The organism is Exiguobacterium sp. s39 (genome assembly GCF_018618925.1).
GTDB lineage: Bacteria > Bacillota > Bacilli > Exiguobacteriales > Exiguobacteriaceae > Exiguobacterium_A > Exiguobacterium_A abrahamii.
Map to the genome: position 1 here is coordinate 2,122,823 of NZ_JACSNA010000001.1, position 56,348 is coordinate 2,179,170.

A 56,348-nucleotide genomic window follows, 5' to 3' on the forward strand; every position below is an offset into this window, starting at 1 on the left:
TGTGCTCATCTCCGTATCCTCCTTCTTCAAGGGCGAATGACCCGACCACCTGCTGCTTTATGGAGGCGGTTGCGGACCGCAAGCCCCACCCCTTCTTCTGATAGGTCTCGTACAAAAATCTGATCCACCGTCGTCTGATCAAATCGCCGTAAACAATCGTAAAGACGTTGTGCCGCCGTCTCCATCGAATTACCAAGGGAGCAGCGAACATCTGCGTCGACTTCCTCCCCGTCAAACAGGAGGACGCCCGTCTTGTGTCCGGTTTGTCGTGCATCATCGATGAGTTGCTGTAAGAATGAAAGATCTCCCTCCACTACGGACAGTGTTGCTTCCGGTGCATAGTGAGTATATTTCATCCCGGGTGCCTTCGGTGTAACATCTTTCATCGATAAGGCAGGATCGAGTGTGACAGGACCGATGACCGACTCGATTTGTTCGCGTGTCACGCCGCCCGGTCGTAAAATCGCCGGTGGCGTCATCGTACAATCGATGACAGTCGATTCGACCCCGATGCCCGTTTCCCCTCCATCGACGATCGCAGCGATGCGTCCCGAGAGGTCATGTGCGACGTGCGCAGATGACGTCGGTGAAGGTTTTCCGGAACGGTTGGCACTCGGTGCTGCGAGACCCAACCCTGTCGCCTCGATCAATCGAAGCGCGAGCGGATGGTCTGGCATCCGTAATCCGATCGTATCTAGTCCTGCTGTGACGAGTGTGGATGCGGTGCCGTTCGATTCGAGGATGATCGTCAAGGCTCCTGGCCAGAACGCCTCCATCAAACGTGCCGCGACATCTGGAATGTGCGTGACGAACTGATGTGCCTGTTCTACGGATGCGACGTGGACAATCAGTGGATTGTCAGAAGGTCGACCCTTCGCGGCGAAGATTCGCCGAACAGCCGCTTCGTTCGTTGCATCCCCTGCGAGACCATAAACGGTCTCAGTCGGCATCGCCACGACCTCTCCTTCCTGCAATAACCGAACTGCTTCATCCATCGTCTGTAAGTCAATCATTTCCGTCTTCACGCTGTACAATCCTTTCGTTCCGCATACACGATACGGTCTTTACCGTTTATATCTTTTAAAATACCCGTTTCCGCATTTGGATAACGTTCTTTTAACATCATTTGCACTTCTGGTCCTTGATTGTGTCCAATTTCAAACGCAATCAGTCGGAAATCGTCGCGTAGGACCCGTCCACTCTCCTCGACGAGACGTCGGTAAAAGACGAGACCGTCTTTTCCGCCAAACAGGGCGAGATGCGGTTCATGATCAAACACGACTTCACTGAGTAATTCTTCTTCCTCGATATAAGGAGGATTCGAAACGAGCACCCGAACGGAATCATCCGCAAGTGGCGCTAGTAGATCTCCTTCAAGGAACGTCACGTCTCCACCAAGCTTTGCTTGATTTTGCTTCGCGACCGCAATCGCGGCCGGTGAAATATCGACGGTCGTGACCGGTTGCTCGAGTTCGAGGGCGAGCGTGATTCCAATCGCTCCGCTACCGGTTCCGATGTCGACGATCTGTCCCGCGGTGAACGACTCACGTTTGAGACGCTCCGTGACGAAGACGATCAACTCTTCCGTTTCCGGTCGTGGAATCAAGACATCCGGTGTGACACGGAAATCCCGTCCATAAAACGGCTGATAGCCGATTAAATGCTGAACGGGTACGCCGTGAACATGAGCAAGCAAGTATTCACTGAATCGTAAATCTTGCTCCGGCGTCAATTCATCGGACAAGCGGACAAGGAGTCCGGTCCGGTCGACATCCAAGACGTGCATGAGTAACCATTCGGCACTTGAACCCTCGCGTCCTGCTTGTTCCATCATCGTTTTTGCATCATTTAAACGTTTCGCGATCCGCATCAGTTCGCCGCCTCCGATGCCCGCGCCTGATGTTCCATGACAAGCGTATCGATGACTTCATCCATCTCGCCTTGCAAGATTCGATCAAGCTTCTGGATCGTCAATCCGATCCGGTGATCCGTCACCCGGTTTTGAGCGAAATTATACGTCCGAATCCGCTCTGAACGGTCACCCGTACCGACAGCTGACTTCCGTTTTTCATCATATTCCGCTTGCTGTTCGCGTTGAATCTTATCGTAGACACGCGCGCGCAAGACCTTCATCGCTTTTTCCTTGTTCTTGATTTGCGACTTCTCATCCTGACAGCTGGCAACGATTCCCGTCGGCACGTGCGTGACACGGACAGCGGACTGTGTCGTATTGACGGACTGGCCACCCGGTCCACTCGACGTGAACGTATCGACTCGGACATCCTTGTCATGGATCTCGACTTCGACGTCTTCTGCTTCTGGTAACACGGCGACCGTTGCGGTCGATGTATGAATCCGCCCGCCGGATTCCGTTGACGGAACGCGTTGGACGCGGTGTGCCCCGTTCTCGTACTTCAACTTCGAATAAGCACCCGTTCCTTTGACGATAAAGATGATCTCTTTGTAGCCACCAAGCTCCGTGTAGCTCGCATCGATGATCTCAATCTTCCAGCTCTGTTTCTCAGCAAACTTCGAGTACATCTTAAATAGGTCACCCGCAAATAAGGCTGCCTCGTCTCCCCCTGCTGCACCACGAATCTCGACGATGACGTTCTTATCGTCATTCGGATCCTTTGGTAATAATAAAGCCTTCAGCTTCGCTTCAAGCTCTTTGATCTCCGGTTCAAGCATCGCGACTTCTTCCTTTGCAAGGTCGCGCATCTCGGGATCTGTCAACATTTGACGTGCCTCTTGATAAGCTTCCATCTTCTCGCGATAGACACGGTACGTCTCGACGGTCGGCGCAAGCTGTGACTGCTCCTTTGAGACCTCACGCAATTGATTCGTATCATTGATGATGGCTGGATCAGCCAACATATCATTTAGTTTTTCATAACGGTCCTCTAACGCACTCAATCGATCCAACATCTCGGTCATCCTTCCTGGCGATTCTTCTGTCGTCAGTATAGCAAATATTGCGATCGATGGCGTCATCGTCTTCTTGAAAAGAAACGTTGACAGACAGGTTGTAAATTCCTATAATTGGTGTATTAATTGAATTAGTACACTTAAGGAGGTGAAGAAATGTTCACCGTTGATCCGAAAAGTCCGTTACCGATCTATGAACAGTTGGTCGCTCAAATCATCCGCTCGATTGCTCGTGGTCTACTCCGCTCCGGCGAACAGATGCCATCCGTCCGTGAACTTGCCGGTACACTCCTTGTCAATCCGAACACTGTCTCCCGCGCCTATCAGGAACTCGAGAGCCGCAACTTCATCGTCACGATGCGCGGTAAAGGCTCCTTCATCTCAGACATCCCACTTCACGAAGTCAAACAAGCTGCCATCCAAGATCCACTCATCCGCCTTTGTGCCATCGCCGACGAATTATCCATCTCAAACGAAGAACTCTATCAACATATCTTACACATAAGGGAGGATTCCTCATGTTGACCGTTTCTCATCTGACGAAACAAATTGACCGTACCATGATTTATGAAAATGCATCCTTCACCCTGCCGGCAGGAACGATTACTGCCTTGATTGGTCGTAATGGTGCCGGAAAAACGACATTACTGAAAACACTCGTCGGAGCGCTCGAGCCGACTCGTGGAAAGGTCGAATGGAACGGCGAGTCGATCCACCACGTCCCGAAGACGCGGAAGCACCTTTTCCTCGTTCCGGATTCTGTTTCCGTCTACCGCCAGATGACGCTCGGTGAACTGATCAACTTCTATCACGTCTTTTATCCAAACTTCGAGAAGACGTATATCGAAAACTACTGCCGCTCGTCGAATCTCGATCGCGGACGTCGCGTCACTTCTTTATCGAAGGGACAAGCGCAATTGTTCCTTCTCCAACTCGCGTTCGCAACGAATGCCCCGGTTCTGTTACTCGATGAACCAACCGATGGACTTGACCGAATCAACAAACGTGATTATCTGAAACAACTCGTCTCATTACTTGCGGAGCGCCAGACAGCCGTTCTGATTGCTTCGCATCAACTCGAAGAACTCGATTCCCTTGCCGACCGTGTCATGACGATCGAAAAACACCTCGTCCGCGAACCGAAGGCACTCGATGATGCCAAAGCTAGCATGCAGAAATGGCAAGTCGTCTATGAAGATGTTCCAGAGCTCAGTCATGCCGATCTCCACGTCTTATCCCAAACGGGTCGGGTCGTGACGTTACTCGTCTTATCCGATGCAGGCGCGCAGTATCTTGAAACGACGAGTCCTCTATTAAAGGATGCTTTGCCGGTGCAGATGGAAGATTACTTCTTAGGGACATTTGGAGGGAAACGACATGGTTAAGCAATTGATCCGCTATCACATCAAGCAAGGCATTTGGCCACTCGCTTGTTTTATTCTACTGGCGATCTTCAGTTATGGTTTTGGTAGCTATACCATCATCAACGACTTTGAAACATATGAAGTATCTTATCAAACCGAAACGATTCAAGCTGTCCTCGTCAGTCCGTTCTTCACTGGATTCGCTGCCATTCTGATCGCCGTCTTTGCGATTTTGATGCTCGGTTCCGAGCGCGGAAGTGGTCGCAGTCTGATCTTACACGCGTTGCCGTTTCCGAAGGTCTGGCTGTTTTGGATTAAATGGGCGATCGGCACTGTGACGTTGATCGTCTTCCCGATCATCGGTTTTTTCGCCAGTTGGTCATTACTGCAAGCATTCGGTATCAATCCGTTTGATTACGTCACGTGGTCGTCACTCCTTCAAGATTTTGGTCTATTCCTTCTATTTGATGTGACAATTTTGACGATCTTCTTATTCGCCGGAACGATTGCTGGTGATATCATCGGACAACTGTTACTCGGAACGTTCTTCTTGTTCTTGAATTACTTCACGTATTTCAGTATCTATGCTATCGGTCAACTGGGTTTTGGCGTGGGCTACGAAGAGTTAGACAAACCAACAAGCTTTTTGATGACAATCACGACGCCCTTTGCACTCTTCTTCGAGTACAATACCGATTTCAACATCGCTTATGCTGTATTGTTCAGTTTAGCCTTGACGGTCGTCTTACTGATTTTCGGTAGTCGTCTCTATGTCAAAGGTGCGAACGAACGTCTCGGGCGTTTCACGATTTTCCCGAAATTACATCCAGCACTCATCATCACCTTCTCGATCTATACGACAATCCTACTCGCGGGAATCATCGGTCTGATTTCGTCCGAGAATCAATTCCTGTACTGGCTCGCAATCGCGATTCTCGCGTGGCCGACGTTCAGCTCTTATCGCAGAATGATTGGGTGGAGTCGCTAATGCAACGAATGGATCTTCTGAAATGACTTTTCAGAAGGTCCATTTTTTTGTCATCGATTCTTCACAAAGCTTTACAAACGATAAACATGGATTTCACATTCTATCCGTAAGGTGGAGTTTGTAGGTCGTATCGATCATCAAACCCCAGCACCTTTCGAGGAGGAACTCTTATGAAATTAAAACGTACCATTCCGATTTTTGCCTTATCAACCCTTTCCCTTAGTACGATGCTCTCGATGCCTGAAGCAGAAGCAAAGACGAAACCGGTCAAATCACCGGAAATCCGGAACGTCATCTTCTTGATCGGCGACGGGATGGGTGTCTCCTATACATCAGCACATCGTTACTTAAAGAACGATCCATCGACACCGGTTGCTGAAAAAACAGCGTTTGACCAATACCTCGTTGGTCAACAGATGACTTATCCGGAAGATCCGAAGGAAAACGTCACCGATTCCGCTTCCGCAGCAACAGCGATGTCATCCGGCGTCAAGACGTATAATGCAGCGATTGCTGTCGATAACGATAAATCGGAAGTCAAGACCGTCCTTGAAGCAGCGAAAGAACGTGGTAAGTCAACAGGACTCGTTGCAACATCGGAAATCACGCATGCGACACCTGCTTCGTTCGGTGCTCATGATGAGAGCCGAAAGAACATGAACGCGATCGCAGACGATTACTTCAAGGAACGCGTCAATGGGAAGCATAAAATTGACGTCATGCTCGGTGGCGGTAAGTCGAACTTCGTCCGTCCGGATGTTGATTTGACGAAAGCATTCAAAAAAGACGGTTACAGTTACGTCACGGATCTGGATCAATTGCAAGGTGATAAAAACAAACAAGTCCTCGGTCTGTTCGCAGATGGTGGATTACCAAAACGGATTGACCGCGAAAACTCGGTCCCATCGCTTGAACAAATGACGAACTCTGCCATTAAGCGACTCGACTCGAATAAAAAAGGATTCTTCCTGATGGTCGAAGGTAGCCAAGTCGACTGGGCCGGTCATGACAATGATATCGTCGGTGCCATGAGTGAGATGGAAGACTTCGAGCGGGCATTCAAAGCCGCGATCGCATTTGCAAAGAAGGATAAACATACACTCGTCGTCGCGACAGCTGACCACTCAACGGGTGGATATTCAATCGGTGCAGATGGCATCTATAACTGGTTCGCTGAACCGATCAAAGCGGCAAAGAAAACACCTGACTTCATGGCGCAAAAAATCGTCGATGGTGCGGACGTCCGCAAGACGTTGACGACGTATATCGATCAGGACAAACTCGCCTTGACGGACAAAGAAATCGATAGCGTCTCCCGCGCTGCTGAATCGAAGAAATTACTCGAGATCGATAATGCGATTGAAGAAATCTTCAACGAACGCTCGCATACAGGCTGGACGACAGGTGGACATACAGGTGAAGACGTACCGGTCTATGCGTTCGGTCCTGCTAAAGAACGTTTCGCGGGACAAGTCGACAACACGGATCACGCGAAAATCATCTTCGATCTCTTGAAATCGAAGAAATAAGGAGAATGTTCATGAGACAGATACTTGCTACTTTGATGCTCGGGACGGTGCTCGCTGGTTGTGGCACTTCAGCATCACAAGACACACCAAAAGAACCAGCGTCTGCGAAACAGGAGCAGCCGGTATCGCTTGAAAAAACAAGCGCCTACGTTCCAAACCCACAAATTCCAGACGATCGCGATTTGACAAAAATCGATCAGACCGTCACGGATGATAAGGGCGACCTGACGCTTAAACAATTCAAACGAGTGAACGAAACACGGAAGATTGGTCCGATCGAGATGACGATCGAAGAGATCAAAGTATTCCATGCTCGTCCAAGCTATGGCATGATTGATTTCTTCCATGGCTTTACGCACGATGAATCCTTTGATTTGATCAAGACACGGGTCACGATCAAGAACACAAGTAATGAACCGGTCACGTTCAATCCTGTCGCCCACTTCAAACTCGATGCTGCGACAGAAAAGACGCTCGAGGACGACGTCTATTTGGAGTCGCTTGCGAAAACTTACGCCCCGTCCGAGTCACGGAGTGGTAACTTCGGCTTCATCTTGGAACAGCCGGTTGACTCGATTGAACTCTTGACGAGTGATGTTCTCGATGAAAAACAAGATGTCCTCAAAAAAGGAACGACGTTTTCGACGTCTCTTCGTTGACTGACATTCACACTTCTACGCTCTATCTATTTTCCGGTCATGTCCGGATCATAGGTGGAGCTATTTTGATGCCTGTAATCGTTCCGTGCTACACTAAAGGCATTATTTGAGTGTAAAGGACGGATCATATGCCGAAGTATTTAAACATCTATCACGAGCTCGCACAGCGGATTCAGGAAGGAACGCTCCCGGCTGAAACGAAATTACCTTCTGAGACGGAATTGATGCACGAATTCGAGGCGAGCCGCGGAACGGTCCGAAAAGCGATCGATGCCCTGCAAGAAAAAGGCTTCGTCCGTAAACACCAGGGGAAAGGTGTCTTCGTCCTGTCGCAAGAAGCGATCGAATTCCAATTCAATGGGATCGTCAGCTTCTCGGAAGCACATCGCCGGATGGGGCGACATGCCGTCGAGACGGATGTAGTGTCTTGCGAAGTCCTCTCCGCCTCTGCTGAGCTCGCTTCGTTATTACATGTGGCACAAGGAACGAACGTGACGCGCATCGAGCGCATTCGCCAAATCGATGGTGAACGTGTCATCCGTGACATCAATCATTTCGTGACAGCACTCGTACCCGGACTCACTACTGACATCGCTCAAGGTTCGATCTATCAGTACATCGAAGAGACACTTGGTCGGCAGATCAGCTACGCAAAACGAAAAATCGAAGCTCGCCCTGCGACAATGGAAGACCAAGAACGACTCGACCTTCACGATATGACGCATGTCATCGTTGTCACGAACGATACGTATTTCTATGAAGGACAACATTTCGAACGGACGGAATCGCGTCACCGGCTCGATAAGTTTCAGTTCACTGATATTGCCCGTCGTTGAATATACGCTACGTTGAATATACGCTACCTAGATGAGGGAATCCGTAGATGACGGATTCTCTCTTTTTTATTCTTCTTAACTTATCTATATAAGTTCTTGACCAACTTATATAGATAAGTTAAGATAAGTGTGCGCAGATAAGAAAACGTTTTCATTTCAAAAGTGGTCAAGTATGTCACTTCCAAAAAGGAGCATCGAGATGAAACCAAACTATCGTCAGATTGCAGAGCAAATCATTGAGAACATCGGAGGTAAGGAGAACGTTGAGCAGGCAGCTCACTGTGTCACCCGCCTTCGTTTAACGCTTAAGAACCAAGAGCTTGTCGATCAAGAAGCCTTACTTGAAGTTCCGCTCGTCAAAGGCGCGTTCTTGAACGCGGGTGTCTATCAAATCGTCATTGGTGCCGGAGACGTCGACCGGGTCTATGCAGAATTCATTCAATTAACCGGTTTACAGGCAACGACGATCGCAGATGTTAAATCGTCTGGCGCTGCCAAGATGAATCCGTTCCAAAAGTTGATCAAAGTCTTTTCTGATGTCTTCATGCCTATCATCCCGGCGATCATCGTTGCTGGTCTCTTAATGGGAATCAATAATCTATTCGGTATCGAGTTCGGTGGCAAGACGATGATCGATCGTTATCCGAACTTACAAGGACTTTGGGATCTTATCAATATGATGGCAAACACGGCCTTCGTCTTCCTCCCGGCACTCGTCGGTTGGTCAGCGACGAAACGCTTCGGTGGAAGTGAGATTCTCGGGATCGTCATGGGTCTGATGCTTGTTCACCCAGATCTCTTAAACGCTTGGAACTACGGACAAAGTGCTCTAAAAGGTGAAATCCCGACATTCAACATTCTCGGTCTCTTTGAAATTGAAAAAGTCGGTTATCAGGGACAAATCCTCCCTGTACTCGCCGCTGCTTATGTTCTCAGTACGATTGAACGTTGGCTCAAAAAACGGGTACCGAATGCGATTCAATTACTCGTCGTACCGATTACGACGATCACATTGACGGGCTTCCTCGCCCTTGCCGTCATCGGACCGGTCACGCGTCAAGTCGGTGACTGGATTACAATCGGTGTCGTCAATACGTTCGAAGCTGTTCCGTTACTTGGTGCCTTACTCTTCGGCGCACTCTATGCGCCGCTCGTTATTACCGGCATGCACCACATGTTCATCGCCGTTGATCTACAGTTGATCGGACAAAGCGGAACGACGTTCATCTGGCCGATGATCGCGATTTCGAACATCGCCCAAGGTTCAGCAACACTCGCGATGCTTTTCCTCGCGAAAAACGTTAACGATAAAAACATGGCATCAACGTCCGCTTTATCCGCCTACTTCGGGATCACGGAACCAGCGATGTTCGGGGTCAATCTCCGATTCAAATATCCGTTTTACGCGGCACTCGTCGGTTCAGCGATCGCGTCAGCTTTCATCGCCGTCAGTGGCGTTCTTGCTCCTGCGATCGGTGTTGGCGGATTACCTGCTTTCATTTCGATCGTACCAGGCTCGATTCTGTCATTCATCGTCGGCATGGTGATCGCGATCATCGTTCCTGTCGCCTGTACGTTCCTGTTCCACTATGTCTCAACGAAACGCGCAAAAAAAGCTGCCCTGAAAAAAGCAGCGTAATTCTAGAAAGGTGTGTATCTCATGATCACGACAACCGATTGGCGCAAATCCGCCGTTTATCAAATCTATCCGAAGAGTTTTTATAGTCCGGAGGGCAAAGCGACCGGTACGTTACGTGGCGTCACTGCCAAACTCGATTATCTGGCGGATCTTGGTGTCGATTACCTTTGGTTGACGCCGGTCTATGCTTCACCTCAGAACGACAATGGCTATGATGTCAGTGATTATTACGCGATTGATCCATCCTACGGAACAATGGACGATTTCGAGACGTTACTTGCAGAAGCAAAACAACGCGGTCTGTCTGTCATGATGGATATCGTCGTCAACCATTGCTCGACGTCGCACTCTTGGTTCGAAGAAGGACGTCACCCGGACAGCCCGTATCACGACTATTTTATCTGGCGCGAGACACCGAACGACTGGGTATCGAAATTCGGCGGTCCCGCTTGGTCATTTGATGAGGTAGCTGGCAAGTATTACTTGCACCTGTTCGACAAGACACAAGCGGATCTGAACTGGGAAAATCCACGTTTACGGGAAGATGTTTACAACATGATGCGCTTCTGGCGGGATAAAGGGGTCAGCGGCTTCCGACTCGATGTCATCAATTTGATCTCAAAGACGCCAGGTCTTCCAAACGATCCAGCAGGAAACGGTCGTTCGTATTATACGGACGGACCGAACGTCCATGACTACTTGCAAGAGATGAACGCAGAAGTCTTTGCCGGACACGATCTCTTGACCGTCGGTGAGATGTCGTCGACGTCACTTGAACACTGCCTTCGTTATTCATCACTTGATGAACAAGAACTGAAGATGACGTTCAACTTTCATCATTTGAAAGTCGATTATCCGAACGGTGAAAAATGGACGGCAGCACCATTTGATTTCACGCAACTGAAACAGATTTTCTCCGACTGGCAATCCGGCATGAACGGACAAGCCTGGAACGCAATCTTTTGGTGCAACCATGACCAGCCACGCGTCGTCAGCCGGTTCGGTGACGACGTCACGTATCGTGTCGAAAGTGCGAAGATGCTCGCGACGACGCTTCATGGTCTACAAGGTACACCGTACATCTATCAAGGAGAAGAGATCGGCATGCCGAATCCGGACTTCACGGATTTGTCCGACTACCGCGATGTCGAGACGTTGAACGCCTATCAGGAAGCTCGGGACAACGGTATATCGGAAGAAGCGATTCTCGCTGCGATTCGTCAAAAGTCGCGTGACAATGCGCGGACGCCGATGCCGTGGTCGGATGCAAGTAACGGCGGCTTCAGTACAAGCGAGCCGTGGATACCAGTCTCACCGACGTATGAGCAAATCAATGTCGAGTCGGCTGTCGCAGACCCAAACTCGGTCTATCATCATTACAAACAGTTGATTCAGCTCCGCAAACAGTATGACGTGCTGACGGACGGTTCATACCGTCTGTTGACACCAGACGATTCGTCACTCTGGGCGTACGAACGTGCCACAAGCGAGGAAGAGTTGCTTGTCGTTTCGAACTTCTACGGAACAGAGACGACGTTCACGTTACCTCGTGACGGATCGGATTATACAGTGTTGCTTCACAACTATCAGCAGATGCAGACAGAGGGACGCACTTTGACGTTGCGTCCTTATGAATCACTGATGCTCTATCGTAAGAAGTGATTGAATAAGACGAAGCACACGCGAAAAAGAGAAGATTGGTTTCTAGCATATCCTAGAAGCCAATCTTCTCTTTTGTTGAATAGATATAGAATGTGAATGCCTATCCCTCGACTCCTACAGGAAAAGAAAACATGGTACACGCTTTCGTCAGGGAAAGGAAAGACCCGGCGAACCGCATGAAATGCGGATCGTCGCGGCTTACCTCCCGCCTGTGGAAAGCGAGGATGGCAGAATCATTCGTTTTCAAAAATGATTCTTAAACACTAGTTCCTTCCGAGTCTTTTATTTTCGCATTCTTTATGAAACCTTCCGATTTGCTTCTTCTCGTTTCAACTGTTCGCGGAACAGTCGTGTCTCGGCAATGACAACGCCGGACAATCCAATCAAACCGATTAAGTTCGGAATCGCCATCAATCCGTTGAAGACATCGGAAATCGCCCAGACCATGTTCAAGTTCGTCGTCATCGCGCCGGCTCCAGCGACTAAGACGAACAGGATGCGGTACGGTAGGATTGATTTTTGACCAAATAGATAATAAATCGATTTTTCACCGTAGTACGACCAGCCAAGAACGGTCGAGTACGCGAACATGACGAGTCCAATCGTAACGATGTATTTTCCTGTTGGTCCAAGGAAGGCCTCAAAGCTCGCTGTCGTCAGTTCAACGCCTTGCAAGTCCGTATCGAGCTGTCCTCCCATGACGAGCGTCAGTCCCGTAATCGAACAGACAACCAATGTATCGAGGAAGACTTGCGTCATCGAGACGAGTGCTTGACGCCCCGGGAAGTCTGTCTTCGCAGCAGCAGCTGCGATCGGTGCTGAACCGAGTCCTGCTTCGTTCGAGAAGACACCACGCGCAACACCATAACGAATTGCCGCTCCGATTGCCCCTCCTGTGATGGCTTCGCTTGAGAACGTACTACTGAAGATCGTCGAGATCGCACCTGGAATCAGATCATAGTTCATGATGAGAATCAGCAAGCCACTTCCGACATAGAAGAAAATCATGAACGGAACGAACAGACTGACGACTTTCCCGATTGACTTGACCCCACCAAGAATGACGACACCCGTCAATACCATTAACGCGATCCCCGTCACGTAAAGTGGCACATCGAACGTCGATTTCATCGCGAGGGCGACCGAGTTCGTCTGGACCCCGTTTCCAATCCCAAACGCAGCGATCGAAGCGAATGCGGCAAATAGTACACCGAGCCATTTTTGCTTCAGTCCACGTTCAAGGTAATACATCGGTCCTCCTGCCATCTGTCCTTTTTCATCGACGACACGATATTTGACGGCAAGAATCGCTTCCGCGTACTTCGTCGCCATCCCGAACAGACCGGACAACCACATCCAGACGATCGCGCCTGGTCCCCCGAGAACGACGGCGGTTGCGACACCGACGATATTCCCTGTACCGACGGTCGCAGCCAGTGCCGTCATCAATGCTTGAAAGTGACTGATGTCGCCTTCTGACTTATCGTCCTGATGCTTTGAAAACGCGAGCTTCAGCGCATACGGCAGTTTGGTAATTTGAATGAATCCTAAGCGAATTGTCAAGTAAATCCCCGTACCGACCAACAGAATGAGTAACGGTGGTCCCCATACGATATCGGACACCGCACTAACCCAGTCACTAAATGAATTTCCCATTCGTCTTACCTCCCTTTATGAAATATGTAGTTCCTTACCATTTTTTCAGAATTTACTGATAATTGTCAAACTATTTTTTCATGAAACTATTCTGCGTTTTAATTTTTTTGATAATAAGTAAATTTTTTACTTGTGAAGGTATAATCAAGAAAATAAATAGTTCATCTTGCAAAAAAAGGAGCGAATCATATGAAGATTAAAACGAAGCTTATCTTATTGTCCTCCATCCTTTTGCTTAGCTTGATCGGCGTCGGACTGTACGGCGGATTCTCACTCGACCACGTCGACAAACAGAGTCAGACCATCACGTCCTCCTGGATTCCTGGTCTGAACTTATCCCATGAAACGAATACCGCTCTATCAGATTTGCGACGTGTCGAATTATTACACATCCAAGAAAATGATCCAGAAATTAAAGCTGGTTATGATAAGCGTGTCAAAGACGGTTTAGCGACCGTTGATGCGAATCTCGCGAAATACGAGAAAACGATTTATTTAGAAAGCGATCGCGCACTGTTCAATGATCTCACGAAAAAATGGCAAACTTTCAATGAGACGACTGATCGCCTTCTCGCCCTCAGTACACCAGAAACTCAAAAAGAAGCGGTCACCTATTATGAAGGTGAGAGTCGTGATTCATACTTCGCCGTTTCTGATCAATTAACGAAAATCGTGAAATACAATAATCAACAAGCGAAAATAAATGGTGATGCCATCACAAGTTCTGCCAATACAGCTCACATCCTTCTCTTCACGATCATCGGTGTCGTCGGATTACTCGGTGTCATCTTCACCGTCTTGATTTTACACTCAATCTTCGGTCCACTCCGTCAACTGCAGGCAAAAACGTATGAACTGGCAACACAAGGTGGCGACTTGACAGCACAACTCGACGTCGCGCGTGATGACGAGATTGGACAAATCGCCCAGTCGATGAATCAATTCATCGCTCACTTACGAACGATCATCGTCCAGGTCGATGATACAGCAACCCACGTCGTATCGACTTCGCGTCACGTCTCCGGTCGAATCAGCGAACTCGATCAGGATATGGCGTCGACTTCCCATACGATTGAAAACTTATCAGCCGGGATGCAGGAGACAGCTGCTTCTGCCGAAGAGATGAACTCGTCTGCCGTCGATATGGAAGCGACGATTCATGATATCGTCTCTAGTGCGGAAGCGAACGGAAAACGAGCACAAGAAGTCGGCGAACGGGCCGAATCGCTTCAAGTCGTCGCAACCGAAGCGAAACAGACCGCGAATCACATTCTCGCTGAAACGAAAAGTAAACTCGAGGACGCGATGGCTCGCGCGAAGGCGGTCAAGGAGATTTCCGTCTTATCGGACGCAATCCTCTCGATCGCGGCGCAAACGAATCTATTGTCCCTTAACGCTTCGATTGAAGCAGCACGCGCTGGTGAAGTCGGTCGCGGCTTTGCCGTCGTCGCCGATGAGATTCGTAAACTTGCTGAAAGTAGCCGGGATACCGTCGAACAAATCCAAGATGTCTCGATTTCTGTCATCGAGTCCGTTGAACATTTGAATTCCGCTTCCGGTGAGATGCTCTCCTTCATCGATACGAAGGTCGTCAAGGACTATGATTTATTCGAAGACGCCTCCGTTCAGTATCGAAATGATGCACAATTATTCGGCGATGCAGCGGAACACTTCGCCGCTCAAGCCGGTCAACTCCAGGAACTGACAGCAAACATGCTCGGTGTCATCCACGATGTTGCCGTCACCGTCAATGATGGGGCACAAGGCACACAATCGATGTCAGAACAAATCAATCATTCCGTCCAAGCGTTCCGGGATGTCCATGACCAGACTTCCGTCAGTCAACAGCAGGCAGAGGCACTAAAAGAGGTCTTACGCCAGTTCCAAGTCTAAACGACAAGCCCCTCGTCTTCAGATTAGAAGAGAGGGGCTTGTTTTTTATTACTTATTGTCCTGCACCTGTGAGCGGTTGTGCGTCTTTTGCTTCCGCCGGTAATGTGATCTCGTCGATCTCATTGAATTTCGAGAACGTCGACTCATTCTTCATATTGAATTCGGTCTCTTTTTCAATCGCAAACACCATGTCCATGTCGAGAGACTTCGGATAGAACGTCTTCGCGTCATATGTCATTTTGTAGTTCATCTTTTTATAATCGATGCTATCCATCGCGTCTTTCATCTGCGCCATCTGTCCTGTCTGTTCGAGTGAATCCTTCATGAAGGCTTTCAGATCGTCACCACTTAACTTAACGTCGATCTGATAGACGTCGCCCTCTTTTTTCGCTGTCCAATTATCTTTGTATTTCTTTAGGAGCTGTAGGTTTTGTTCCGTTGATGCCGATGATTCCATCGCTTCAACCATTTCGCCTAATTCCGAAACATCTTGAACGATCCATTGTCCGTTTTGTGAGAGATACATTTTATCGTCAACGATATAACTCTCAATCGTCACGTCTTTCCCGTCTTCAGGATTTTTCATCGTCATCGTCTGCTTCATCGCGAGCGGCTTTTGAATGATGTCAGCTGAAACTTTCTGATCCATCGCCATCTCACCTGCTTTAGAGCTGACCGTTCCTTCCATATGGAACGATTTGATGTCCTCTTGAGCGGCTGTCGCTTTCTTTAATAGCTCTGTGTTCGAGAGTTCCCCCGACTTCGTCGAACCCGATCCGCTACCACTACCTGAATCCGTCTGTCCATCTTGGCATCCGGCAAGTCCAATGGATGCTGCGACAATCCCGGCTGCTACCCACCTTGTTTTCTTCATATTCATTTCCTCCTTTATACGCGTTACCCTGATTTACGAAAAACATTGGAAAATGTTTCAAACTTTCTTTAGTAGACCATTACCGTTCTACTTAAAATTGAATCCTCAAATTTCAAATCTACAATTCTTTTTTTGAAATTTGGTTCAGTGTTCGTGAGATTCCCGCAAAAAAACGAGGCTGACTCAAAAAAAGAATGACGCGTCTTTTCACGCCCTTTCCTCAGGCGAGACACAAGCCAGTTTTCCTGCTTCATTCAAGCAGGAAAGCGGGTCTTGTTTATCTCTGACAGCGCATAAATGCGCTTGTTCCTGTAGGAGTGGCGTGTGACGCGTCATTCTTTTTGTTACGAGATAAGGATGGCAGATCATCATTCTGCCACCCTTATCTTTGTAGAGACTGACTTTTGAGTCAGCCCCGTTTCTGATTTGTTAGATCGTCCGTAAAAGATTCGCCATCTCAATCGCAGAAACCGCAGCTTCATAGCCTTTGTTCCCAGCTTTCGTACCGGCACGTTCGACTGCTTGCTCGATTGAATCCGTCGTCAGGACACCGAAGATGATCGGTACGCCTGTGTCGCGCGACGCACTCGCGACACCTTTCGCGACTTCGTTACAGACGTAATCATAGTGTGACGTCGCTCCACGGATGACGGCGCCAAGCGTGATGACTGCGTCATACTTGCCGCTTTTCGCTAACTTTTCCGCGACGAGTGGAATTTCGAATGCTCCTGGAACCCACGCCGTATCGACAGCATCCGCTGCGACACCGTGACGACGGAAAGCGTCGTTTGCTCCTCCGACGAGTTTTGAAGTGATCAATTCGTTAAAACGTGCAGCGACGATTGCGACGCGTAGTCCTTCTCCTGTTAAGAAACCTTCGTAGATCATGATGTGTGTCCTCCTTGGATGTCGAGCCAGTGCCCGAGTTTCGTTTGTTTTGTTTTCAGATAACGTTGATTTTCAGGTTCAGCCGGTACTTGATGGGGCACGCGTTCGATGACTTCGATGCCTTCTTGTTCGAGCACCCGTTGTTTGTCCGGATTGTTCGTCATCAAGCGGATCTTCGTCACGCCGAGATCGCGCAACATGTTCGCTGCGACCGTATAATCACGCATGTCCGTCGGATAACCGAGTGCATGGTTCGCTTCGACCGTATCGAGTCCTTGTTCCTGTAACTCATACGCTTTTAACTTCGCCATCAGACCGATGCCGCGTCCTTCCTGACGTAAATACAAGACGGCTCCCCCTTCTTGTTCAATCCGCTCGAGTGCCGCATCGAGTTGCGGTCCACAATCGCAACGCTTCGAACCGAAGACGTCCCCTGTCAGGCATTCCGAGTGTAGACGGACGAGCATTCCGTCGTGCGCTTCACCGGATAAGACAGCGACATGTTCTTTCTTATCTTGTGTCGTATAGCCAATCATCCGAAAGGCTCCGAACGTCGTCGGAAGCAACACTTCCGCCTCCCGCTTCAACGGTCGCTCAAGATACGCGACGAGTGCTTCGATCGTAATCAGTTTTAAATCATGTTCTTCCTTATAGAGAAGTAGATCATCGACCCGTGCCATCGTGCCGTCTTCCTTAATGATTTCACAGATGACGGCGATCTCATCGCTACCGGCAAGACGGGCAAGATCGACACCCGCTTCCGTATGTCCACGTCGCTCCCGGACACCGCCCTCTTTTGCGATCAATGGGAAGATGTGACCCGGTCGTTTGAAACGTTCCGGTCCATCCGTCAGCATCCGCTGAATCGTTAGCGACCGTTCCTCAGCACTGATGCCGGTCTTTGCCTCTTCATGATCGATGCTGAGCGTAAATGCCGTTCCATGTGGATCTGTATTATTCGCTGTCATCGGAGCAAGTTCGAGTCGCTGTGCGATCCGCGGACTGACTGGTACACAGACGAGTCCTTTTCCGTATGTGATCATGAAGTTGATGTTTTCCGGTGTCGCATGTTCTGCGAGCATGACGAGATCGCCCTCATTCTCACGATCCTCGTCATCGCAGACGATGATCGGTCGTCCGTTCTTCAAATCTTCTATCGCGTCTTCAATCAAGTCGAATCCGTTCATTACATGTCGCCTCCTAAGAATGCTGCCCAGTCCGTCTGCTTCTCATGCTGCGTGAAATGATAGAGATGTTTTGCCATCATGTCACACTCGATATTGACGACTGCGCCGCTTGCCAATCGATCAAACGTCGTCACTTGACGTGAGTGCGGAATCAATGAAATCGAGATCGTTTCCGGCGTGACGCGTTGCAACGTCAGGCTCGTACCGTTGATTGCGATCGAGCCTTTCGGAATACAATACTTTTGCCACGATCCGACATCAAACGTATAGACCATCGCTTCTCCATCCGGTCGCCGACTGATCAGCCGCGCTGTTCCGTCGATATGTCCACTGACGAAATGACCGCCGAAGCGACCATCTGCCGGCATCGCCCGTTCGAGTTGCAATGGGCTTCCGACGCGGTACGTGCCGAGGGCTGTTGACCGGATCGTGTCATGGACGGCATCTGCTGTGAAACTAGTCGGACTCATCGACGTGACCGTCAAACAAATCCCGTCGACGGCGATGCTATCACCGATCTTCGTTCCTTCGAGTACCTGGTGCGCCTCAATTTCAAGCGCTAACCCGTTTGGTCGCGGTATCTTTCGTTTTAAGGTTCCGACTTCTTCAATCAATCCGGTGAACATGTCGTCTCCTCCTTTCGGATGTACGTCAGATGGAGATCCGGTCCGACCGTCTCAACCTGGTCGATTTGAAAACGATCTTCGATATCGTGTTGACTATTCCACGCATCGCCTTCAAAAATCGATGGGGCTTGGTAGACTTCGATTCGGTCAACAAGATCTGCCTCAAGGAAAGCGGCTTGAATCGTCGGTCCACCTTCGATCAAAACACTACGGATATCTTGTTCGTATAAGCGTTTCAAAATCGCTTCCGGCGTCTCATACTCACCAACGAGGACCGTCACTTGATCATGACTAACCCGTGGAACACTCGTCAGCCAGTAGGTCGGATTTTTACCATCGCGGAAGACTTGTGCTGTCTCCGGAACCCGACCACGACGATCGACGATTACCCGAATCGGCTCGATGCCTGACGATGCGCGTAACGTCAGTGCCGGATCATCGACGAGGACCGTCTCACTGCCGACGAGGATTGCATCGTGGCGTCCACGCAGGGCACGACCGTTCGCGCGTGCTTCTTCTGACGTGATCCAGCGCTGTTCACCTGTCGCCGCGATCCCGTTCATCGTCTGAGCGATCTTGACGGTCACGGTCGGGCGTTTTCGTTCGATCGTCTTCCAGAATTCCGTGTAGAGGGCTTCTGCCTCATGCCGTAACAAGCCGACCTCGACTTCGACTCCCGCGTCCTGTAGACGTTTGATTCCGGAACCAGCGACGATTGCATGTTTGTCTTCCGTTGCGACGAAGACTCGTTTGATTCCCGCTTGTAGAATCGCTTCCGTGCATGGTGGCGTCTTGCCGTGATGATTGCATGGCTCGAGCGTCACGTAAAGATCGGCACCACGGGCGGCTTCCCCTGCCATCCGTAAGGCTTCGACTTCTGCGTGCGGACCACCGGCAAACCGGTGCGCACCGAAGCCGATGATGCGTCCTTGTTTGACGATGACACAGCCGACACTTGGATTCGGACTTGTTTGTCCGTGTAACATTTGTGCTAATTGCATGGCATAACTCATCATCTGTGACATCGCGTTCACTCCTTTCAAATGAAAAAAGACGCCCCTTGAAAAAGGGGCGTCTGTATAGAAGGGTTCACGAAATACACGGTTCGCTTCCTGCATTTTTTCATGCAGAAAGAGACCATCTCCTGAAAACATTTTTTCAGAAAACGGCTTGAATCGTGTCGTTTCGTTCTTCTCCCATCCGGACTTTACCGTCGGCCCTGGAATCTCACCAAGTCAGCCATGATGCGTACATCACAGGTCGCGGGCTCGTCGATCAATCGATCGCATCACCGCCGGTTGGGATTTTCACCCTACCCCGAAGAACTGGATTATTGAGTTATACAATTTTAGCCTAGCATATCTTTTTCAAGAAAACAAAGCGCAAATGCTTCTGTCTTGTCTCTTTTTTGATTTCGCTCCAGTTCTGTCACCCATCACCAATTCGTGATCAACCGCATCTCAAAAACGACCGGAGCACTTGATAGCAGTGCATCCAGTCGTCGTTTTCCGCTTATAAATATCCGTTCTTCCGATCGTGGAATTCTTGAGCGATCGCCCCGCGCGTCCGTTCATCAGCGAGGACGCGAAGCGCTGTCCGAGCGAGGATTTTCGCCCCCGTGATCAATGCTTCATCTCCAGCTTCTGAACGAGCCGCTTCTTTGAATGCTTCCGTATGCGCGACGAGATCGTCCGGACCAATCTTGATATACGGATGGATCGTCGGAATGACTTGACTGATGTTACCGGCATCCGTCGAACCAAGACCCGGTCGTTCATCTAAGTAGACCTTTTCACCAAGCGCCTCTGCTTCTTCTTGGAACAGACGGTCGAACGTCCGGTTGAAGACGAGGTTATCGACTTCATTTTGGAAGGCGATGACATCGAGCGTCGCCCCAGTCGCGAGTGCCGCGCCTTGGGCGACGGCTTTGACTTTTTCCGTGACGGCATTTAATCGTTCCCGTGTCGTTGCCCGGATGAAGAAACGTGCTTTTGCGTATTCCGGGATGATGTTCGGCGCATCGCCTCCATGCGTGATGATCCCGTGGATCCGGACATCGTCTGGTAACTGCTGACGTAACGCATTGATTCCATTGAAGAGTTGAATGACAGCGTCGAGGGCGTTGATGCCTTCTTCCGGTGACGCCGCTGCGTGTGCCGGACGACCCGTAAAGGCAAAGTCGAGCGGATCGACCGCAAGGGAAGAACCCGTGATCCGTGTTTGACCCGACGGATGGACCATCAAGGCTGCATCGATCCCTTCCAGCAACTGATGTTTGACGAAACTGCCTTTCGCACTACCGTTCGGTCCACCTTCCTCGGCCGGCGTTCCAAGCACGACGACACTCCCGCCGACTTCATCGAGTACTTTACTGAGCGCGATCGCCGCTGCGACGCTCGTCGTGCCGATGATATTATGACCGCACGCGTGACCAATACCCGGCAACGCATCGTATTCAGCAAGAAAGGCAATCGTTGCGCCTGGTCGGTCGCTCGATTTCTTCGCGAAGAACGCGGTATCGTGCCCCGCGACGCCGAGTTCTACTGTAAAACCTTCCGCTGTTAGACGCTCCGCATGGAGCCGCGAAGCAAAGAATTCCTCGTTCCCGATTTCCGGCGTTGCATGAATCCGATGACTTGTCTCAAGATACGATTCCCGTTTTTGTTCGATGTCCTGTTCAATCGTCTCTACCCATGTCGTGCGTACTGGTGTCGTCATACTATCCACTCTCCTTTTGAAATTATTCGCCGATATCGCTCAGTGGAACGAACGTCGGGATCGTACTGCCTTTATATTCTTTTTTGATGAAGGCCGCGACATCTTTTTGTTGATACAGCGATGCGATTTTTTTCAGTTCTTTTTTGTTCTTGTCTTCCGTCCGTGTCGCGATGATGTTGATGTATGGTTGTGCTGTCTCGTTCTCATGGACGATCGAGTCCTTGATCGGGTTGAAGCCAGCGTCAACGGCAATGCCATTGTTGATGATTGATGCCGCGACGTCCGGTAAGACGCGTGGCGTTTGCCCGGCGATGATCGGAACGATTTTCAGCTTTTTCGGATTCTCGACGATCTTATCGACCGAACCGTTGCCATCGAAGTCGTCCGGTAGCTTGATCAGACCTGCTTCTTGCAGTAACAAGAGGGCACGTCCCATGTTCGTCGCTTCGTTTGGAACAGCGATTTTTCCGCCATTTGGAATGTCTTTGACGTCCTTGTATTTATCCGAGTAGATCCCCATCGGTGCGATGACAGTCGTCGCAATCGGCGATAGCTTCAAGTTATGTTCTTTCTTGAAAGCGTTGAAGTAGGAAATCGTCTGGAAAGCATTGGCGTCGATCTCACCCTCAGCCAGTGCCATGTTCGGCTGGACATAATCGGAGAACTTGACGAGTTCGATTTTGATGCCTTCCTTCTCTGCTTTTTTCGCGACATAATCCCAAACTTGTGTGTCTGAACCGCTGACACCGAGCTTGATCGTCTTTTCGTCTTCTCCTGATGCTGCGCACCCGGCAAATAAAATCGTCGTGAGTGTTGCTCCAATTGCTACTGCTTTTTTCATGGCTGAATCGCTCCCTTGATTAATGTCTTCTAATTTTTCGTGCGACGATGTTGCCTGTCGTCTGTAAGCCTTGGACTAAGATGACGAGAATCCCGACCGTGATGATCATGACTTTCGTGTCGAATCGTTGATAACCATAGGTGATCGCTAAGTCACCGAGACCACCGCCTCCAATCGCACCTGCCATCGCTGACGCCCCGATCAAGCCGACCGTCGCGATCGTTAAGTTCAGGATGAGTGAACCGAGTGCTTCCGGTAGGAGGAAGCGGAAAATCGTTTGAAACGGTGTTGCGCCCATCGCTTCTGCTGCTTCAAGAACGCCTTTATCGACTTCGAGTAAAGAACTCTCGATCAGACGCGCCATGTACGGTGCAGCGTAAAAGACGAGCGGGACGATTGCGGCTTCGGTTCCGATCGACGTCTGGACGATCAACCGTGTCAACGGGATGATCGCGACGAGTAAGATGATGAACGGAATCGAGCGGAAAATATTGACGATACTGTTGAAGAACGTGAACAGCGGGACATTTTCAAGCAATGCGCCTTTTCGCGTGACTACAAGCAGGATCCCGAGTGGTAAACCGATCAATGTCGAGAATAAGAGCGAAACGGATACCATCGTCATCGTCTGTAAAAATGCTGTCCAGATATCACTGTAGTTAACTAGCATGGGCAAGTACCTCCTCGACCGTCACCTGTGCCTGATCGATGTAGTGTAACGCTCGTTTTACTTCAGCCGGCTCACCGATCAGTTCAACGAGCAGAGTGCCAAACGGTGTCTCCTGCAACTCCGTGATGCTACCGTGCAAGATGTTGACATCGACGTCAAAGCGTTTCGCGACTTGTGACAAGAGCGGCTGCCCGGTGTGATGTCCGAGGAAATGAATCTTATAGATCGGATTCGCATTCCGGGACTCGATCAACTGGCGAATCGATGCTGGAATCTCGTCGTGCATGACGGAGCGAACGAAGTTTTTCGCTGTCTCGGTCTTTGGATTCGAAAAGACGTCGAAGACCGTTCCTGACTCGATCAACTTTCCAGCTTCGATGACGGCGACCCGGTCACAAATTTCACGAATGACGCCCATCTCGTGGGTGATCAAGAGAATCGTGATCCCGTACTCCGCATTGATACGTTTTAATAACTGGAGAATATGATGGGTCGTTTGGGGATCGAGTGCTGACGTCGCTTCGTCACATAAGAGGACGGAAGGTTGCGTCGCGAGTGCCCGGGCGATACCAACGCGCTGTTTCTGCCCACCCGACAATTGATCCGGATAATGATCCGCCTTGTCAGCGAGATCGACGAATTCGAGTAACTCCGTCACCCGGCGGCGAATTTCGTCTTTCTTGACGCCTGCGAGAACGAGTGGTTTCGCGACATTCGTAAAGACCGTGTTCGCATTCAATAGATTGAAGTGCTGAAAAATCATCCCGATCCGTTGTTTTGCATGGCGCAATTTTTTTGGAGACAGTTGCGTTAAATCTTCTCCATCGACCGTCACCGTTCCTGACGTCGGTCGTTCTAATAGATTGACACAGCGGAGCAGTGAACTTTTTCCGGCACCGCTAAAGCCGATGACACCAAAGATTTCGCCTTTTTCGATCGTCAGGTCGACACCGTCGAGCGCTGCGATCGTCTGATCTTTCGTGACGTACGTTTTTTTGACTTGATGAAATGCGATCATTCCGTTTTCCCCCTTCATTCAACAAAAAAGGTCCCTTCTTGAGAAACAAGAAGAGACCTGGATCCGCACAGTGGCAGAATCCACTCCACTCATCTCTCAGACATCTGTCTGATGGAATTGGCACAGTGCTCATAATGAGTCTGTTGCCGAGGTTTCGTAGGGCCAGTCCCTCCACCTCTCTGGATAAGTATTGCGGTATGAAATTCGTATGTGTGTTGTTGCGTTGTTGCTTATGTCGTAAAACTAATTTTTACATTACGGGTCGAAACTTTAAAAGTCAACCAACTTTGCAAAAATAATCCATTTGTCGCATATCGATGGATGAACAAGTTATGAGTTAGCTTACTCAACGGATCATGATTCGTCAAGAAAGATTTGACAAGTCATTTTTGGTCGTGCTACCATCGTTTCAATGATTATTCCGACAATTCCAATATGATATTTATCAAGAGTGAACGAGAGACCTGGCTCTATGACTTCACGGCAACCTGCAATCTGTAAGGTGCTCCGACCAGCAAAGCGCGGCTTTGGATGATACGGTGAAAAACTCGTGGGCGTCCAAGCAGTGACGTCGACGAGTTTTTTTCATGAATGGAGGAAAAATAGTAATGATGAACTATCCTGTATTGACTGGTGCTGAAGCGTTTTATTTTCAAGGGGGATCGATCGGCATTCTAATCTGTCATGGTTTTAATGCCACTCCGCAAAGTGTCCGCGACGTCGGTGAAGCATTCGCTGCTGAAGGTTTTACCGTCTATGCCCCGCGCTTACGTGGACATGGAACGAACGTCCGCGAGTTTGAACAATCGACTGCTCGATGTTGGAAGCAAAGCCTGAAAGACGGCTATGAACGTTTACAAGAAACATGCGATCAAGTCTTCGTCATCGGTCAATCGATGGGTGCGACGCTTGCACTGTCACTCGCCGCTGACGGCATTCCGTTCGCCGGCATCATTACGATCAATGCCGCACTCTCCGTTCCATCCTATGAAGCACTTTCGTTCGAGGACGGTCCAGAGTATTTACCAGAAGGCGCACCGGACATCAAACGGTCTGCTTTCGAAATCATCTATGACCTCGTTCCAAGTCGTTGTGCGTTCGAACTCGTCCGTCTGATGGATGAGACGAAAGGACGCCTCGGATCGATCCTTCTGCCGACATTAATTCTCTACTCGGCGACCGATCACGTCGTTCCGCCGTCGAGCTCGGATTATCTGCATCAGCACATCGGAACGAATGATAAACGAAGCTACTGTTTACTGAACTCGTACCACGTCGCGACCCTCGATCATGATCAGGATTTGATCGTTCGTGAGACGATCCGTTTTATCGAACGCTCAAGCCGGTTCTCACAGGAAACGGGATAATAAAAAAACAGCTATTCACTTAGAAGCGAATAGCTGTTACATCAAAGGACGACCGCGACCGGTTCGTCTTTTTTAATTTTCTTGGTGCTGCACCGATTGGAGCGGCTTCGGTTTTCCAGGCACCTCATGGCAATGGCGGCACCGTGGCTCATACGATTCTGAAGCGCCGACTAGAATGATCGGATCATCGTAGTTCGCTGGTTTTCCATCAATCAACCGTTGTGTTCGGGAAGCCGGATCACCACATGAAAGACAGATGGCTTGCAGCTTCGTCACGAATTCTGCGCGCGCCAGTAATTCCGGCATCTTGCCGAATGGCTCTGCCCGGAAATCTTGATCAAGACCCGCACAAATGACACGTTTTCCGTCTTGTGCGAGTGCTTCGATGACTTGTACGATCTCATCATCAAAGAATTGAACTTCATCGATTCCAACGATTTGTGTTTCCTCCGCTACTGCTGCGTAGAGATCACGACTCGTCGCCATCGGAATCGCCACGACGGAGTTGCCGATATGAGAGACGACATGCTCTTCATGGTACCGGTCGTCGATTGCCGGCTTGAATACTTGAACGGGCAGTTTGCCGTACTGCGCCCGTCTGACACGACGAATCAACTCTTCCGATTTCCCGGAAAACATACTGCCACAAATTACTTCGATCCAGCCGTACTGATTTATTACATGCATCATCGTCCGACACCGTCCTCTAAAAATAGTCACTTTAACGAGTATAGCCCGAAACGGTATCGAGAAAAAGGGTTGACTTCCGGAAATCAAAATTCATTTTTTCTTTACCTAGAATTTTTGTCCTTTCATTCCAACCGTCCCCTATTTCCTGTACACTGAAGAAGAAGACTCTCACGAAAGAAGGTGTCCCCGATTCATCATCTCTTACATGACATCCTGCACCAATATGGTGCCCTTGGTCTCTCCGTCCTTCTCGCAGGTGGTATCGTGGGATTGCCGGTTCCTGATGAGACCCTGCTCGTCCTGTCCGGTTTTTGGATGCATCAAGGCAATCTACCACTCGTCGGTACGATTCTCGCCGCTTACGCCGGCAGTTGTATCGGGATGACGATCAGCTATTTACTCGGATTAAAACTCGGTATGCCACTATTACACCGCGTCGGACCGAAAATGCGTATCTCAGAAAAACATATTCTTTCCGCTGAAGCCGGATTTCGTCGTTACGGGAAATCGGTCTTGATCATCGGTTACTACATACCTGGTCTCCGCCAACTCTCCGCCTTTTTTGCAGGTGTCTCGAAAATGCCGTTTCGCGTGTTTGCGAGTTATGCGTATACAGGTGCGTTGATTTGGATCAGCGTGTTCTTAGGCGCCGGCTACTTCGTCGGTCGTCATCTCTCGTTCCACAAAGTCATGGACTATATCTTGGCACATCCGGAAGTCATGCCGTATTTAATCGGGATTGCCGGTGGAATCGCCTTCTCCTTCGTCTTGAAGACGTATCTCGCGTATCGTTCACAATTCAGTCTATACAAAAACAGCCTGCTTCCATAATGGAGGCAGGCTGTTTTTTTAAGAACCAACAAGTGATTACTTGCGGCCGTATTTTTTGTTGAAGCGATCGACACGACCATCTGCCGCATTGAACTTTTGACGACCTGTGTAGAATGGGTGCGAGTCTGAAGACACATCCACACGGATGAGTGGGTACTCGTTACCATCTTCCCAAGTGATCGTTTCGTTCGAAGAACGAGTAGAACCGCTTAAGAATTTGTACTCAGTCGTTGAATCCATAAATACTACTTTGTTGTAGTTAGGGTGAATTCCTTGTTTCATGGTTGATTTCTCTCCTTCCGCCCTGGTTCATTTGCTGAGCCAGAGTAAGTTACCTTCCTATACTAAACGATTTTTTTACGCGTCGCAATAGTTATTTTTCCGTCGTCGTTTCCTTCTTGACGGTACGCGGTTTAGCCGGTGCGCGTCGGACCGTCTTCTTCTTTTCTTTCTCGAGTTCAACGAAAAATTCTTCATTATTTTTCGTATCGCGAATCTTACGCAGGAACGTATCGACGAACTCGTTCGACTCATTCATCGTCCGGCGAATCGTCCAAAGCGCATCGAGTTGCTCTTTCGGAAGCAACAGTTCTTCCTTCCGTGTACCGGACTTCCGAATGTCGATCGCTGGGAAGATCCGACGCTCTGACAGCTTACGATCAAGATGCAACTCCATGTTGCCCGTCCCTTTGAATTCCTCATAGATGACGTCATCCATGCGCGATCCTGTCTCAACGAGAGCTGTCGCAAGAATCGTCAAACTACCACCGTGTTCGATGTTTCGCGCTGCCCCAAAGAATCGTTTTGGCTTATGGAACGCAGCCGGGTCGATCCCCCCTGAGAGCGTCCGACCGCTTTGCGGTACCGTTAAGTTATAGGCCCGTGTTAGACGTGTGATCGAATCCATCAAGATGACGACATCCTTCTTGTGTTCGACGAGTCGCATCGCCCGCTCGAGGACAAGCTCAGAAATCCGGACGTGGTTGTCTGGTGTTTCGTCAAACGTCGAGCTGACAACGTCTGCTCCCGGAACCGAGCGCTCAATATCTGTTACTTCCTCAGGTCGCTCATCAATCAAGAGAATGATCAGTTCGACATCCGGATGATTCTCCTGAATCGAATTTGCGATTTCTTTGAGGAGTGATGTCTTCCCTGCTTTTGGTGGTGCGACGATCAAACCACGTTGACCAAACCCAACCGGTGCGATCATATCCATGACACGAACGGATAGATGGCGTGGTTCTGTCTCAAGTCGCATTAGACGATCCGGATAGATCGGTGTCAGTGCCGGGAAGAATAGACGGTTACGGGCTGTATCCGGTGCTTCACCGTTGACGGCTTCCACGCTAAGTAATCCTTGGAACCGTTCGTTTTCCTTCGGCGGACGGACTTTACCTGTGACGACATCACCATTACGTAGATTAAAGCGTCGGATTTGAGATGCTGCGATATAAATATCTTCAGAGGATTGGGAATAATTGATAGGACGAAGGAAGCCAAAGCCACCATCGTTTTGCATTTGTGGATTGCCAGGGATGACTTCGAGTACCCCTTCGAGGAAATAAAGACCAGTCGATTCAGCCTGTGCTTTTAAAATCTTGAACATCAACTCGCGTTTACGGGCTTCCCGGTATTGTGGGACATTCTTCGTCTTTGCGATTTCATAGAGTTCTTTTAATGTCAGTTGGCTCAATTGAGCCAGTGTATAGGAGCGTTCTGGTTTATCTTTTTTATCAGTTGTTGGCATGTTCTTCACCTATTCTTTATAAATTCAACTGCATTCAGCATACTTCCATACATACATCAGGAGGTATGTAATTTTATTCGTGAACTAAAGGTATCATATTTTTTTTAATTCGTCGTCAACAATCCTCTGCGTTTCTTACTTTGTAATATTCAAGGATATTATTTCAGTTATGTTACAAAAGCATCTGTTTTGTCTTCTAACTGAAAAAACGTTTTCAAGTGTGCTCGTGCTAAGATATTCCTGCAGACAAAATTCTTACACAGTTGTAAGGTAGACTGCTTAATCACACACTTAATGATTTCATCATATAACTTACGGACGCAACACACTACATTTAAACGGAGGAATTCTTAACATGAAACGTTTTCTAGCATCGATCGCGACGGCAGCCTTAGTGGTTTCAGGTTTTACATCAGTGGGTACAGGTAAAGTTGAAGCAGCGACAGTCACGAAAGTCAAGATCACGGACAACGGTCTTCGTGTTCGGACAGCACCTTCTACGAAAGCAAGCATCGTCGGGAAAGTCAACGCTGGTCAAGTCTTTACATACAAAGGCAAATCAGGCAGCTGGACAAAAATCTCATACGGCGGTAAAACACGCTATGTCTACTCACAGTACACAAAGACATACAAATCATCTTCTAGCGCTAAAAAATCAACGAGCTCTTCTTCTAAACGGACGAAAATCCTGAGCGAAGCAGCAAAACATAAAGGTACACCTTATGTATGGGGCGGAACGACGACTCGTGGATTCGACTGCTCTGGTTTCACAAGCTACGTGTACAAGAAAGCGGCTGGTAAAACATTGCCACGTACGTCTTCTTCACAATATTCTTCTTCTAAGAAAGTCAGTGTTTCAAAAGTACAACCAGGAGATCTTGTCTTCTTCTCACACGGTAGCGGCATTCAGCACGTTGGGATCGCAACAAGCAAGTCAAGCATGGTCAACTCAGAAACAGGTGGCGTTAAATACTCAAGCTTCAAATCAGGGTACTGGGGTTCACGCCTTGTCGGCGCAGGATCTTACCTATAATTCATCATCTCAAAGCGGTTGAGCATTGGCTCGATCGCTTTTTTTCATCTCATTCATAAGGAGGAAATAGGATGCATGTCTTAATCACAGGTGCTTCAAGAGGTCTTGGTCGTGAATTCGCTTATCTGCATGCACGACAAGGGGATCACGTCCTGCTCGTCGGACGCGATGCGACAGCACTCTTCGAAACGAAGTTCCATGTCGAGCGACTCGGGGGAACGGCAACCGTCTTTCCGTATGACTTAACGAAGCGGACGCATCGTCTGGCACTGTTTCGGGCAACGGAACACATTCCGGTCGACTGCGTCATCAACAATGCTGGAATCGGCGTTTTCGGTTCCTTCCTTGAGACCTCGTTTGAAGACGAGTCTCGAATGATTGCTTTAAACATCGAGGCATTGACGCATGTGACGAAGGTCTATGCCTCACGTATGAAGGCACGCGGAATCAAAGGACGTATCGTCCATCTCGCGTCAACGGCTGCATTTGAAGGCGGACCATGGCTGAGTGTCTATTACGCGACGAAAGCCTATGTCCTTCATTTCTCGGAAGGCTTGACAGAAGAGCTCGCAGAAGACGGGATTCAAGTCAGCGTTGTCTGCCCAGGTGCGACACATACCGGTTTCGAATCGGCAGCAAATCTTGAACAGTCACGCTTGTTCTTGCGACCTGGTGTCATGGATGCTCCGACGGTTGCGCGCATCGCCTACCGCGGCTATATGAAGGGGAAAACGTTCATCGTTCCTGGCTTCGGGAATGCCTGGTATATCTTTTCGACGCGTTTTCTACCGCGTCGGTACGTCACCCGACAAGCAGGAGAAGTCCAGCGTCCGCGGTAATCGTCAAATAACGATTCATTTATCACTCAACGTTCATATCCTCACTTTCCTCAGGCGGGAGGTAAGCCGCGACATCTCGCAGCTTATGCGAAATGCCGGGTCTTCCCTTACCCTGACGGAAACGTTAGCACGTTTCCTTTTCCTGTAGGAGTTGAGGACGAACGTCTTGATTCCTAGAAACACATCAAAAAAGAGTTGGCATTCCGGAGATCATCCGCAACGCCAACTCTTTTTGTGTGGATTCAGACGTCCTGTTTGAGGAGTCGTCCTGTTTTACTTAATGACAAGCTTCGGTTTCTTCTTGAACGAGTGAATCCCCTCGACAAAACGAACCGTTCCTGATTTCGCACGCATGACGACAGAGTGTGTCTGACCGCCTTGCGCCGTGAACTGGACACCTTTCATCAATTCGCTGTCCGTGACGCCTGTCGCAGCAAAGATACAGTCGTCTCCTGCTACGAGATCGTCCATCATGAGGATCTTCGACGGATCTTCGATACCCATCTTCTTACAACGCTCGATCTCAGCATCGTCTGCCGGTAACAAGCGTCCTTGGAGTTCACCACCGAGACATTTCAAAGCAACGGCAGCAAGAACGCCTTCCGGTGCACCACCTGAACCGAGCAAGATATCAATCCCTGTATGCGGGAACGCCGTATTAATCGCACCAGCAACGTCACCGTCACCAATCAAGCGAATCCGTGCCCCTGTTGCCCGAATCCGTTGAATGATTTCTTCGTGACGTTCACGATCCAGGATCGAGACGACGACGTCTTCGATTTCTTTGTTCTTCGCTTTCGCGACTGCTGCGATGTTTTCTTCGATCGTCGCATCCAGACTGATGTGTCCTGCCGCTTCCGGACCAACCGCGATCTTATCCATGTACATGTCCGGTGCATGGAGTAAATCTCCTGCATCCGCGACCGCGAGGACAGCAAGTGCGCCCCATGTTCCTTTTGCGACGATGTTCGTTCCTTCAAGCGGATCGACGGCGACGTCGAGTCGTGGTCCATACCCATTTCCTAGCTTTTCTCCAATGTAAAGCATCGGTGCTTCATCCATCTCGCCTTCCCCGATGACGACGGTTCCTTTCATCGGAATCGTATCGAAGACGTCACGCATAGCGCTTGTTGCCGCATCATCCGCTTCGTTCTTCAATCCTTTTCCCATCCAACGCGCAGAGGCAAGCGCTGCTGCCTCCGTGACGCGTACAAGTTCCATTGATAGACTTCTCTCCATGTGTATGTCCCCTCTCCCTTGTTACAAATCGGTCAAATCGTTTCACGCCATACGAGGGCGCCTAGTTCCTTCAACTTCTGATCAAATCGTTCGTAACTCTGGTCAAGCACTTCTGCGTGGTGCAATGTCGTCTCCCCTGAAGCGAGAAGTCCCGCCAAGACAAGTGCTGCGCCACCGCGTGGGTCCGGTGCCTCGATTTCCGTACCAAGTAAGGTTTCTCCACCACGAATGATGATTGAGGCGTCTTCATGCGTGATTCGAGCATTCAAGCGTCGTAACTCCTGCACATGCCGGAAACGTTGCGGGTACAACTTATCGACGACGATACTCGCTCCCTTCGCTTGTAACAACGCTGCCGAGATGACAGGTTGTAGGTCGCTCGGGAATCCACCGTAGTGGAAGACACGAATATCGACCGGCTTCGCCTCCTGAAACGTCGCCGTGACGGAATCATCCGTTGCTTCGATCAACGCACCGTACCGTTCGAGTTTTTGGATGACGCTCTCGAGATGAAGCGGAATGACGTTATCGACGGTGACGCGTCCAAGTGCCGCCCCCATCGTCAAGAACGTTCCTGCCTCCATTCGGTCCGGAATCAAGGTATGCCGGCAACCACTTAGTTGCGATACGCCCTTGATTCGAATCTCGTCCGTTCCTGCCCCTTTGACGCTTGCCCCCATGTTCGTCAACATCGTACTGACGTCGATGACTTCTGGATCATAGGCAGCGTTTTCGATGACAGTCGTTCCTTCAGCGAAGACAGCGACGAGTAACGCACTGATCGTCGCTCCGAAAGACGGGAGATCGAGGTAAATCCGGTTGCCGACGAGACGATCGACGCGCATGTAATGGACGCCTTGCTCGTTACGTACAGAAACACCGAGACGCTCTAGTGCTTTGATGTGTAAATCGATCGGTCGTGGTCCGATGGCATAACCTCCAGGCAGACCGACGACTCCTTGTTTGAATCTGGCTGCCAGAACGCTCATGAGGTAGATCGATCCGCGTAACTTGCGCGTCTCCGCACCAGTCAACGGCATCGATTCGACCCGACTTGGATCAATCGTCACCATATCGCCTTGACGTGTCACGACCGCGCCGAGCGTCTCCAAAATCTCGATCATCGTCGCGACGTCGCCAATCTCCGGCACGCCTTCAAGAACGACCGTCTGATCCGTCAGGAGGGCTGCAGCAAGACACGGGATGGCGCTTTGCTTCGAACCACTGATTGATACGGTTCCTTCTAGGCGTTGTTGCCCTACGATATGCAAAATGTCCACGTTCCATCAACCTTTCTCTTCGCTACGATTATTGCTGCGTTTTTTCCCAGTCGGCGAGGAACTTTTCAATTCCTTGCGTCGTGAGTGGGTGGTGTGTGAGTGACTCGATGACCGAGAATGGAATCGTCGCGATGTCTGCGCCCGCAAGAGCAGCGTTCGTCACGTGAACTGGATTCCGGACCGACGCCGCGATGATTTGTGTTGGAATATCATGTACGACGAAAATTTGAGCAATCGTCTCGACGAGCCCCATTCCATCTTGTCCGATATCATCTAGACGACCGAGGAATGGTGATACGTATGTCGCACCAGCACGGGCTGCGAGTAATGCTTGGTTCGGGTTGAAGATCAATGTGACGTTCGTCGTGATCTTCTCTTTTGAAAGTGCTGCGACCGCCTCGAGTCCGGCCGGAGTCATTGGAACCTTAACCGTAATGTTCGGTGCGATCTGGGCAAGTTCCTTCCCTTCGCGAATCATTCCTTCTGCATCAAGCGCGATGACTTCAGCGCTGACAGAGACGTCCCCGACGATTTCACAGATTTCACGAAGTCGTGTATGGAAATCGACGCCTTCCTTAGCGACGAGCGACGGATTCGTCGTGACACCATCTAAAATCCCCATTTTATGTGCTTTCTTGATATCCTCTACGTTTGCTGTGTCAATGAAAAATCTCATCTTTCTCGTTCCCCTTTCATCCCTTGAAATCGCTTACGACTCTATTATAGGTTTTTTTCACGAGAAGTCCTACTGTTTTCCATTGAAGAGACTTTGACATGATATGAAAAAAGCACGGTAGACCGAAGTCTACCGCACTTTAAAGAGGAGTCGATTAAGCTTTGTTGCTTGAACCGAACTCACGCATCTTACCGATGACAGTTTGTTTGATTGCTTCACGACCTGGTGCGATGAATACGCGTGGGTCATATGCTTCTGGTTTCTCAGCTAACACTTCACGAACGACTTTCGCGAATGAGATTTGGTTCTCTGTGTTAACGTTGATTTTTGAAGTTCCGAGTGAGATCGCTTTTTCGATGTCGTGTGTCGGAATTCCAGTTCCACCGTGAAGAACGAGTGGGAGGTTTGTAGCGTCACGGATTTCTTCCATCTCTTTGAATCCGAGGTTTGGTTCACCTTTGTATGGTCCGTGAACAGAACCGAGTGCAGGAGCAAGCGTGTCGATTCCAGTTTCTTTGACGATGCGTACACACTCGTCAAGTTTCGCGTACATGACATCACCGATGACGTCGTCTTCTTGTCCGCCAACTGTACCAACTTCCGCTTCTACTGAAACGCCTTTAGAGTGAGCGTATTCAACAACTGCTTTTGTTGTTTCGATGTTTGTGTCGATCGGGCTGTGCGAATCATCGATCATGACAGATGTAAATCCAGCGTCGATCGCTTCTTTACATTTCTCAACGCTCGAACCGTGGTCGAGGTGGATTGCAACTGGAACTGTGATTTTCATGTCGTGTACGAGACCTTCAACCATTTTCACGACAGTGTAGAATCCGCCCATGTGGCGTGCTGCACCTTCAGATACTCCAAGGATGACTGGTGACTGCTCTTCTTGAGCCGCACCGAGAATCGCTTGTGTCCACTCGAGGTTGTTGATGTTGAATTGACCTACTGCATACTTACCTTCGAGAGCTTTGTTTAACATGTCTGTCATAGATACTAATGGCATAATGACATCCTCCTCTGTTTTGATCGCTGCTTACACGAACTCGTGCAATTTCAGACTGATTATAACATACTGATTCATCGGAACGTACAGCATTTCGCTCGGTTTTTTGGTTTGTGACGGCGACGTGAAGGATTAACCGCTTACATCGTGAGAAATTTGCACAGTCACTTCTTTTTTTAATTCAAAGATGTCAAATGGTTTTCCGAAGAAGGCGACGACCCCTAATCGTTTCGCTTCTTCCATCGCTTCTTTTTCACCGAGTGCCGTCATTAAGATCGTCCGGACACGTCGTCCGATCCGGTCCTGATGACGCAATACCTCGATCCCGGTCCGTCCCGGCATGTTGACATCCATCAACAATAGATCGTATGCCGCTTCCTGTAAGTAGACGATCGCTTCCTCTCCATCGACGGCGACGTCCGTTTCATACCCTTCTGCCCGGAACAATTGTGCAAGTAAGTTCCGGATTCCCGGCTCATCCTCGACGATCAACAATCTGCCTTTCATCTCTGCCACTCCCCCTCTAGTTATTTCCATTCTACACTAAAGCAAAACTTGCTTTATACTGTCCTTGAGAGAAACATAGAAAGGATGAAGAAAAATGATGAAAATCTTAGCTACACAATTCAACGGAAAATTGCAAACGCTCGCAAAACAGGAAGACGAACTATTCGATGTCGTCCGTCTACTCGCACAGGCGCTCGTCGGGGAAGGCACGGTCTACGTCGACGCCTATGGTGAATGTGAAGGACTCTATCCAATGCTCTCAGAAGGACCAGACCAGATGAAACGCGTTACGAAGATCAAGGATCGAAAGACCTTGCACGCTGTCGATCGCGTCTTGATCTTCACGCCGGATACGGAACGCTCGGATCTCCTGGCTTCTCTTGCCCGTTACGACGCATGGCATACACCTTATGCGATCGTCACACTCAGTGACGTGACGGAAACGCTCGAACGTTCGATTGCTCCGCTCGCATTGAAATTCAATAAAGGACTGCTTCCGGCAGAGGACGGTTCACGCCACGGACTGCCGAGTCTTGCCCTTTGCGCGTTTCTCCTGACACATATCTTGACGCAACTACAAGAGATGACGGAAGAGTGGGATTGACGTTTTTCTTCTATAATATAAATATAAAGTTCACTGGATACGTGTCCGTGTCTGACTAAGCTTACGATCTTCATTGAATCAAAGCGAAACCGTCAATGACCGTTATACAAAAAGGAAGCGCTGTTTGCGCTTCCTTTCAGATTGTAGACAAATGAGCTGACTCAAAAAAGAATGACTTGTCTTTTCACGCCCTTTCCTCAGGCGAGACACAAGCCCGTTTCCCCGCCCCATTCGAGCAGGAAAACGGGTCTTGTTTGTCTCTGACAGCGCAAAATTGCGCTTTTTCCTGTAGGAGTTGCGTGTAACGCGTCATTCTTTTTATACCGAAGGATCACAGAAGCGTTTTGTTCACTCGACATCGCTTCCTAGGGAAAAACAAGCAAGAGCGACCCTGCAGCGAAGCGAAGCAGCGCGATACTTGTCCCAGGAAAACGATTCGAAACGAACAAAAAAGCGCAATCCTTCTCGTTAGAGAAAAATTGCACTTTGTCTTCAGTCTCAAAGGAAGCGCCATTCGCGCTTCCTTTTTTTGATCATGCCGAAGCATGTTCTTCTTGTGCTTTTAGTTCTTCACCGTAAGACAGCTGATCCTGCATGCGGACGAACGGTAGATAGATTGCGACCGACATCGCAATCGTCGCCAGCTGGAGCAAGGCACCCTGCCAGCCGCTGATCAAGAAGCCAGAGATGACGGGTGGTGTCGTCCATGGTACTTGAAGCGCATTAAATGGCTCGACCCAACCCCAGAGGATCGAGAAGTAGACCATGAAGGATGCAATCGCTGGTACGATGACGAACGGAACGAACATGATCGGGTTGAAGACGATTGGCATCCCGAAGATGACCGGTTCGTTGATGTTGAACAAACTTGGCGCAAGTGACAGCTTCCCGAGCTGCTTCAAGTGAGCCGAGCGGGCGACGATCAACGTCGCGATGATGAAGCCGACCGTAATTCCTGTTCCGCCGAGTTTCGTAAAGACATCGAGGAACTGAATCGTAACGATCTTCGCGTTGTCACCGACGACAAGTTCTTTCCCGGAGTCGATGATCGCTTGGTTTTGTAAAGCGTTCGCTGTCAGCAACGGTCCCATGATTCCCATGATGATCGCTGCGCCGTGAATCCCGCACCACCACATGACAGACATCAAGATCATGATCAAGACTGCTCCTGCGAGCGTATCCGTCAAGTTTTGAATCGGTGCTTGCAAGACGTCGTAGACGACTTCCGTGAACGTCCGGTCAGCGAATGCTTGGAAGACAGCAAACGTGACGACAGACAACGTGATGATTGCAAGTCCCGGAATAAGTGCCGAGAACGAGTTCGAAACGCCCGGTGGTACACCGTCTGGCATCTTGATCCGGATGCCTCGCTTGATGAATTGCGAGTAGATGAAACCGACGACGAGTCCGACGACGATCGAGGCAAGGACCCCTTGTCCGCCCGTCCATACTTTCGGTACGACACCCGTGACGACTTCCCCTGACTTCGACAGAACAGATGATTGTGTGATGATTAAGAAGGCGATGATTCCGAGAATCCCGGCTGGAACCCCTTCGATCTTCTCGTTTTTAACGTACGAGTAGGCAATACCGAAGACACCAATCAATGCGAGAATATCAAACGTCGCACCGACGACCTGAGTCAGCGGTAATGTCCAGTCGGCACCGAATAGGCCCGTCATGAACTTCTCCCAGCCTGGGATTGGTAACGCGAGAATCAGTAGGAATAACGAGCCGATGATCGTCATCGGCATCGTTAAGATGAAGCCGTCCTTGATCGCAAGGACAGGCTTGGCGTTCGCGAATCGTGCGAAGGCAGGAGTGACTTTTTCAAATACGGTTTCTAATCGGTTCATTCCGACTCCTCCTTATAGTTCAGCAGCACGTGTCGCGATGATTTCCTGGTACCAATGGAACGACTGTTTCTTCTTCCGTGCCAAACCATTCGTATGATCGACATAGATGAATCCGTACTGCTTTTTATATCCGTTCAACCAGCTGAGTAGGTCGATGACGGACCATGCATAATAACCAGAGACATTGATGCCCTCTTCGACAGCACGCTTGACGGCGCGAAGATGACTTTCGATGTACTCGATTCGTGGTGTATCCATGATTTCTTCGCCGACGATCGGATCCTCGTCACCGAGACCGTTCTCTGTGATGTAGATTTTGATATCGCCGTATCGTGCTTGGAGCATCCGCATTCCTTCAAGGAAGGCATCCGGTGCGATTTCCCAGCCCCACTTCGTGTAGACTTTATCGTCCATCAAGACTGTCTTATAGACGCCATCGAACGATGGGTTCCCAGGACGTCCGGTTGAGTTTTCGCGGCCACCTGCCATGACGAGCGCCGAATCATTCTTCATGACACGTTGTGGACAATAGTAGTTCAGTCCGATGAAGTCGTTCAGCGGTGCTGTCCGTTTCAAGAGATTGAGCTCTTCTTCTGTCCATTCCGGTAACAAGCCCTGCTTTTCTAAATCCTTCACGACATACGCTGGGTACTCACCTTTTAGAATCGGATCATAGAACCAGTGTGTCGCGTATTCATTCGCATGTACTTCGGCTTGTTTGTTCTCTGGCGCTTCATCGATGCTGAACGCTGGGTTGAAGACGTGCGTGATGCCGATTTCTCCTTCATATCCCGCTTCCTTGAACGCTTCGACTGCGCGAGCGTGAGCGACGAAAACGTTGTGCGTCGTTTGGAAGTACGCTTTTGCATCGCCTGTGATGCCGGGTGGGTGTGCGCCCGTCAAGTAGCCGAGCGAACAGAAGATGACCGTCTCGTTGAAGGTGATCCAGTTGCGGACACGATCGCCGAACGCTTCGAAACAGGTCTTCGCAAAACGCACGAAGGCATCTGCTGTTTCAGGACTACGCCAGCCACCCTGTTCTTCAAGGACTTGTGGTAAATCCCAGTGATAGAGTGTCACGAACGGGACGATCCCGTGCTTAAGGCACTCATCGATCACGTTGTTATAGAACTCAAGTCCTTTTTCATTCACTTCACCTGTGCCGTTCGGGAAGATGCGTGGCCATGAGATCGAGAAGCGATACGATTCAAGACCCATCTCTGCCATCAGACCGATATCTTCTTTGTAACGGTGGTAATGATCGATTGCGACATCCCCGTTCGTCGCTTCAAACGTCTTTCCAGGAATCTTCGAGAAGACATCCCAGTTCGAGACGCCTTTTCCGTCTACGTTCCAAGCACCCTCTACTTGATAAGAAGCAGAAGCAGCGCCGAATAGAAAATCTTTTGGCATTTTCATCATCTTCACCTCTTATTTGTTTGCGAGTTTGATTGCTTGGTCGAGTACTTTCGTTCCGTTCATCATGCCGTAATCGATCGTGTTGATGACATCGATTGGCACACCTTTTGGTTCACAGATCTGTTTTCCTTTCGAAAGAAGGTACTTCACCTGTGGTCCGAGGAGAGCGACATCGAGTTCGTTGACGTACGTTTCCATCTCTGATTCCGGATATGCTGCGATGTCTGCTTCTAAGCCACGCTCCGAGGCAACCGCTTTCATTTTTTCTACTAACATACTCGTCGACATACCTGCCGCACAAAAGAGTCCGATTTTCATCATTATTGATCCATTCCCTTCAATTGGTTGATTTCGTTTTGCATGTTCATCATATATCCGAGCATTTCCTTGACGAGGATCGTGTTCATGAGGTGATCCTGCGCGTGTACCATCAGGACGCCAACCGTCGCTGTCTTGCCTTGTGCTTCGAGTGTGACGAATTTCGTCTGAATGCTATGGGCATCCTTGAGTGTCGCGTCACCTTCTGTAACGGCAACTTGTGCCTCTTCAACTTTGCCTTCTTGCATCAGTAACATTGCTTGGTGGTAGCTTGCTTTGGCGTCGCCCGACAAGGCAATCAATCCAAAAATATCTTCCGGGGTAATTTCAATTGTTTCAGAAGTCATGCTGTCTCTCCTTTGTTGTATGGATAACTTAAATTCATAGGTACAAATTCTACAGTTCGATAATAGCATGCGCTTTCATAACGTGTAAACCCTTTCTTTTTAAAAAATTTAAATAAAAAAACACACGAAATTTGCTTCGTGTGTTTCCTTCTTATTTAATATTCGAGACCTTCAGCATCTTCACGTGGCGGAAATGATGCGTCGCCCGCGAGACGTCGAAGATTTTCCCATTCGTCAAATAGACCGTATTATCGACGAGTAAGGATGGATCGTTCTCTTTTAATCCAAGTAACTCGGCGTCACTGCTATTCAAGTAATCGGCATAGATGACGCGATCCGCAAATCCGATCGACAGATTTTGATCGTTGCGTAAATACGTATAGATCGATTTTTGAACGATGTTCTCATCGAGATACATGACGAGATTTTTCCGGAAATAGGACGCTTCGATCGAAAACGGATGATCATCGACGAGACGCAGTCGTTTGACGTAATAGACCGGTGTACCGACTGGACATTTCATGCGTTCCGCGACTTCTTCGTCTGCCTTCGTCTGTTCGAAAGCGAGAACGCGCGTCTCGACCTTCCGTCCACTGAAGTCGCTCGTCAATCCTTGTAGCTTTTCGAGATTAACGTAATCACTCTTATAATGATCGCGGACGAAGACACCGCTCCCTTGTACTTGGTAAACGTATCCTTTATTGACGAGAATCTCGATCGCCTTCCGGATCGTGTTCCGGCTGACATCGAATTTTTGGGCGTATTCGTCTTCCGTCAACAGTTTGTTCGTATGTTGATAGACGTGCTCATTGATCTCGATCTCGATTTGTTCAGCGACATGTTTATACTTCGGAATCAATGATATTCCCCCCCTCTATCTAAAATTTGTAGGAATGAATCCGCTACCATTATAGCAGATATGTATTTTGACGATAGGAATAAATGAAAATAAACCCGTCTTCTTGAAGAAGACAGGTTTATTTGGATACAACTTACTCTCCGAGTGATGCTTGGATGAAGTCATGGAAGAGCGCTTGTGGGCGTTCTGGACGTGAGATCAATTCTGGGTGGAATTGACACGCGACGAACCATTTGTGTTCTGGAATTTCGATGATCTCAACGAGACGACCGTCTGGGCTCGTACCTGAGAAGACCATGCCGTTTGCTTCGAACTGCTCGCGGAATTCGTTACCGAACTCATAACGGTGACGGTGACGTTCGTAGACGAGCTCGCTTGAATACGCAGCACGTGCTTTCGTTCCGTCTTCGAGTTTACATGGGTAAAGTCCGAGACGGAGCGTACCACCGAGATCCTCGATGTCTTTTTGTTCTGGCAACAAGTCGATGATCGGGTATGGTGTCGCTGGGTCGATTTCCGCTGAGTGTGCGCCTTCAAGGTTGAGGACGTTACGTGCGAATTCGACTGTCGCGAGTTGCATCCCGAGACAGATACCGAAGAACGGTACGTTGTTTTCACGGGCGAAACGTGTCGCTTCGATTTTTCCTTCGATGCCGCGTTCTCCGAATCCACCAGGAACGAGGATACCGTCTGCCGAACCAAGCAATTCGTTGACGTTTTCACGCGTCACGTCTTCTGCGTTGATCCAGTCGATTTCGATGTCACTGTTGAAGGCAAACCCAGCATGTTTCAATGCTTCTGCGACCGAGATGTACGCATCACGCAATTCGACGTATTTCCCGACGAGTGCGATCTTCGTCGTCTTCTCGAGGTGCGTCACTGTGTGAACGAGTTGTTTCCAAGCTGTCATGTCAGCAACTGGTGTATCGAACTTGAAGTAGTCACAGACGAGTTGGTCCATGCCTTGACGTTGCAAGTTGAGTGGTACTTCATAGAGTGTCGATGCATCTTGTGCTTCGATGACTGCTTCCGGACGTGTGTCACAGAAGAGAGCAATTTTATCTTTCATCTCTTGTGGGACTGGGTGCTCCGCACGTAAGACGATGATATCTGGTTGAATACCGTAGCTACGGAGTTCTTTGACACTGTGTTGTGTCGGTTTCGTCTTAAGCTCACCTGCCGCTGCAAGATACGGAACGAGCGTACAGTGAACGTACATGACGTTTTCTTTCCCGATATCGTTTTTCACCTGACGAATGGCTTCGATGAACGGAAGCGATTCGATATCCCCTACTGTTCCACCAATCTCTGTGATGACGACGTCAGCGCCCGTTTCTTTTCCAGCACGGAAGACGCGATCCTTGATTTCGTTCGTGATGTGCGGAATGACTTGAACCGTTCCACCGTTGTAGTCGCCACGGCGTTCCTTCTTGAGGATCGTCGAGTAGATACGTCCAGACGTGACGTTCGCGTTCTGGCTCAAGTTGATGTCGATGAAACGCTCGTAGTGACCAAGGTCAAGGTCTGTCTCTGCGCCATCATCCGTGACGAATACTTCCCCGTGTTGATACGGGCTCATCGTACCCGGATCGATGTTGATGTACGGGTCGAATTTTTGGATCGTGACGTTGAGGCCACGGTTTTTCAAGAGACGAGCGAGCGATGCAGCGGTGATCCCTTTACCGAGTGACGATACGACGCCACCTGTTACGAAAATATACTTTGTCATGTTAAATATTGCTCCCTTCCCTAATTCACATCTCAACAATAAAGAGGTGGTAAAAACAAAAAAGCAAAAGTGCCCCCATTGGAATAGGAGACACTTTTGCTGAAATAAGCACGTTGCTTAAAGAAGCCCATGACTAACTTACGTCATTCGGAAAACTTCGTCAAGCCTAATTTTTCAAAGAAAAATTTCCGTGCTCGTTCGTCAGCCGTCAACGAAAAAACTGCCATTTCTATAGGGAAATAGCAGCTGTACAGTTGTGGTTGATCGTGCTTAGACTTCCTCTTCTTCTTCGAAGTCTTCTAAGTCTTCTTCGTCGAGATCGTCATCGAGATCATCGATGGCTGCGACTTTTTTGAACGTATCGTCGTCTTCGCTGTCGTCAGCTGAATCATAGTCCGCTGTCTTCGCGAATGTATCGAGATCGTCTTCGATCGTCTCGAACTCGTCTTCTTCTGCATCATAGTTGAACTCTTCTTCAAACTCATCGAGTTCTCCACGTTGACGCGCTTCGATGACGAGATCCTCATCCGACTTATCGAACGGATACCAAGCGCGGAGTGACCAACGGTTTGCTCCGACGTTGACGAAGTTTCCGTCGATGTTCATGTCTGTATAGAGTTGAGCAAGTTTCTCGAACTTGTCTTCTTCATCTGTAAACGTATGGTACTTTTCGATTTCTGACGTGATGTCATCGAACGTGATTGGCTGTTCGCCAGCTTCTTGCAACATTTCGTTGACGAATTCGATCAGCGAAAGATCAGTAATCTCTTCTTTACTTAAACGGCTGAGGCTCATTGTGACGGCCACTTCCTTTCATTTGCGTTCAATCCATTACTTCTCATTATACGCAAAACGTCTTTTAAAAATCCAGTCTCTATTTAAAAAAAGCTCGAATTGATTCTCGATTCGTGTTTTTCCCACTCCTGAAAAAGGAATATCCAAGGGAGAAGAAGGAGGAATGACAGATGGAGATGACAATCGAACGGGTCAACGATTTTGATGACTTCAACTGGTTACCAATCTTATCAAAGAGTACACAGGAAGGCTATCCCTTCATCGAACGGATGCTACGTGAACGCCGAAATGAAACGTATCGAGAAGACGGAGAAGCAATGTTCGTCGTTTTGTCGCTTTCCGGTCACGTAATTGCGTGCGGAGGTTATATGAAACAAACCGACGCGATCGACGTCGGTCGGATTCGTCATGTCTATGTCTTGCCAGAAATGCGACATCACGGTGTCGGTACGCAACTGCTTGAGAAAATCATACCGGAAGCGCTGTTGACGTATTCCGAGCTCTGGCTCTATACGAATGATGCCAGTACGTTTTATGAACGATTCGGTTTTGAGCCGTATACGGCAACCAAAGTGACACATCGACTTTTAAAGCATGCATTCGTCCAACCTTAAGTGTCTTGGATTGACATATCGAGAATCATCGATTAGTTTAAGCGTATGACAAATCAAGTGGATCTATTCAAGGCATTATCGAACGAGGTACGTCTTGATATCTTACGCTGGCTCAAGGATCCCGAGACTCATTTCAATAAGCCGACGGCCCATCTCGCGACGAATCTGTCGGACAAGGGAGGCATTTGCGTCGGAGATATCCAAGAGAAGGCGAACTTATCTCAATCGACCGTCTCCCAATATCTTGCGATGTTGCAAAAAGTCGGATTGCTCGAATCCGAACGTCACGGCAAATGGACGTATTACCGGCGAAATGAAGAAAAAATCCAGGAGCTCGCAGCGTACCTCAAAGGAGAACTTTGATCCGTTCTCCTTGCCTTACATATCGACATTTCTCGATATTTAGATTCGTGAAAGGATGAATTCTGTTGAAAATCGTGTATTACGTACTCGCGTTACTTGCGGGTATCGCTTTAAGTGTCGAAGGAGCCATCTACGGTGAACTCGGGAACTTCGTCGGAAAACTCGAAAGTAGCTTTTATAATTTCTTCGCCGGTACGATCATCATCGGACTGATCGTCCTCTTCTTCGGAAAAGGTTCACTCGGCTATACATTCCGCGCACCGAAATGGACCTTGCTCGGTGGTCTACTCGGTAGTATCTACTTGACGATCTTGATCATTAGCATCCCGCTCGTCGGTGTCGGTCTCGCCATGATTAGTGTCATCATCGGACAGATGATTGCCAGCATGGTCATTGAACATTACGGCTGGCTCGGTAGTCCGAAACGTCCAATCAATCGTGACAAGCTGACAGCTTCTGCTTTGATGCTCATCGCTCTGTTTCTTATCTTTTAAGGAGGTTCGCTCGTGAATATTCTATTACTCGGTTTTACATTACTCGGCGGCGTGATGCTGAGTGCGCAGTCATCGATCAACGGTGCCTTCAGTCAAAAGGCAGGGGCTCTAGAAAGCACGTTCCTGACATTCTTCACCGGGATGCTGATTCTCGCACTCGCCATCCTGTTCTTTGGTCAAGGAAATGTCTTGCTCTTGCTCGAAGCACCACGTTGGCAACTCAGTGCCGTCCTGTTTGGGGTCAGTTATCTATTCCTGACGATTCTTGCTGTTCCGCAAATCGGTGTCACGGCAGCTAGTATCGCGACTGTCATCGGTCAACTCGCAGCAGGGATGGTCATCGACCACATCGGTGCATTCGGTGGCGTCGTCGTGCCGCTCGACGGAAAACGTCTGCTCGGTCTGCTTGCGATGCTTGCTGCGCTTTATTTCGTCTATCGCGGGAACACACGCAAAGACGTGTCGGCTTCATCTGATTCGATGGCATCGTAACGATTGTCCTCACGATTCGTTCACGCGCTTTCCTCAGGCGAGACACAAGCCAGTCTCGACTGTCACAGACAGCCGACCCGGGTCTTGTTTATCTCTGACAGCGCAAAATCTTGCGCTTTTTCCTGTAGGAGTCGCGTGAACAACGTGAGTCCTGCTGTTTCTCATGATCTATCAAAATAGAACATAAAAAACCGAAATGCTGAAGTATATTCACTTCAGCATTTCGGTTTTTTCGTGTCGAACGATTCGTTGATGAACGTGCAAGACGAAGACTCCTGCGGGAAAAGCGGAATGGGTGAGACCCCGTAGGCGCGAATGCGGCGAGGAGGCTCGCCTTCCGCCCGCGGAAAGCGAAGTCTTGCACGAGAATCAACACTTGTGTTTTATAAATACCTTATTGCCCCAGCTGTTGTCTCTTAAGTAAGCGCAACGCTTCCGTCGCAAGACGATGATCTGCTTCCTGCGATAGACCGGAAACGGTAATCGTACCAACGACACCGACTCCTTCGATCCGGATCGGGAACGATCCGCCGGCATCGGCATAATCAGCTGGCGAGACCGCATACATCGAGTGGTACGAGCGATGTTTACTCTCATTATACCGACGCATGTAGAGCGAGCTATAGCCATGCCGTAAGACGACGTTCGATTTCCGGCGGATCCACTCTTCCTGATCCGGTGCCGTACCGTCGAGCGCCGCGTAATATAAACGCTGTCCATTCCGTTTGATTTCAACCGCGATCGATAAGTTCTCCTTCATCGCCCGTCCGATCAATTCATGTCCCATCCCAATCGCTTCCGTATTCGTCAGGGACGTCAAGACGAGTTCGTCCTCTTCCGCTAGCAACACCTTCAATTCTTCCATGCATCCCATTCCTTTCGTAAGAGGCGTCGTCCTTCATCACTGCTGATGCGCACTGCTTCAATCAAACGCATCGTTTTTTCCGCATCGCGTAAATCGACAGGTACTCGTCCCCCGCGAAGTCCTTCTGCCAACTGTTCATAAAACGTCGCATAACTGCCTGGAAGTGTCGCGAGACGCTCGACGGGCTGATCGGCGATTTGAAGGTAACCGTAGGAATCTACTTCATCTTCACCGAGCTGTTCGTTCACCGAATGACCTTTCGCAAGCCGTCCTTCTTGCGGGTCCATTCCATATTTGACGTAACTACCTCGTGTCGCATGAAACTCGAAACGTGGCGTTGGTCCTTGAATGAAGGACGTCGAACGAAGGATGACACGACGTGTACCATAATGTAGCGTGATATGGAACCCGTCATCAACGACCGCTCCGTCACGTTGCAGGTAGACGTCGCCCGTCAGTGCATCCGGTTCTCCGAACAAGGCGAGTGCTTGATCGAGTAAGTGTGAGCCGAGATCAAACAGAATGCCGGCGCCACTTCCCGCTTGTTCCCGCCAGCGTTCCCGAACGACCGGGCGATAGCGATCAAAGCGTGATTCGATGACTTGCCAGTCGCCGATCTCGTTCATTTCCATCAATTGTTCAAGTGTCAGGAAGTCACCGTCAAAACGACGGTTTTGATAGACGGCGACTTGAACGCCGTGTTGTTTCGCTAACGTTTGCAGCGCCAGTGCTTCTTCGATCGTCACGACGGCCGGCTTTTCGAGTAGAACGTGCTTCTTTGCTTCGATCGCTTGTTTTGCCATTTCGAAATGGAGTGCCGTTGGTGTCGTGATGATGACGAGTTCCGTGTTCTCATCCTGCAAGGCTTCAGCAAGTGTCGCGACGACCGTCGCCTTACTGAAATGTTGTGCTACCTGTTCCGGTCGACTCGAGACGACTTGCGTCACTTCAAATGCCGGTAATGCCTGTAAGAACGGAACGTGGAACGTCACCGCTGAAAAGCCGAATCCGACGAGCGTCGTTTGAATCGGGTTCATGTTGTTTCCTCCTCTGTCACGTCGAGATCGACATGATAATGATCTAGTCGTTCTTGCCACGTTGCGTCTGGTACTTGATCCGTAACGAGTACATCGATTTGCTCCCAGTCACAGACCTTATGCAAAAACCGCTTATTGAATTTCGTATGGTCTGCGAGGACGATGACACGGGTCGCACTTCGAATCATCGCTTTCTTTACGACCGCTTCTTCGAGTTGTTCCGCAAAAAGTCCTTCTTCCGTCAATCCACATGCTCCAAGAAAAACACAATCAACTTGATAATTCAGGATGTCGTCTGCCGTCTTGATCCCACTCAAGCTACGCGCATGCCGGTCGAAACGTCCTCCCGTGACGTACAGCTCAATATCCGTGCGAGCTCCGACATAGTCTGCGATATCAAGGGAGTTCGTGATGACTTGTAGTGGATATGGCGGAAGTGCTCGTGCCATCTCAGATACCGTCGTTGCAGCATCGAGCAATAAGCGATCGTTCGCTTGGACGTGACGCGCTGCACGCTGTCCGATCCGCCGTTTTTCCGGTTTCTCTGTCCGCTGTTCATATGCAAGCGTTCCGCCAGCACGAACTAATCCATTCTTAACGCGAATGATCTCCCCTTCTTGTTCGAGGACGATGACGTCACGACGTGCGGTATCTCGTGAAATCTGATACTCCTGCATCAGTTGATCCAGCGAAATTTCAGGACTCGTCTTGATCCATTCCCGCATCTGTTGCAACCGTTCGATTTGCCCCATCGATTCCCGCCTCCTTTTTCTTTATATTAAGTTTTTTCATTACAATATGCAATTTTAATGCAAATAGTTCAACGGTAATTCGGGTAAATAATAGAAGACAACTACTTTCAGAACGGAGGAATTGATATGCAAACGATCTTGATCACGGGTGCTTCTTCCGGTATCGGTCTTGCGACGGCGCGGCGATTCGCAGACGCCGGATGGTTCGTCTACGCTGGTGTCCGGAGTCCAGACGAAATGACCGTGTCATTACCGACGCTTACCTTCTTGCCGCTCGATGTGACGGATGAAACAAGCGTGAAAGCAGCCGTTCGTCAAATTGAACAAGAAGTCGATCATCTCGACGTCGTGTTCTGTAATGCCGGTCATGGTTTGCTGCGCGCACTCGGTCAAGCGACGAGTTATGAAATCAAGCAACTCTTCGAAACGAACGTCTTCGGTGTCATCCGAACGATTGAAGCTTGTCTCCCCTTACTCAAACAAGCACCGGACGGTAGTCACTTACTTGCGACTTCAAGCGTCAGTGGTCTCGTCGGTCAACCGATGAATGAACTGTATTGTGCCAGTAAGTTTGCGATCGAAGGGCTGTTCGAAAGTCTTGCGACCTACTATAAACCGTACTTCAACATCGACGTCACCCTGATTGAACCAGCCGCCGTCGAGACGAACTTTACCGCAACTGTTCTCGATCAACTTGAACGGACGGGTGGCTTACACGAAGACGACTTCAAACCGATCATCACAGCTTATTTGCAGACGTATCGGACGCGACATGCCGATCGCCAATCGGCAGAAGCTCTGGCTGAGGTGATCTTCGAGGTCGTCCATCGTGACGAACGTCCGTTACGAATCCGGACGACGGAAGCCGATGAACATTTCGTCGCCCATAAGACGCATCATGATCCGTCAGGTCTCGAAGGGATCGCCAAAATACGACGACTAACATTAAATCTCGACTGATTTCCCTTTTTTTGAAATTTCAATCCGCCTAAGCAATCTTCGCCCACTATACTGAGACTATCTACCTAAAAATTATCTAGAAGGGCGGAACGCCATGCCATCCTTGTTTCTTTTTACGATTGTCTATCTGATTCCGACCTTCATCATGTTCTACATGTCGATTGATATATTTTTACGCAACCCATCACGTCCGCAACACCGACTGCTTAGCTTATTCACGTTCGCTTACGGGATGTTGTTCCTTGGTGAATTTTTCCGGAATGCCTCCCCGATCGAGTTTAGTCCGGCATTCGTGACCTACTGGTTCGGAAATGCTGGTCTGATCGTCTTCAGTACATCGCTTCACTTCATCTTTCGCGTCTCGAATTTGTGGAAACGAATGCCACGCTTACTGTACCCATGGATCTTCTATCTTCCGATGGGCGTCGTGCTGACGACATACGTCTTCCAGACGAACGTCATCAACAGTCAGCAATTCACACAGGTCGGACAGTTCATCTACCCTGAATTCAACACACAATATCTAGTGACGATGACGGTCGGGAACATCTTCCATCTCCTTGTCATCGGTCTGCTCGTGTACGCACGGACACACTTGAAAGATGCACGTCGTGGCATCATCAGTGTCTTATTGAGTGTCGCGATTCTCGTTCTCGTATGGGATATCGTCTTCGGCTACTGGTCGTTCTACGGCATCATGCCACCGTATGCCTATATGTATGGCGGTTTGTTCTGGGCAGGAGCACTGGCGATCGCAATGCGCCGATTCGATTATCTCGCGTCCTATCAAAAGCGTTTCGCGACGCTCTACAATTTGAATCCTTCGGCAATCCTGCTGCTCGACCGGGACGGACGAATTGAGAGTGCCAACCCAGCTGCTCATCGTCTGTTCGAGACCGGTGACTTAACGGCATGTACGTTTTCGACCTACTTACCGGATAAAAAACAAGCCGATTGGTCGCTGCATTATATGACACACTTTTTATCGCAACGTAAGTTCAACGAATTCGAAACGAAGATTTTGACAGCGCGACAGCAAGAACGCTACGTCGTCATGGATGCCGATTTCGTCTTCATCGAACAAGAGCTGCACGGGATGTTGTTGATTCGTGATATCCAGTCCTTCAAGGAAGCGGAGCAGACGATTCGTTTCTTCGCCTACCACGATCCGTTGACGAAGATTGCGAATCGCCGAAGCTTTTACGAACGTGCGGCACAAGAGTTACTCGAGCTTGATCATATCGCGATCATCGTCGTCGATCTCGACGGTTTCAAAGCCATCAACGATACGTATGGACATCAAATCGGTGACGCCTTCTTGATTCATATCGCTCGCCTTCTAGAACACCATGCGGAACAGAATGGGTTCGCTGCCCGTGTCGGTGGCGACGAATTCTTCTTACTCTATCGTCATCCGTCTGTCGCTACGCTCCATGCCTATGCTGCGAATCTGTTGACGTACTTGCAAGACAACCCTTACCGGTTCGCTGAAGAAACCATTGAAATCCGAACGAGCATCGGACTTAGTTACTCACCCAATCATGGCGTCGATCTCGACACGCTGATTCAGCATGCTGACCAAGCGATGTACCGCGTCAAACATGCCGGAAAGAACGATTATTTCATTCATGATACGATGGACTCGACGCAACGATCCTAAAGGAGAGATTCCATGATTTCTGTACTGACGATTTTTTCACGTTTATTCAAGGGATTGCGCCGCGCCTTTCACTTATCTTACTTTCGTGGTCTATTGATTCTCTGCCTGTTGACGCTCGTCTCCGGGACGATTTTCTATAGCACGGAAGAAAATCTATCGCTGGTGGATGCACTTTACTTTTGTATCACGACACTAAGTACGGTTGGGCATCCAACATTCGTTCCGACGACGACGCTCGGTAAGGTCTTTACGATGGCATACATCACGATTGGCTGCGGGTTGTTCTTAACACTGATTGCCACGTTATCGTATGTCCTGATTAAACAACCGGAGGATGAATAAGGGGGAATGATCCATGCGCCAAGCTGCCATCCAAAATAATTTCGATTGGTGTCGCCTCGTCTGTGAGTCAGCCGGTTGCCGGGTGACGGAAACTGATTCGACCTGGCACGCTCAAGGAAGCGTACCGAGCTATTATCCGGAACTGATGGTCCGGCTTCCCCATCAGCGAATTGGTGTCACGGATGTCTATAGCATCAAGGACTGCACGGCAAGCTATGATTTCTCGAGTGCCGGTCTCAGTCATTTATTTACAGCAGAATGGATGACCCGCCCTGCCATACTCGATCGCCGTGCCCTTCCCGTCGATTGGTCCGTCGTGACGGATCTCGATCAGTTCGCTCGCTTCCAGGCTATCCAGGCAACACCGGAGTTGCCCACAACGTTATGGCAACATCCCGCTGTCCGCTTCTTCTATTCGGAGGCGCAACAAGCAAGTTGCATCGCCTACTCGAATCAAGTGACGACCGGACTGACGTACGTCAATTCCGATTACCTCGACGAACGCTTATGGGATGATATCGCACGTTTGAGTTCAGCACATTTTCCCGGTCAATCGCTCGTCGGTTACGAGTATGGCGATCACCTGATCACAGCGCTTGAAGCCGGCTTTGACGACGTTGGTCCACTCGCGATCTGGATTCGCACGACGAATGATCACACATGAAAAAACCGAACCGATTCCCTTCCTCTTGACGAAGATGAATCGGTTCGGTTTTTTTACATCAAGCGGCTAATGAATGCCGTTGCAATCCCGAAGTAGACGAGGAGCGATAAGATATCGTTCAACGTCGTGATCAATGGTCCGGATGCGATTGCTGGGTCAATCTTTAGGCGATGTAAGATGAGCGGAATGATCGTTCCAGCAAGTGTCCCGAAGATCAACGTGATGACGAGCGAACTGCCGACGACAAGACCCAAGACGGCACTCCCTTGCCAGACGTAGGCAATGATGGCGATCAAGATACCACAAATGACACCAATGATTAAACCAACCCAGAGCTCCCGTAGGATCAACCGAGTCGCGACCCGCTTATCGACTTCACGCGTGATCAATCCGCGGACGACGACCGCGAGCGATTGGGTACCGGTATTTCCGGTCATACCAGCAATCATCGGCATGAAGAAGGCGAGCGCGACGACTTTTGAGAGCGTCTCTTCGAACTGACTGATGATTGATCCAGAGACGAGCCCGATGAACAGTAGCAAGACGAGCCACGGTAAACGACGGGTCGCAGCAATCCACGGCTTCGTCTCAAAATCAATTGATTTACCGGACGCCGAGAGTTTCTCGATGTCTTCGTTCGCTTCTTCCCGTAAGACGTCAAGCGCATCATCGACCGTGATCAGTCCGACAAGAATGTCGCCCTCGACGACGGGTAACGAGACGAGATCATAGCGTTCGAACAGTTGCGCGACTTCTTCCTGATCGGTCTCTGCCGCGACCCGGATCACCTTCGTCTCCATGACGTCACTGATCCGTTCCGTATTTTCAGCTAAGATGACATCCCGGTATGAGATGACCCCAACGAGTTCACTGAGTTGATTGACGACGTAGACATAGTTGATCGTCTCCGAGTATTCGATGTAGTCGCGCATCTTCTCGACCGTCTCACCGACCGTGAAATCCTCGCCGACCCAGATGAACCGGTTTGTCATCAAGCGCCCAGCCGTTTCCGGTGGATACGTCAAGAGATTGCGGACGATCAGTGCCTCGTCCGTCCGCATGCTACCAAGCAAACGGTCAGTCTCTTCCGGTCCCAGTTCCTCAAGTAAATCCGCGACATCATCGTTCTCCATTAAATCGAGGACGTGCCCGGCACGCTCGACGTCTAAACGACGTAAGACGGCGAGACGTTGCTCCCCTTCGAGCTCCTCGAGGACATCTGCCAATCGCTCGTGATCGAGATAGTCGAGGAGTCGTGCCTGATCGTCTTCGCCCAACTCTTCATACACTTGCGCGATATCATACGGATAGACCTCTTCGATGACTTGCTGTGCTTGCTCTCGTTTTTCTTTCGCGAGCGCATCGAGCAATAGCCACTTCCATTGTTGTTCTGCTGTCTGACGCAATCTCCTCACCCCCTGTATTCTGCCTTTTCATCTTAGCACGAGTTGATTCGCGATCGATATCGAAAAACAGTTGACATCTGTTTCCTATGGCTTTAAAGTTTGCCTTAAGGAAACATTATTTGTAGACCGAATCTTTTTCCAGTGATTGGAGTTAAAATTTTTATCCTATTTTTTGCCCTAAGGAAACTTTCCTTCTATATACCACAAAACCAAAGGAGTGATCATTCATGTACGCCCTTGACGTTGATCGTCTCACTGTCTCTTATTTTGATACCCATGCACTCGACGGAGTGTCCGTTCGTCTCCCGGTCGCTTCGTTGATTGGCATCATCGGACCGAACGGCGCTGGTAAATCCACATTCTTAAAAGCCGTCCTCGGTTTGATCCCGGCTCGCATCGAGCAGTTACGCGTGCTCGACCAATCACTCGAAGACGTCCGGTCACGCGTCGCATACGTCCCGCAACGAAGTGCAATTGATTGGGACTTTCCGGTTCGTGTGCAGGACGTCGTGTTGATGGGCTGTTATCCGAAGCTCGGCTTATTCAAACGACCATCGAAAGCACAAAAAGCGTTCGCCATGGAATGTCTCGAACGGGTCGGTATGTCTGATCACGCCGAACGCCAAATCGGTGAGCTGTCAGGTGGACAGCAACAACGGGTCTTTCTGGCGCGTGCCCTTGCCCAAGAAGCAGAGCTACTATTGCTGGACGAACCGTTCGTCGGCATCGATGTTGCGAGTGAGCAGATGATCATCGAACTTTTACGGACCCTCCGAGCCGAAGGACGGACGATCGTCGTCGTCCACCATGATTTGCATAAAGCAGAGGACTACTTCGACACATTGATGCTGTTGAACAAACAATTGATCGCTGTCGGTCCACCGTCTGATATCTTGACGCCGGAATGGCTCGAACCAGCGTATGGCTTACCCCTATTCGAACGACGCAAGGAGGGACAAGGATGACGTTCATCGAGGCATTACTTCAATATGAGTTCTTACAAAAAGCGATGATCACCGCCATCATGGTCGGCATCATCTGTGGTGTGATCGGCTGTTTCATCATCCTTCGCGGGATGTCGTTGATGGGGGATGCAATCTCGCACGCCGTTTTACCCGGTGTTGCGATTTCCTACCTACTCGGGATCAACTTCCTGATCGGTGCTGTCGCGACGGGTCTCGTGACAGCGCTCGGAATCGGTTTCGTTAGCCAGAACAGTCGCATCAAGAACGATACGGCAATCGGAATCATGTTCACATCCGCCTTCGCCCTTGGGATCATCCTGATTTCGTTCTTACGTAGCAGTAGCGATCTCTATCACATTCTGTTCGGCAACGTCCTCGCGGTCCGTCCGAGCGACATGTGGATGACCGTCATCATCGGATTGATTGTCCTCGGCGGGATTTTCTTGTTCTACAAAGAGTTGCTGATCAGCTCGTTTGACCCAACGATGGCGCAAGCCTATGGACTATCGACGCGCTGGATTCATTACGGACTGATGACGTTACTGACACTCGTCACGGTCGCTTCACTCCAGACCGTCGGCATCATTCTCGTCGTCGCGATGTTGATCACACCGGCAGCGACCGCGTATTTACTGACGAACCGCCTCTCACGGATGCTGTTCCTAGCGGGAGGCTTCGGTACGTTGTCCGCCATCGTCGGACTGTATTTCAGCTTCACCTATAATCTATCTTCCGGTGCATCGATCGTCCTCGTCGCGACGACGCTGTTCGCCCTCGTCTTCGTCTTCTCACCACGTCACGGTCTGATGCGTCACCGGAAACGAAAGGAGTCTACTGTATGAAATTAAAACTCATTCTGTTCGTCCTCCTCAGCATGGTCTTACTTGCTGCTTGTTCGACACCAGCAGAAGATAACGGGAAGCTGAAGGTCGTCGCGACATATTCGATTCTCGCTGACCTCGCACGTGAGGTCGGTGGTGAACATGTCGATGTCCACAGCATGGTCAAGATCGGGGCAAACCCGCACGAGTATGATCCACTTCCGGCAGACGTACAGGCGATGGCAGATGCTGACGTCGTCTTCTACAACGGGTTGAACCTGGAAGCCGGCGGTGCGTGGTTCGATAAACTCCGGGCAACGACTGGCAAAGACGCGTCTGACGCACCAGTCTATCGTTTAAGCAAAGGCGTCGAACCGAAATACCTGACGACGAAGGGCAAAGAATCGGAGACTGATCCACATGCGTGGCTCGACGTAAGCAATGGCATCCGCTACGTCGAAAACGTCAAGCAGGCATTAATCAAGGAAGATCCGAAGCACAAAGCCGACTACGAAAAAAATGCCGATGCCTATATCAAAAAATTGCAGACGCTTGATCAGGAAGCGAAAAAGCAGTTTGCCGCTATTCCGAAAGCAGAACGTCATCTCGTCACGAGCGAAGGAGCCTTCAAATACTTCGGAACTGCCTATGACGTCAAAGCGGATTATATTTGGGAGATCAACTCAGATAATCAAGGAACTCCGGCTCAAGTCCGCCGGATCGTCGATACGATCAAGGAGCAAGATATCCCTGTCCTGTTCGTCGAAACGAGCGTCGATCGGCGGAGCATGGAAACCGTCTCAAGGGAGACTAGTGTTCCGATCGGTGGTACTCTCTTCACCGACTCACTCGGTGCACCGGGTAAAGATGGCGACACTTACTACAGCATGATGCAAGCAAACATCGAGACGATCACGGAAGCACTCGCCAAGTAAGCGTCAACAAATCGTCACGCCTTCTCGATACGTCTTTCCTTATAATGAAGGCAAGACGATGAAAGAGAGGCACATTATGCAAACACGACTATATCGTTACGCCTTTCCCCTCAGTATCAGCCTGTTGCTCGCTGCATGCGGAACAGCTGATCAAACGGGTGCTCCAAAAACAGAACAGACGAATCACGGAGATCATGCTGATCATGCCAGCCACGGTGCTGGTGATCAACTCGAGAAGACCGCGGGACCAGACACGTTACCCGCTTTTCTGAACGAACAGGATGAGTCGATCCAGACGATTTACCGCTCCGTCGCTAAACATCCTGATCTCTTGAAGAAGATGCCTTGTTATTGCGGTTGCGGTGAGTCTGCTGGTCATACAAGCAACTATGACTGCTTCATCGAAGAGCAGACTGCTAGTTCCACGACCTGGACGACGCACGGCATCACGTGCGGCACGTGTCTCGATATCGCAGCACAGTCGATCGTTGCTTATCAAAAAGGTAGCTCCGTCAAGGAAATCCGGACTGCCATCGATCAAGCTTATAAAAAGACCGGTGTCACACCGACGCCAACGCCAGCACTTTAATAAACAGTCCGCCCTCCTCGCGATGAACGTAAGGAAAGGCGGACTGCTTTTTCATGTTCCGTTTTTCTGTCTCATGTGGAGCGCTCTTGACTTCTAGCTCGCAAGACAAGCGGTCGACCCAACAACAGCTCATCCAGTTGATAGTACGTATGCGCCCGAATCGGTCGATCCGTTCGTGGCAGATGACGGAGCTCGTATGCCACTTCGAGTAAGTAAAATTTGTATTCCTCCCCTTCATCAAAACCGAAGCTCGCACGACGTTCTTCGA

60 protein-coding genes and 3 riboswitches (2 of these 63 running past the window's edge) are annotated in these 56,348 nt (G+C 49.6%); of the genes, 26 read left to right on the forward strand and 34 right to left on the reverse strand.

All coding sequences use genetic code 11. From position 1 onward, the window contains the following. The 4 genes in view from KNQ11_RS10970 to prfA are tightly spaced (at most 17 nt apart) and all read right to left on the reverse strand, a layout consistent with a single transcriptional unit that may run on beyond the window. A protein-coding gene (locus tag KNQ11_RS10970; protein ID WP_214771713.1) for a low molecular weight protein arginine phosphatase crosses the window boundary here: on the reverse strand, positions 1-9 show its 5' portion. Its footprint begins 507 nt before the window's first position; 9 of the gene's 516 nt are visible here — the first part of the coding sequence; it begins with the start codon at positions 7-9; its stop codon lies beyond the left edge, outside the window. A gap of 17 nt (positions 10-26) precedes the next feature. Then, entirely contained in the window at positions 27-1,025 is a 999-nt protein-coding gene (locus tag KNQ11_RS10975; RefSeq protein ID WP_064299235.1) for an L-threonylcarbamoyladenylate synthase, read from the reverse strand. Then, positions 1,022-1,870, reverse strand: coding sequence for a peptide chain release factor N(5)-glutamine methyltransferase (prmC, locus tag KNQ11_RS10980; protein WP_214771716.1), 849 nt, complete (start codon positions 1,868-1,870; stop codon positions 1,022-1,024). The genes KNQ11_RS10975 and prmC overlap by 4 nt, the downstream gene beginning before the upstream one ends. Next, positions 1,870-2,928 (reverse strand): peptide chain release factor 1, encoded by a 1,059-nt coding sequence (prfA, locus tag KNQ11_RS10985; protein ID WP_047394495.1) that lies wholly within the window; start codon positions 2,926-2,928, stop codon positions 1,870-1,872. The genes prmC and prfA overlap by 1 nt, the downstream gene beginning before the upstream one ends. A 156-nt stretch (positions 2,929-3,084) precedes the next feature. On the opposite strand from prfA, the gene KNQ11_RS10990 reads away from it, so the two are divergent. From KNQ11_RS10990 to treC, 8 genes are all read left to right on the forward strand, one after another. After that, entirely contained in the window at positions 3,085-3,453 is a 369-nt protein-coding gene (locus KNQ11_RS10990; protein WP_029342757.1) for a GntR family transcriptional regulator, read from the forward strand. Continuing rightward, entirely contained in the window at positions 3,447-4,313 is an 867-nt protein-coding gene (locus KNQ11_RS10995; protein WP_214771718.1) for an ATP-binding cassette domain-containing protein, read from the forward strand. Before KNQ11_RS10990 ends, KNQ11_RS10995 begins: the two co-directional genes overlap by 7 nt. After that, positions 4,306-5,280 (forward strand): hypothetical protein, encoded by a 975-nt coding sequence (locus KNQ11_RS11000; RefSeq protein WP_214771721.1) that lies wholly within the window; start codon positions 4,306-4,308, stop codon positions 5,278-5,280. Before KNQ11_RS10995 ends, KNQ11_RS11000 begins: the two co-directional genes overlap by 8 nt. 170 nt (positions 5,281-5,450) lie before the next feature. After that, positions 5,451-6,809 (forward strand): alkaline phosphatase, encoded by a 1,359-nt coding sequence (locus tag KNQ11_RS11005; protein WP_214771724.1) that lies wholly within the window; start codon positions 5,451-5,453, stop codon positions 6,807-6,809. Between the two features lie 11 nt (positions 6,810-6,820). Continuing rightward, positions 6,821-7,468: a DUF4352 domain-containing protein gene (locus KNQ11_RS11010; protein WP_214771727.1), complete on the forward strand. Its 648-nt coding sequence runs from the start codon at positions 6,821-6,823 to the stop codon at positions 7,466-7,468. A 128-nt stretch (positions 7,469-7,596) separates the two neighbouring features. Beyond that, positions 7,597-8,304 (forward strand): trehalose operon repressor, encoded by a 708-nt coding sequence (gene treR / locus KNQ11_RS11015; protein WP_214771729.1) that lies wholly within the window; start codon positions 7,597-7,599, stop codon positions 8,302-8,304. Between the two features lie 199 nt (positions 8,305-8,503). Further along, positions 8,504-9,943: a PTS system trehalose-specific EIIBC component gene (gene treP / locus KNQ11_RS11020; RefSeq protein WP_047394480.1), complete on the forward strand. Its 1,440-nt coding sequence runs from the start codon at positions 8,504-8,506 to the stop codon at positions 9,941-9,943. Between the two features lie 21 nt (positions 9,944-9,964). Continuing rightward, on the forward strand, positions 9,965-11,605 hold the full coding sequence (treC, locus tag KNQ11_RS11025; RefSeq protein WP_214771731.1) for an alpha,alpha-phosphotrehalase: 1,641 nt from the start codon (positions 9,965-9,967) through the stop codon (positions 11,603-11,605). A gap of 297 nt (positions 11,606-11,902) precedes the next feature. Here treC and KNQ11_RS11030 read toward each other — a convergent pair whose 3' ends face one another. Next, positions 11,903-13,261, reverse strand: a complete 1,359-nt coding sequence (locus KNQ11_RS11030) for an alanine/glycine:cation symporter family protein (RefSeq protein WP_064299230.1) — start codon at positions 13,259-13,261, stop codon at positions 11,903-11,905. A 189-nt stretch (positions 13,262-13,450) separates the two neighbouring features. Here KNQ11_RS11030 and KNQ11_RS11035 point away from each other — a divergent pair, with 189 nt between their 5' ends. Further along, complete coding sequence (locus tag KNQ11_RS11035) at positions 13,451-15,154, forward strand: methyl-accepting chemotaxis protein (RefSeq protein ID WP_214771734.1); 1,704 nt, start codon at positions 13,451-13,453, stop codon at positions 15,152-15,154. 52 nt (positions 15,155-15,206) lie between these two features. Here the strand turns inward: KNQ11_RS11035 and KNQ11_RS11040 are convergent, their stop codons facing one another. The 9 genes from KNQ11_RS11040 to KNQ11_RS11080 form a co-directional block, all read right to left on the reverse strand. Further along, the gene (locus KNQ11_RS11040) at positions 15,207-16,028 is read right to left on the reverse strand and encodes a DUF6612 family protein (RefSeq protein WP_064299228.1); all 822 of its coding nucleotides are present in this window, start codon (positions 16,026-16,028) and stop codon (positions 15,207-15,209) included. A gap of 429 nt (positions 16,029-16,457) precedes the next feature. Continuing rightward, a complete protein-coding gene (ribH, locus tag KNQ11_RS11045; RefSeq protein WP_035395821.1) occupies positions 16,458-16,916 on the reverse strand; it encodes a 6,7-dimethyl-8-ribityllumazine synthase in 459 nt (152 codons plus the stop codon). Next, a complete protein-coding gene (gene ribA / locus KNQ11_RS11050; protein WP_214724185.1) occupies positions 16,913-18,103 on the reverse strand; it encodes a GTP cyclohydrolase II in 1,191 nt (396 codons plus the stop codon). Before ribA ends, ribH begins: the two co-directional genes overlap by 4 nt. Then, positions 18,103-18,729: a riboflavin synthase gene (gene ribE, locus KNQ11_RS11055; RefSeq protein WP_214771736.1), complete on the reverse strand. Its 627-nt coding sequence runs from the start codon at positions 18,727-18,729 to the stop codon at positions 18,103-18,105. The genes ribA and ribE overlap by 1 nt, the downstream gene beginning before the upstream one ends. Next, complete coding sequence (gene ribD / locus KNQ11_RS11060; protein WP_214771739.1) at positions 18,714-19,754, reverse strand: bifunctional diaminohydroxyphosphoribosylaminopyrimidine deaminase/5-amino-6-(5-phosphoribosylamino)uracil reductase RibD; 1,041 nt, start codon at positions 19,752-19,754, stop codon at positions 18,714-18,716. Before ribD ends, ribE begins: the two co-directional genes overlap by 16 nt. A gap of 159 nt (positions 19,755-19,913) precedes the next feature. Beyond that, positions 19,914-20,058, reverse strand: a riboswitch (FMN riboswitch). Between the two features lie 183 nt (positions 20,059-20,241). Beyond that, complete coding sequence (locus KNQ11_RS11065) at positions 20,242-21,447, reverse strand: M20 family metallopeptidase (RefSeq protein WP_214771742.1); 1,206 nt, start codon at positions 21,445-21,447, stop codon at positions 20,242-20,244. 22 nt (positions 21,448-21,469) lie between these two features. Further along, complete coding sequence (locus KNQ11_RS11070; protein ID WP_214771744.1) at positions 21,470-22,288, reverse strand: MetQ/NlpA family ABC transporter substrate-binding protein; 819 nt, start codon at positions 22,286-22,288, stop codon at positions 21,470-21,472. Positions 22,289-22,307: 19 nt separating this feature from the next. Then, a complete protein-coding gene (locus KNQ11_RS11075; protein WP_023469541.1) occupies positions 22,308-22,958 on the reverse strand; it encodes a methionine ABC transporter permease in 651 nt (216 codons plus the stop codon). Beyond that, positions 22,948-23,976: a methionine ABC transporter ATP-binding protein gene (locus tag KNQ11_RS11080; protein ID WP_214771747.1), complete on the reverse strand. Its 1,029-nt coding sequence runs from the start codon at positions 23,974-23,976 to the stop codon at positions 22,948-22,950. The genes KNQ11_RS11075 and KNQ11_RS11080 overlap by 11 nt, the downstream gene beginning before the upstream one ends. An 86-nt stretch (positions 23,977-24,062) precedes the next feature. Then, a riboswitch (SAM riboswitch) is annotated at positions 24,063-24,166 on the reverse strand. Positions 24,167-24,415: 249 nt separating this feature from the next. Next, positions 24,416-24,517, forward strand: a riboswitch (SAM riboswitch). 67 nt (positions 24,518-24,584) lie between these two features. Between KNQ11_RS11080 and KNQ11_RS11085 the strand changes: the two genes are divergently transcribed. Next, positions 24,585-25,343, forward strand: a complete 759-nt coding sequence (locus KNQ11_RS11085; protein ID WP_244290067.1) for an alpha/beta hydrolase — start codon at positions 24,585-24,587, stop codon at positions 25,341-25,343. A 72-nt stretch (positions 25,344-25,415) separates the two neighbouring features. Here KNQ11_RS11085 and KNQ11_RS11090 read toward each other — a convergent pair whose 3' ends face one another. After that, entirely contained in the window at positions 25,416-26,030 is a 615-nt protein-coding gene (locus KNQ11_RS11090; RefSeq protein ID WP_029342777.1) for a thymidine kinase, read from the reverse strand. Positions 26,031-26,213: 183 nt separating this feature from the next. Here KNQ11_RS11090 and KNQ11_RS11095 point away from each other — a divergent pair, with 183 nt between their 5' ends. Beyond that, the gene (locus tag KNQ11_RS11095; RefSeq protein WP_050676976.1) at positions 26,214-26,864 is read left to right on the forward strand and encodes a DedA family protein; all 651 of its coding nucleotides are present in this window, start codon (positions 26,214-26,216) and stop codon (positions 26,862-26,864) included. Between the two features lie 36 nt (positions 26,865-26,900). Here the strand turns inward: KNQ11_RS11095 and KNQ11_RS11100 are convergent, their stop codons facing one another. Both KNQ11_RS11100 and rho read right to left on the reverse strand, forming a co-directional pair. After that, complete coding sequence (locus KNQ11_RS11100) at positions 26,901-27,146, reverse strand: type B 50S ribosomal protein L31 (RefSeq protein WP_023469546.1); 246 nt, start codon at positions 27,144-27,146, stop codon at positions 26,901-26,903. Positions 27,147-27,237: 91 nt separating this feature from the next. Then, a complete protein-coding gene (gene rho / locus KNQ11_RS11105) occupies positions 27,238-28,611 on the reverse strand; it encodes a transcription termination factor Rho (protein ID WP_214771749.1) in 1,374 nt (457 codons plus the stop codon). Positions 28,612-28,966: 355 nt separating this feature from the next. Here rho and KNQ11_RS11110 point away from each other — a divergent pair, with 355 nt between their 5' ends. Both KNQ11_RS11110 and KNQ11_RS11115 read left to right on the forward strand, forming a co-directional pair. Further along, positions 28,967-29,644, forward strand: a complete 678-nt coding sequence (locus KNQ11_RS11110) for a C40 family peptidase (protein ID WP_029342780.1) — start codon at positions 28,967-28,969, stop codon at positions 29,642-29,644. A 71-nt stretch (positions 29,645-29,715) separates the two neighbouring features. Then, positions 29,716-30,483 carry an SDR family NAD(P)-dependent oxidoreductase gene (locus KNQ11_RS11115; protein ID WP_133207851.1) on the forward strand — a complete coding sequence of 256 codons (768 nt, stop codon included), beginning with the start codon at positions 29,716-29,718 and terminating at the stop codon, positions 30,481-30,483. A gap of 273 nt (positions 30,484-30,756) precedes the next feature. On the opposite strand, the gene glpX is transcribed toward KNQ11_RS11115, so the two are convergent. The 5 genes from glpX to KNQ11_RS11140 all read right to left on the reverse strand — a co-directional run bounded on the left by glpX (position 30,757) and on the right by KNQ11_RS11140 (position 35,194). Continuing rightward, positions 30,757-31,722, reverse strand: coding sequence for a class II fructose-bisphosphatase (gene glpX / locus KNQ11_RS11120; RefSeq protein ID WP_035410722.1), 966 nt, complete (start codon positions 31,720-31,722; stop codon positions 30,757-30,759). Positions 31,723-31,754: 32 nt separating this feature from the next. Further along, positions 31,755-33,002, reverse strand: a complete 1,248-nt coding sequence (gene murA, locus KNQ11_RS11125; protein WP_047394432.1) for a UDP-N-acetylglucosamine 1-carboxyvinyltransferase — start codon at positions 33,000-33,002, stop codon at positions 31,755-31,757. 28 nt (positions 33,003-33,030) lie between these two features. Further along, complete coding sequence (gene fsa, locus KNQ11_RS11130) at positions 33,031-33,678, reverse strand: fructose-6-phosphate aldolase (RefSeq protein WP_023469552.1); 648 nt, start codon at positions 33,676-33,678, stop codon at positions 33,031-33,033. Between the two features lie 154 nt (positions 33,679-33,832). Further along, the gene (fba, locus tag KNQ11_RS11135) at positions 33,833-34,687 is read right to left on the reverse strand and encodes a class II fructose-1,6-bisphosphate aldolase (RefSeq protein WP_023469553.1); all 855 of its coding nucleotides are present in this window, start codon (positions 34,685-34,687) and stop codon (positions 33,833-33,835) included. 132 nt (positions 34,688-34,819) lie between these two features. After that, on the reverse strand, positions 34,820-35,194 hold the full coding sequence (locus KNQ11_RS11140) for a response regulator (RefSeq protein WP_029342784.1): 375 nt from the start codon (positions 35,192-35,194) through the stop codon (positions 34,820-34,822). Positions 35,195-35,288: 94 nt separating this feature from the next. Here KNQ11_RS11140 and KNQ11_RS11145 point away from each other — a divergent pair, with 94 nt between their 5' ends. Beyond that, positions 35,289-35,798, forward strand: a complete 510-nt coding sequence (locus KNQ11_RS11145) for a DUF2529 family protein (protein ID WP_035395788.1) — start codon at positions 35,289-35,291, stop codon at positions 35,796-35,798. Positions 35,799-36,331: 533 nt separating this feature from the next. Here the strand turns inward: KNQ11_RS11145 and KNQ11_RS11150 are convergent. The 7 genes from KNQ11_RS11150 to rpoE form a co-directional block, all read right to left on the reverse strand. After that, entirely contained in the window at positions 36,332-37,654 is a 1,323-nt protein-coding gene (locus KNQ11_RS11150) for a PTS sugar transporter subunit IIC (protein WP_023469556.1), read from the reverse strand. A gap of 12 nt (positions 37,655-37,666) precedes the next feature. Beyond that, complete coding sequence (locus tag KNQ11_RS11155) at positions 37,667-39,073, reverse strand: GH1 family beta-glucosidase (protein WP_149428165.1); 1,407 nt, start codon at positions 39,071-39,073, stop codon at positions 37,667-37,669. A gap of 12 nt (positions 39,074-39,085) precedes the next feature. Then, positions 39,086-39,394, reverse strand: a complete 309-nt coding sequence (locus KNQ11_RS11160; protein WP_055969344.1) for a PTS sugar transporter subunit IIB — start codon at positions 39,392-39,394, stop codon at positions 39,086-39,088. Continuing rightward, positions 39,394-39,738, reverse strand: a complete 345-nt coding sequence (locus KNQ11_RS11165) for a PTS lactose/cellobiose transporter subunit IIA (RefSeq protein ID WP_149427944.1) — start codon at positions 39,736-39,738, stop codon at positions 39,394-39,396. Before KNQ11_RS11165 ends, KNQ11_RS11160 begins: the two co-directional genes overlap by 1 nt. A 151-nt stretch (positions 39,739-39,889) precedes the next feature. Further along, complete coding sequence (locus KNQ11_RS11170; protein WP_023469560.1) at positions 39,890-40,597, reverse strand: GntR family transcriptional regulator; 708 nt, start codon at positions 40,595-40,597, stop codon at positions 39,890-39,892. A 133-nt stretch (positions 40,598-40,730) separates the two neighbouring features. After that, the gene (locus KNQ11_RS11175) at positions 40,731-42,326 is read right to left on the reverse strand and encodes a CTP synthase (RefSeq protein WP_047394418.1); all 1,596 of its coding nucleotides are present in this window, start codon (positions 42,324-42,326) and stop codon (positions 40,731-40,733) included. A gap of 270 nt (positions 42,327-42,596) precedes the next feature. After that, positions 42,597-43,133, reverse strand: coding sequence for a DNA-directed RNA polymerase subunit delta (gene rpoE / locus KNQ11_RS11180; RefSeq protein ID WP_235609843.1), 537 nt, complete (start codon positions 43,131-43,133; stop codon positions 42,597-42,599). Positions 43,134-43,291: 158 nt separating this feature from the next. Here rpoE and KNQ11_RS11185 point away from each other — a divergent pair, with 158 nt between their 5' ends. The 4 genes from KNQ11_RS11185 (at position 43,292) to KNQ11_RS11200 (ending at position 45,084) form a co-directional block, all read left to right on the forward strand. After that, positions 43,292-43,735 carry a GNAT family N-acetyltransferase gene (locus KNQ11_RS11185; protein WP_047394413.1) on the forward strand — a complete coding sequence of 148 codons (444 nt, stop codon included), beginning with the start codon at positions 43,292-43,294 and terminating at the stop codon, positions 43,733-43,735. Positions 43,736-43,780: 45 nt separating this feature from the next. After that, on the forward strand, positions 43,781-44,098 hold the full coding sequence (locus tag KNQ11_RS11190) for an ArsR/SmtB family transcription factor (protein WP_023469564.1): 318 nt from the start codon (positions 43,781-43,783) through the stop codon (positions 44,096-44,098). A 65-nt stretch (positions 44,099-44,163) separates the two neighbouring features. Next, positions 44,164-44,592 (forward strand): DMT family transporter, encoded by a 429-nt coding sequence (locus tag KNQ11_RS11195; protein ID WP_214771752.1) that lies wholly within the window; start codon positions 44,164-44,166, stop codon positions 44,590-44,592. Positions 44,593-44,604: 12 nt separating this feature from the next. After that, the gene (locus KNQ11_RS11200; RefSeq protein WP_035395771.1) at positions 44,605-45,084 is read left to right on the forward strand and encodes a DMT family transporter; all 480 of its coding nucleotides are present in this window, start codon (positions 44,605-44,607) and stop codon (positions 45,082-45,084) included. A 394-nt stretch (positions 45,085-45,478) separates the two neighbouring features. On the opposite strand, the gene KNQ11_RS11205 is transcribed toward KNQ11_RS11200, so the two are convergent. The 3 genes from KNQ11_RS11205 to KNQ11_RS11215 are packed head-to-tail and all read right to left on the reverse strand — an operon-like array spanning position 45,479 to position 47,738. Beyond that, on the reverse strand, positions 45,479-45,949 hold the full coding sequence (locus KNQ11_RS11205; RefSeq protein ID WP_023469567.1) for a heme-degrading domain-containing protein: 471 nt from the start codon (positions 45,947-45,949) through the stop codon (positions 45,479-45,481). After that, positions 45,937-46,986 carry a Gfo/Idh/MocA family oxidoreductase gene (locus KNQ11_RS11210; protein ID WP_214771755.1) on the reverse strand — a complete coding sequence of 350 codons (1,050 nt, stop codon included), beginning with the start codon at positions 46,984-46,986 and terminating at the stop codon, positions 45,937-45,939. Before KNQ11_RS11210 ends, KNQ11_RS11205 begins: the two co-directional genes overlap by 13 nt. Further along, positions 46,983-47,738, reverse strand: coding sequence for a DeoR/GlpR family DNA-binding transcription regulator (locus tag KNQ11_RS11215; RefSeq protein WP_069940057.1), 756 nt, complete (start codon positions 47,736-47,738; stop codon positions 46,983-46,985). Before KNQ11_RS11215 ends, KNQ11_RS11210 begins: the two co-directional genes overlap by 4 nt. Positions 47,739-47,864: 126 nt before the next feature. On the opposite strand from KNQ11_RS11215, the gene KNQ11_RS11220 reads away from it, so the two are divergent. The 4 genes from KNQ11_RS11220 (at position 47,865) to KNQ11_RS11235 (ending at position 51,364) form a co-directional block, all read left to right on the forward strand. Then, positions 47,865-48,698, forward strand: coding sequence for an SDR family oxidoreductase (locus tag KNQ11_RS11220; RefSeq protein WP_214771758.1), 834 nt, complete (start codon positions 47,865-47,867; stop codon positions 48,696-48,698). A 94-nt stretch (positions 48,699-48,792) separates the two neighbouring features. Beyond that, positions 48,793-50,358 (forward strand): sensor domain-containing diguanylate cyclase, encoded by a 1,566-nt coding sequence (locus KNQ11_RS11225; RefSeq protein ID WP_214771772.1) that lies wholly within the window; start codon positions 48,793-48,795, stop codon positions 50,356-50,358. Between the two features lie 12 nt (positions 50,359-50,370). Next, positions 50,371-50,700, forward strand: a complete 330-nt coding sequence (locus KNQ11_RS11230) for a potassium channel family protein (RefSeq protein ID WP_214771774.1) — start codon at positions 50,371-50,373, stop codon at positions 50,698-50,700. A gap of 13 nt (positions 50,701-50,713) precedes the next feature. Then, a complete protein-coding gene (locus tag KNQ11_RS11235; protein WP_214771777.1) occupies positions 50,714-51,364 on the forward strand; it encodes a hypothetical protein in 651 nt (216 codons plus the stop codon). 53 nt (positions 51,365-51,417) lie between these two features. Here KNQ11_RS11235 and mgtE read toward each other — a convergent pair whose 3' ends face one another. Further along, entirely contained in the window at positions 51,418-52,770 is a 1,353-nt protein-coding gene (gene mgtE, locus KNQ11_RS11240) for a magnesium transporter (RefSeq protein ID WP_023469574.1), read from the reverse strand. Positions 52,771-52,997: 227 nt separating this feature from the next. Between mgtE and KNQ11_RS11245 the strand changes: the two genes are divergently transcribed. From KNQ11_RS11245 to KNQ11_RS11260, 4 genes are all read left to right on the forward strand, one after another. After that, positions 52,998-53,735: a metal ABC transporter ATP-binding protein gene (locus KNQ11_RS11245; protein WP_214771780.1), complete on the forward strand. Its 738-nt coding sequence runs from the start codon at positions 52,998-53,000 to the stop codon at positions 53,733-53,735. Continuing rightward, positions 53,732-54,577, forward strand: coding sequence for a metal ABC transporter permease (locus tag KNQ11_RS11250; RefSeq protein ID WP_214771783.1), 846 nt, complete (start codon positions 53,732-53,734; stop codon positions 54,575-54,577). The genes KNQ11_RS11245 and KNQ11_RS11250 overlap by 4 nt, the downstream gene beginning before the upstream one ends. Further along, entirely contained in the window at positions 54,574-55,491 is a 918-nt protein-coding gene (locus KNQ11_RS11255; RefSeq protein WP_214771786.1) for a metal ABC transporter substrate-binding protein, read from the forward strand. Before KNQ11_RS11250 ends, KNQ11_RS11255 begins: the two co-directional genes overlap by 4 nt. Positions 55,492-55,567: 76 nt before the next feature. Beyond that, complete coding sequence (locus KNQ11_RS11260) at positions 55,568-56,080, forward strand: PCYCGC motif-containing (lipo)protein (RefSeq protein WP_035395745.1); 513 nt, start codon at positions 55,568-55,570, stop codon at positions 56,078-56,080. A 71-nt stretch (positions 56,081-56,151) separates the two neighbouring features. On the opposite strand, the gene KNQ11_RS11265 is transcribed toward KNQ11_RS11260, so the two are convergent. Next, a protein-coding gene (locus KNQ11_RS11265; RefSeq protein ID WP_214771789.1) for a hypothetical protein crosses the window boundary here: on the reverse strand, positions 56,152-56,348 show its 3' end. 244 nt of this gene lie beyond the right edge of the window; 197 of the gene's 441 nt are visible here — the last part of the coding sequence; its start codon lies off the right edge, out of view; it ends in the stop codon at positions 56,152-56,154.

Coding starts and splice junctions, on each gene's coding strand:
- prmC (WP_214771716.1), bottom strand. CDS start 1,870: ATGCGGATCGCGAAACGTTTAAATGATGCAAAAACGATGATGGAACAA.
- prfA (WP_047394495.1), bottom strand. CDS start 2,928: ATGTTGGATCGATTGAGTGCGTTAGAGGACCGTTATGAAAAACTAAAT.
- KNQ11_RS10990 (WP_029342757.1), top strand. CDS start 3,085: ATGTTCACCGTTGATCCGAAAAGTCCGTTACCGATCTATGAACAGTTG.
- KNQ11_RS10995 (WP_214771718.1), top strand. CDS start 3,447: ATGTTGACCGTTTCTCATCTGACGAAACAAATTGACCGTACCATGATT.
- KNQ11_RS11000 (WP_214771721.1), top strand. CDS start 4,306: ATGGTTAAGCAATTGATCCGCTATCACATCAAGCAAGGCATTTGGCCA.
- KNQ11_RS11005 (WP_214771724.1), top strand. CDS start 5,451: ATGAAATTAAAACGTACCATTCCGATTTTTGCCTTATCAACCCTTTCC.
- KNQ11_RS11010 (WP_214771727.1), top strand. CDS start 6,821: ATGAGACAGATACTTGCTACTTTGATGCTCGGGACGGTGCTCGCTGGT.
- treR (WP_214771729.1), top strand. CDS start 7,597: ATGCCGAAGTATTTAAACATCTATCACGAGCTCGCACAGCGGATTCAG.
- treP (WP_047394480.1), top strand. CDS start 8,504: ATGAAACCAAACTATCGTCAGATTGCAGAGCAAATCATTGAGAACATC.
- treC (WP_214771731.1), top strand. CDS start 9,965: ATGATCACGACAACCGATTGGCGCAAATCCGCCGTTTATCAAATCTAT.
- KNQ11_RS11030 (WP_064299230.1), bottom strand. CDS start 13,261: ATGGGAAATTCATTTAGTGACTGGGTTAGTGCGGTGTCCGATATCGTA.
- KNQ11_RS11035 (WP_214771734.1), top strand. CDS start 13,451: ATGAAGATTAAAACGAAGCTTATCTTATTGTCCTCCATCCTTTTGCTT.
- KNQ11_RS11040 (WP_064299228.1), bottom strand. CDS start 16,028: ATGAAGAAAACAAGGTGGGTAGCAGCCGGGATTGTCGCAGCATCCATT.
- ribH (WP_035395821.1), bottom strand. CDS start 16,916: ATGATCTACGAAGGTTTCTTAACAGGAGAAGGACTACGCGTCGCAATC.
- ribA (WP_214724185.1), bottom strand. CDS start 18,103: ATGAACGGATTCGACTTGATTGAAGACGCGATAGAAGATTTGAAGAAC.
- ribE (WP_214771736.1), bottom strand. CDS start 18,729: ATGTTCACCGGATTGATTGAAGAAGTCGGAACCTTAAAACGAAAGATA.
- ribD (WP_214771739.1), bottom strand. CDS start 19,754: ATGTCACAGATGATGAGTTATGCCATGCAATTAGCACAAATGTTACAC.
- KNQ11_RS11065 (WP_214771742.1), bottom strand. CDS start 21,447: ATGACGACACCAGTACGCACGACATGGGTAGAGACGATTGAACAGGAC.
- KNQ11_RS11070 (WP_214771744.1), bottom strand. CDS start 22,288: ATGAAAAAAGCAGTAGCAATTGGAGCAACACTCACGACGATTTTATTT.
- KNQ11_RS11075 (WP_023469541.1), bottom strand. CDS start 22,958: ATGCTAGTTAACTACAGTGATATCTGGACAGCATTTTTACAGACGATG.
- KNQ11_RS11080 (WP_214771747.1), bottom strand. CDS start 23,976: ATGATCGCATTTCATCAAGTCAAAAAAACGTACGTCACGAAAGATCAG.
- KNQ11_RS11085 (WP_244290067.1), top strand. CDS start 24,585: ATGATGAACTATCCTGTATTGACTGGTGCTGAAGCGTTTTATTTTCAA.
- KNQ11_RS11090 (WP_029342777.1), bottom strand. CDS start 26,030: ATGCATGTAATAAATCAGTACGGCTGGATCGAAGTAATTTGTGGCAGT.
- KNQ11_RS11100 (WP_023469546.1), bottom strand. CDS start 27,146: ATGAAACAAGGAATTCACCCTAACTACAACAAAGTAGTATTTATGGAT.
- rho (WP_214771749.1), bottom strand. CDS start 28,611: ATGCCAACAACTGATAAAAAAGATAAACCAGAACGCTCCTATACACTG.
- KNQ11_RS11110 (WP_029342780.1), top strand. CDS start 28,967: ATGAAACGTTTTCTAGCATCGATCGCGACGGCAGCCTTAGTGGTTTCA.
- KNQ11_RS11115 (WP_133207851.1), top strand. CDS start 29,716: ATGCATGTCTTAATCACAGGTGCTTCAAGAGGTCTTGGTCGTGAATTC.
- glpX (WP_035410722.1), bottom strand. CDS start 31,722: ATGGAGAGAAGTCTATCAATGGAACTTGTACGCGTCACGGAGGCAGCA.
- fsa (WP_023469552.1), bottom strand. CDS start 33,678: ATGAGATTTTTCATTGACACAGCAAACGTAGAGGATATCAAGAAAGCA.
- fba (WP_023469553.1), bottom strand. CDS start 34,687: ATGCCATTAGTATCTATGACAGACATGTTAAACAAAGCTCTCGAAGGT.
- KNQ11_RS11140 (WP_029342784.1), bottom strand. CDS start 35,194: ATGAAAGGCAGATTGTTGATCGTCGAGGATGAGCCGGGAATCCGGAAC.
- KNQ11_RS11145 (WP_035395788.1), top strand. CDS start 35,289: ATGATGAAAATCTTAGCTACACAATTCAACGGAAAATTGCAAACGCTC.
- KNQ11_RS11150 (WP_023469556.1), bottom strand. CDS start 37,654: ATGAACCGATTAGAAACCGTATTTGAAAAAGTCACTCCTGCCTTCGCA.
- KNQ11_RS11155 (WP_149428165.1), bottom strand. CDS start 39,073: ATGAAAATGCCAAAAGATTTTCTATTCGGCGCTGCTTCTGCTTCTTAT.
- KNQ11_RS11160 (WP_055969344.1), bottom strand. CDS start 39,394: ATGATGAAAATCGGACTCTTTTGTGCGGCAGGTATGTCGACGAGTATG.
- KNQ11_RS11165 (WP_149427944.1), bottom strand. CDS start 39,738: ATGACTTCTGAAACAATTGAAATTACCCCGGAAGATATTTTTGGATTG.
- KNQ11_RS11175 (WP_047394418.1), bottom strand. CDS start 42,326: ATGACAAAGTATATTTTCGTAACAGGTGGCGTCGTATCGTCACTCGGT.
- KNQ11_RS11185 (WP_047394413.1), top strand. CDS start 43,292: ATGGAGATGACAATCGAACGGGTCAACGATTTTGATGACTTCAACTGG.
- KNQ11_RS11190 (WP_023469564.1), top strand. CDS start 43,781: ATGACAAATCAAGTGGATCTATTCAAGGCATTATCGAACGAGGTACGT.
- KNQ11_RS11205 (WP_023469567.1), bottom strand. CDS start 45,949: ATGGAAGAATTGAAGGTGTTGCTAGCGGAAGAGGACGAACTCGTCTTG.
- KNQ11_RS11210 (WP_214771755.1), bottom strand. CDS start 46,986: ATGAACCCGATTCAAACGACGCTCGTCGGATTCGGCTTTTCAGCGGTG.
- KNQ11_RS11215 (WP_069940057.1), bottom strand. CDS start 47,738: ATGGGGCAAATCGAACGGTTGCAACAGATGCGGGAATGGATCAAGACG.
- KNQ11_RS11220 (WP_214771758.1), top strand. CDS start 47,865: ATGCAAACGATCTTGATCACGGGTGCTTCTTCCGGTATCGGTCTTGCG.
- KNQ11_RS11225 (WP_214771772.1), top strand. CDS start 48,793: ATGCCATCCTTGTTTCTTTTTACGATTGTCTATCTGATTCCGACCTTC.
- KNQ11_RS11230 (WP_214771774.1), top strand. CDS start 50,371: ATGATTTCTGTACTGACGATTTTTTCACGTTTATTCAAGGGATTGCGC.
- KNQ11_RS11235 (WP_214771777.1), top strand. CDS start 50,714: ATGCGCCAAGCTGCCATCCAAAATAATTTCGATTGGTGTCGCCTCGTC.
- KNQ11_RS11245 (WP_214771780.1), top strand. CDS start 52,998: ATGTACGCCCTTGACGTTGATCGTCTCACTGTCTCTTATTTTGATACC.
- KNQ11_RS11250 (WP_214771783.1), top strand. CDS start 53,732: ATGACGTTCATCGAGGCATTACTTCAATATGAGTTCTTACAAAAAGCG.
- KNQ11_RS11255 (WP_214771786.1), top strand. CDS start 54,574: ATGAAATTAAAACTCATTCTGTTCGTCCTCCTCAGCATGGTCTTACTT.
- KNQ11_RS11260 (WP_035395745.1), top strand. CDS start 55,568: ATGCAAACACGACTATATCGTTACGCCTTTCCCCTCAGTATCAGCCTG.